Source organism: Pseudoalteromonas sp. BMB, assembly GCF_001709235.1.
Taxonomy (GTDB): Bacteria; Pseudomonadota; Gammaproteobacteria; order Enterobacterales; family Alteromonadaceae; genus Pseudoalteromonas; species Pseudoalteromonas maricaloris.
Genome location: NZ_MBQA01000207.1, coordinates 1 through 57,671, shown reverse-complemented (window position 1 = coordinate 57,671; position 57,671 = coordinate 1). Strand labels below are relative to the sequence as shown.

Below are 57,671 nucleotides of genomic sequence, written 5' to 3'. Positions count from 1 at the left end.
CACTGTCAAGTGAACGCGGTGCAATGATTAACTGATAATCACCAGGGAGTAATTGATTTAGAAATACTTTATTTCGTTTTAAGCTTGAAAACGTCAGTGCACTTGGGCCATGCAAAGAAGCTTGGTATTGAATGTGATGATCGGCATTGAAGTCAAAGTCAGAAAACTGTAGTTCTATGCCCATGTCGTCAAACTTAAAATCAAGTGCTTGCAAAATTGCGTCAGGGGCTAAGTAGGTTTGATCTCTGCTTAAGATATCCATTTGGGTGATCAGTAGTGGGCGGCGCTTAACAGCACTATCTGAAAACTGTTCCGGATCGAAAGTGATAGAACCGTTGACTGTGCCGAACATCAGCTTGCCAGATTCAAGTGCTGCTGCAGCGCCGCCGTTAAACTCAAGCGTCGGCAGGCCTTGATTCGTTCCGAAGGTTTCCAAGACTTTATTTATTGGGTCAAATTTAAACATGCCGCGTTGACTGCTGGCCCAAATCATTCCATCTCTGTCCAACAGGAGGTTGTAGATAGCATTACTCATCAAACCTTGTTCAGTCGTTAGCTTGTATTCTTCGGCGTAAGTATCTTTATTGATCCCGACAAGACCTTCGGTTGAGGTTGCCAACCATAGCGTTCCAGCTCTATCTACTACCCAACTATTAACGGCTGAGACCAAGTGTTTATCCGATTTGTTGTAAATCGTTGTTAGGGTATCTGTTGACTCATTATATTTGACCAAACTGATGTCCGTACTTATCCAATATTCATCATCGGTCGCACCCAAAGGCGGTAGGATCAAAAAGCTTTGTGCCGCTGCCAGCTGTTTTGATAATCCCTCTAATGCGCGTACCGTATTGGTGGCTGCATCATATTCGTAAAATCCATTGCTATTGATAAATGGAAACTTGCTTTCTGAGTACTTAGCGATACCCCAACTATATGGCTCAAGTTTGTCACCACTTTCAAGCGTAATTGGGCTTAGCTGTTTGGTGTCGATGTTAAATAGCGCGGTCTCTTGAGTTGTTTGGATTAGAAAGGTATTTTCGTCGAAATGTGAAGAATTAAAAATAGAGAATACGGCATCTGCTCCGTATAGTGCTTTTGCATCTCTATTTTGCAAATAGCTAGATTTCAATTGACGGGTGCTTAAATCAAACTCGTTAATGCCGTTATCTGTACCAAGGAGCACCGTATTTTTGCTGGTAGGATGAATTGACCAGATATTGTTATTGGCAAATCTGTCTTGAGTACTGATGAATGTGGTAAAACGTAGGGAGCTGGAAGGCCATAAATATGCGCCATCATTATATGTACCCATCCATAGGTTGTTGTTTCTATCTGCGTAAAGCTTAGTGATACTGGGATTAGTGAGGCGATATTGTCCCTCGGTTAAGGATAGGACTTTTGAGCTGGTTTTTTTTCTTCTATCAATAAGAAACAATCCATGCTCCGTAGCAATAAACTCGCCATAGGGAGTGATTTGGTGTCCCCAAATATTTTTCTCAGGAACAAGCTCATAGCTTTTTGAAGCAACCAGTGTTTGGTTACTGACTGGGATGACATATAAACCTTCTACAGTACCAACAAGGAGTCCCAACGATGGGTCGCGTTTGAGTAATTTAACATCATGACTGAGTTCTGATTTTGAATCAGTGTAACTTATTTGCTCTACGTTACCGGTTGCAAGAGAATAAGTGAACAGGCCTTCTGTTGTACCAATAATCACAAAGTTACCGATAATGTTTATGGCGCGAATGTAACTACTTGGTTTGAAGTGAGTGAGTAATTCAGATTTTAACGTATTGCTGTCTAATGTGTAGAGGTCGCTTTCAATGGAAAAGATGATATTTTCTCGATGACCAACAGCTGTGGCGATGGGTTTTGGAACTGCGTTATTGTCTTGGCGTTTACCGTCGTAGATTTGTTGAATTGTGTAGTCATCTACATTTAGTAAAAACGCGCCGCTGGCACCTGTAGAGATCAAAAGCTCATCATTCGATATATTGAATAACCCAACTATTTCTTGTTCATCAAGACCCTTAGAAGCGGCAATATTAATGAGTTGATTGCCGTCATAACGGTTTAACCCTTGCAGAGTACCTATCCAAATGAAGCCATGTTTGTCTTGTGTTATGGCAGTGATTGCAGACTGGCTTAAGCCTTCTTCGACAGAGAAGCGAGAAGTATATTGGCCGAAGTTATGGGCGTGGCTAGGCGCGACTATGCAACACAAAGAAAATAATATAAAAAAACACAATAGCGCTTGTTTCATTAAAAGACCTTTCTCTATCCAATCTCATTTAGTCCTTTAACAACATGTTACCAAATCAAACTAAGCTGATCCGCGCTAATAAAACTGTTAGCGGTGACGCGCAGTCTAGCGGAAATACTAGATTGAAATCAACTTAAACCTTGGTTTTTATGTAATATATTTAACAATTTATACATGTTTAAGGTTTGTCATTTGTAGCAAATAAAACAATCTACTTGGATGCAAGAGCACCCTTACTCTTATGTGTAAAGTAACGCTTATCAAGTTAATTTAAGCGTAGCAGTTTTATTGGATTTTTCTTAATTTTATAGAAATAACCATCGGCCAGAGAAAGGTGTTTTGCTGAGCATGAATCACTAAGTCTTTGCAGCAGCTTACAAAGAAAAATAATTCGCATTTATAGCTAAGGTATGTGTTGATAATTGTTATCGTTTAGATTAAACTTGTTTTCAGTTAATGAGTTTGAGATTGGTTTTCATTTATGTACGTATGCATTTGTCATGGTGTTACAGATAAAAAGATTGCAGAGACGATAGACAATGGTGCTCGTTCGATGCGTGATCTTAGCCAGACATTATCTGTTGGTAAGCAGTGTGGAAAATGCTGTAACTGTGCGAAGAAAATTTTAAATGAAAAGCTGATTGCTATTGTTGGTGTCACTGATCAGGTTGCGTAACGACACATTATCACGCAACCTCAATTAAATACTTATAGTTGAGACTGTAAGTAGTTTTCTATTCCCATCACCTTAATTAGGTGCTGCTGAGTTTCAAGCCAGTCAATTTGCTCTTCTTGCTCGTTTTGAATTTTGTCTAGCGCTTCACGGCTAATGTAATCTTGCTTTTCTTCACACAACTTAATTGCTGCTTGCAGATCAACCAAAGATGCTTGCTCAAATGCCATATTGCAATCAATCATCTCAGCGCTGTTTTCACCAATCTTTAAACGACCTAAATCTTGTAAATTAGGCAGGCCTTCTAAGAACAAAATTCGCTCGATAAGGCGGTCAGCGTTTTTCATTTTTTGGATTGAAACTTTATAATCCGCTTTATCTAACTGGCTAAAACCAAAGTCTTTAAACATACGTGCGTGCAAAAAGTATTGATTGATACCCACCAATTCATTGGCCAATACTTTATTAAGCGCTACGATTACTTCTCTATCACCTTTCATTTGTAGAGTCCTTAATTAAAGCTGAGATTGGATATAATTAGGAGCACCGATAAGATCAATCAGGCGAATTTGCTGCTCTAGCCAGTAAACATGATCTTCTTCTGTATCAAACAACAGCTTTTCAAGCGTTTCTCGAGATTGGTAATCTTGCTCTTCTTCACAGATTTTGATTGCTTCTTTAACGCATTCGACGACTTCAAGCTCTAGTTTTAAGTCGTTTTCCATCATAGACTTAACATCTTGGCCGATGAGTAGATCACGACGTTTTGTCATGTTAGGTACCCCTTCCAAGAAAAGAATGCGTTTGATCAACCAATCTGCATGCGTGGTTTCTTCTTCACGTTCATGCTCAAGGCGTTGGTATAGTTTGCTCAAACCCCAATCTTCGTACATACGTGAATGGATGAAATATTGATCGATAGCTGCAAGCTCATTGGCTAATAGCTTATTGAATGCGTCGATGACTTTTTGTTTACCTTGCATGCTGTTACCTCAAACTGTGAATATGCGGCTAGTCTAACGGATTTATGTGATGTGTCAATGAAAAATCTTTATAAAACAGTGTGTTATATATTGATTATAATTCGCATTTAAGTTGATGTTTTGGCCTAACAATGCAAATTATTGTTATTTCATTTTGAGTAGGATCAGTAATGACAGCAAAAAAATAAGACTTAAAGCTTAGCGCTACTATTGACAGAACAAGTGCAGGTGGTAAATTGACATCGATCTTTTGTGTTAAAGAGAAGTGTAGATTTGAATAAGCTAATCCTGATTTTTGTGATGCTTCTACTTGCGGTGCAATCCGTAAGTGTATTTGCGTCTGAATCTAGCTTCCATCAAATCGAAGTGTCTCACCTCCAACATACTCACGACCATGCTGAAGATGTGCAAGCAGACTCCAGCGGACATCATACAAAAGATTGCCACCACTGTGGTCATTGCAGTGGGACGCATTTGAATTTAGTGATTTTAAAATCTTTTATCCCCTTTGAAATGCGACCAAATAGCGAAATTTATCCTCAATCAGATACCAAAGTGCGCGCTTTTGTAGAGCAAGCACATCGTCCACCGATCGCTTAAGTAGCGGTTATCATTGAAGGCGTGACCTCAATTTAACTTCACTAACCCGAGTTTAGGTTGATGAGTAAATTGATAAATCCGACTTAGCGCAAATTCGTGCTTGTGAGTAAACAACTAGGCCTGTTTTCCATGCTTATGTGTCCTGCTTTCAGTGGTACTGCCTACTCCGTTTATACCAATTGTATTAAGTAAATGAGCTACGTTAACACTAATTGGTATTACTCCTTCTTAGCTGATGGCGTTGATTACAGATAAATCACGTCTGCTTGAGAAGCGCATTCTTGTTTACGAATTGGCACTGTAAAAGCAATGCTTGGTGCAATTCGTTAAACAAGCTAACGGTTTTGAACGTCAACTTACGTTCTTGAGTAAAAGAGTATCGAATGACAAACTTTAAAATTTTCTCCATCTATTTCGCGGTGAACGCGCTTTTTAGCTCGCTGGCATATGCCGGCGACGGTCATGAAGAACATGAAGAGGAAGAAAATGCCATCGTACTAACGCAACAGCAGATGCGTTTTGCCGGAATTCAGACCAAGGAAGTCAAGCTGGAAAGCCATGAGCGTTTTTATTTTGCACCTGGGGAAGTAAAAGCCAATGGCTATACCAGCTATTTAGTATCGCCAAGAGCCGATTCAATCGTGTTAAAGCGACACACTACGCTTGGTTCTATGGTTAATGTTAACGACCCACTTATCACCTTATTCTCGGAGGCAATGGCGCAGGCCCAAGCGCAGTATTTGGTCGCTTCAACAGAGTGGGATAGAGTTAAACGCTTAAGTAAAGAAACCATCAGTGAGCGTGAACGCGTTCAAGCAAGTGCCGATTTTAGTTCGGCTTATTCAAAGTTGTTGGCACTTGGAGTAACAGAAAAGGAGATTAGAGAAATAGCCACTAAGCCCGCCAGTGAACTTGGCCAATATACGCTCGTTGCTGAGCGCGAGGGGGTGGTAACTCAAGATGCCTTTACTCAGGGCCAGCATGTTGCTTCTGGCACAACTTTAATGGCAATCACTGATGAAAGCGAGCTATGGGTGGAAGCCCGTTTACAACCGAACTCTCAACTTTCGTTAGCGGTTAACTCTAACGCATTGATTGGCATAGAAGATCAGCAATATGCGGCTCGTGTTATCCAAGAAGCGCATACTATCGACCCCATTACTCGAACCAGACAGATCCGCCTATTGGTTGAAAATAGTGACGACAAGCTACACGCAGGGATGTTTGTAAACGTCAACTTTATCATACCGTCAAAGGAATTAATCATTGCGCTACCTGCAGACGCGTTAAGTCGCGGTCCTGACGGTGATTGGGTGGTGTACATCGAAGAAGCGCCCGGCGAGTTCCATCCTAAAGAAGTGACTTTAGGTGAAGACTTTGGCGCTCAGGTTGAAGTTATCGGTTTGGCTGTGGGTGAGCGCGTGGCCGTAACCGGAGCGTTCTTTATTGCCTCAGAACAAGCCAAATCAGGCTTCGACCCGCATAACCATTAAGGGGAGCCTCATCATGTTTAATCGAATTATCGATTGGTCTGTAAACAATCGGCTTCTAATTATTCTTTTTTTACTCGTTATCACAGCAACTGCTAGCGTGACTATTCCAAAACTCAACTTAGATGCGTTTCCCGATGTAACGAATGTGCAGGTTGCGGTGAATACTGAAGCGCCGGGACTGGCAGCGGAAGAGGTTGAGCAGTTAATCACCTATCCAATTGAGGCTGTAATGTATGCCTTGCCTGATGTGCAGCAAGTGCGTTCAATTTCTAAAACAGGTCTATCTGGCGTTACGGTGGTATTTAAGGAAGGCACCGATATCTATTTTGCCAGACAGTTGGTATTTGAGCGCCTCCAAGCTGCAAAGGAGTTGATCCCAAGCGGTGTGGGTACGCCAGAAATGGGGCCAAATACGTCAGGGCTTGGGCAAGTATTTCAATATATGCTGATGAGCGAGCCGAACTCTGAATATGATGCAATGGCCTTACGTAGTCTCAATGACTGGGTGGTCAAGCTGTTAATTATGCCAATTGACGGAGTGACTGATGTATTGGCCTTTGGCGGCGATGTGCGCCAGTATCAAGTCAATATCGACCCAAATAAGCTATTGGCTTATGCACTCACTCAGCAAGATGTGGTGAGTGCCATCGAGCGTAATAACCAAAATGTCGGCGGTTGGTATCTCGAGCGCGGTCAAGAGCAGTTGGTGATCCGCGGAACAGGCTGGTTTCAAAGTGGGGAGAAGGGGATCGAGGAGATTGCCAACGTGCCCGTCAAAACCATTGATGGCACGGTCGTGACTGTGGCTCAGGTTGCTACGGTATCGATTGGTGGAGAAATCCGCCAAGGCGCGGTGACGATGTCTAGAAAAAGCGGCTCGGGTGAAGTGGAACAGCTCGGTGAAGTCGTAACAGGCATAGTGCTAAAGCGGATGGGAGCAAACACCAAAGCAACCATTGATAGCATTAACAACCGCGTGGAACTTATTAACAAAGCACTACCTGAAGGGGTAAGGTTTGAGCCTTTTTACGATCAGTCTGATTTGATCAGCAAAGCAGTTCAAACCGTCGTTGAAGCCTTGGCACTGGCATTTATTTTTATTGTTGTTGTGCTTGCGCTGTTTTTAATGAATCTGAGAGCAACTTTTCTGGTGCTCATTTCAATTCCTATTTCAATTGCTATTGCACTTGTGGTCATGGCGTGGCTGGGTGTATCTGCCAACTTGATGTCGCTAGGCGGTATCGCTGTAGCGATAGGGATGTTAGTTGACGGCTCAGTCGTGATGGTAGAAAACATCTTTAAACACCTAACAAAGCAAAAGGAAAGTGATGACTTCTCAGTGGGACTTATTGTTGAGCTTGCAGGAAAGGAAGTGGCAAGACCAATCTTTTTTGCTGCCAGTATTATCTTAGTGGTGTTCACTCCGTTATTTAGTTTTGAAGGGGTTGAAGCCAAACTATTTCAACCTATGGCAATCAGTATTATTTTGGCTGTTGTTGCAGCGATATTTGTTGCCCTTATCATTGTCCCAGCACTTGCGACCTACTTATTTAAACACGGTGTTAAAGCGCGAGAGAGCATCATTCTCGTCGCGCTAGAAAAAGGCTACCGCTGGACGTTAAATCGAGTGTTGCATAGGCAAAAGTTGTTGATGATGATGGTTGTTTTACTGATTGCGGCAGCCGGTTTTACGTTCACCAAAATTGGCACCGAGTTTGTCCCAGAGCTTGAAGAAGGCACCATTAACCTTAGGGTAACGCTGGCACCTTCCGCCAGTCTTGAAACCGCGCTTAATGTTGCGCCTGAGCTTGAAAAAATGCTACTTACATTCCCGGAGGTAAACTACGCGCTAAGCAGAATTGGTCGAGCGGAGATAGGTGGCGATCCGGAACCGGTAAATAACATTGAAATCTATATTGGCCTTGCGCCAGTAGCACAGTGGCAAAGCGCAAATAATCGCTACGAATTACAAGCCTTGATGGAACAAAAGCTATCGACTTATCCTGGCTTACTGTTTAATTTTTCACAGCCTATTGCGACGCGTGTCGACGAATTACTCTCAGGTGTTAAAGCGCAGTTGGCGATTAAGTTGTTTGGCCCAGACTTAGCTGTGCTTGCAAAAAAAGGCAAGGAAATTGAGGCTGCCGTGGCGCAAGTTGAAGGAACAGAAGGCGTACAACTTGAGCAAATAGCTGGTGAGTCACAGCTGATCATTACCCCAAAACGTCAAGCGTTATCGCGCTATGGTTTAGCTGTTGGCGACGTTATGGCATTAGTGCAAGATGGCATTGGTGGCAGTAAAGCGGGGCAGGTCATCAACGGTAACGAACGCTATGATATTTATGTCCGCTTGGCACCTCAATACCGTCAAAGCAAACAGACCATTGAAGAAATACGTTTACAATCAAGTTCAGGGGCGTGGATCCGGTTGGCTGATGTTGCGAATGTTGAATATCAATCTGGTCCACCGCAAGTAAGACGAGATGACGTTCAACGTCGAGTGGTGATCCAAGCTAATGTGCAAGGTCGGGATATGGGCAGTGTAGTAAATGATATTCGCGCGGCTATTGATAGTAAAGTTGACTTACCAACAGGTTATGGTGTTGAAATCGGTGGTCAATTTGAAAACCAGCAACGAGCACAAAAGCGCTTAGCAATCGTGGTGCCGCTATCTTTGGCGCTAATAGCACTCTTGCTTTACTTTGCATTTGGTTCAATGGCTCAGGCTGCGCTTATTTTAGTGAATGTGCCGCTTGCGGTCATTGGCGGGGTATTTTCTTTATATATCTCAGGACAATATCTATCGGTCCCTAGCTCGGTTGGGTTTATCACCCTATTCGGTGTCGCGGTACTCAATGGTGTGGTCATGGTTGAGAGCATAAACCAGCGATTAGCTGCGGGAGAATCGCTTCATTCAGGTGTCTTTGAGGGTGCAATTTCAAGGCTTAGACCCGTGCTCATGACTGCGATCACCTCTGCACTGGGACTTATTCCCATGCTGTTATCGACAGGAGTGGGCGCTGAAATTCAAAGGCCGCTTGCCAGTGTAATTGTTGGTGGATTATTAACGTCAACCTTGCTGACTTTGTTTGTATTGCCAGCACTTTATCCACTATTCTCAAAGCAAATTAAAAATTCGTAATGCCCGTTGGGGCCATTGAAAGTGGCCCCTTCTTCGGATCAATAAATAGGATTGAGTATGTCTCACGCACATCATCACCATCATGGAAACAAGCTCGGTTGGGCCGTATTTGTTAATATTCTACTGAGTGTCGCGCAGGTCGTTGGTGGCATTCTTTCTGGCAGTCTCTCTTTGGTTGCTGATGCGCTACATAATTTAAGTGACGCCGGTGCGCTTATTATCGCGTTAGTTGCGCAAAAAGTTGCAAGAAAGCCGGCCTCACTTGAACTCACTTATGGCTATCAACGTGCTGAAATAATTGGGGCGTTAATTAATAGTGCGACACTCATCGTTGTTGGGGTTTATCTGTTATTCGAGGCGATTTCTCGATTTTTAAATCCAGAGCCAATTGATGGCTGGATAGTGGTGTGGCTCGCGGCCTTGGCGTTAGTTATCGATGTTATCACAGCGCTTATTACTTATTCTGCAGGTGCAAAAACCAGCCTAAATATTCGTGCGGCATTTATTCATAATGTTTCTGATGCTGCGGCTTCCGTTGCAGTGATCGTGGCCGGAACATTAATCATCTTATATCAATGGTATGTGGTGGATCTTATCGCCACTGTGTTGATCTCCGCGTACGTGATTTATCATGGCGTAGAACTGAGTAAAAGTAGTATTAGAATTCTCATGCAGGCGACGCCAGATAATATTAATATTCAGGAGGTTAAGGAATACCTTGAGACACAAGAAAATGTTAAAACAGTAAGCCATATCCATGTTTGGCAGCTCAATGAGCATGAATATATTTTAGAGGCGCAAGTTGTCATTACGTCCTTGAGCGACCAAAGCATGCTAGCACGGTTAAAAGAGGGGTTACAGTCGCGGTTTGGATTGTCGCACACCACACTTGAATTAACCGAGGACTCTTTGGTAGCACATAAGTGTGTAGAAATTAAATAAATACAAATGAAAATGGTTTGCATTAATGTTTATGTGATCGTATAGTGCCCCAATAGCTCATACTGGTTTGCTTGCACAAGTAAGCTAGTTCGGTAATAGGGGAGAATATGAAAAATCGCATGGACCTTAGTGCAAATCGCTTAGCCAGCGGAGCTTGCGCGTTATCTTCAGTGCTGTCACCTTGGCAAGCTAAAATACTCTCTGGTAATCAAGCATATCAAGCGCAAATATTTCTGCGTGCTCGTGACGAATATCAAGTTGCATTGACACTCGCAACAGGTATTTTAGATGAATTTTTATTATGCCAAAAAGACAATGTCGTGATGAGTGCCATAGCGCATAGTTTGCCAGCTGTCGTGGTATCCGCGCATAATCTAGCTGACACTTTTATTGCGCTAGAACAGCCAAATAGAGCGTGCCAGCAACTTATCTCAATCCATCTGAAGATACATGCAACTTACCTTGAATATAACAACGAACTTGCGCCTATTGTCTTGCATCATTTGCATAAAACTCGACAAGAGTTGATCCATTTTGCAAAACGCTATCCTCACTTACCTGAGCTTATTCATCAAATTAACGAAGCGATGCTGGTAACGCACCTGCATGCTCGCGTTTTACATTAACATTTGGAGGTCGAATGGCTTATACCTTACCTGAGTTACCGTACGCATATGATGCACTGGAACCACATATCGACGCGAAAACGATGGAGATCCATCATACTTTGCATCATCAGACATATATAAACAAAGCAAACGCCGCTTTAGAGGGGACAGAGTTCGCAGGTAAAGACACCGAAACGTTGCTGAGAAATATTAAAACGTTACCTGAAAACTTACAAAAAGCAGTGCAAGAACATGTCGGCGGGCACAATAACCATAGTTTGTTCTGGCAAATTATGACTCCAAATTATGCGCCTTTATGTGACGGGCCGTTAAAACAAGCGATAGAAAGTGAGCTCAGTGGTTTTGATAGCTTTAAAACTGAATTTACAAACGCTGCTGTCAGTCGATTTGGTAGTGGCTGGGCATGGTTAGTTGTAGATGAAAATGGCAAGTTAGCGGTGACGAGTAGTCTTAACCAAGACAGCCCCTACATGGAGCAGCACACCCCAATATTGGGTTTAGATGTGTGGGAACATGCTTATTACCTCAAATATCAGAATCGTCGACCAGAATACATCGCGGCTTTTTACAACGTCATTAATTGGTCTGAAGTCGAGCGCAGATATAATCAAGCAGTAGGTTAGTACTTTTCTTATTTCCTCAGTTAGTTAAGCCCCTAGTGGGCTTTTTTCATGAATACTCCAAACATGGTTGAGTACCAAAAATGGCTAGTTTGCTATAGTGATAGCTATTAGACTGAGTGAAAACGAAGTACGAGCGAAAGTCATGTATACACCAGAAGTTTGTTCTCAAGCTAGAAATAGTCGCGATGCTAGATTTGATGGGTTGTTTTTTGTTGCGGTCAAGAGCACCGGTATTTATTGTCGGCCAATATGCCCAGCACCTGCAGCAAAAGAAAAGAATGTAGAGTATTTTCAATTTGCCCACAATGCTGCGCAAGCAGGCTTTAGGCCTTGTATTCGCTGCCGTCCCGATAGTGCACCGGGTAGTTATGCATGGCTTGGCACGGAAACAACCGCAGTCAGAGCCAAAAAGTTAATCGACGAGGGAGCCTTAATACGTCATTCGACAGAAGACTTAGCCGATAGGTTAGGCATTTCGGTCCGTTACTTAAATAAAGTATTTAATCAATATTTTGGTACCAGCCCCAAACAATATGCACTTTATAAGCAATGTGACTTAGCTAAGCAGCTGTTACAGCAAAGTGACCTTCCTGTTACGCAAGTCGCGTTTGCCGCCGGCTTTAACTCATTGCGACGCTTTAATGATGCATTCCAAAAGCTGTATCAGTTATCACCAAGTCAACTCAGACAAGACGCAGGTAGTGGCTCTGCCATTGCGATTTACTTGTCCTATCGACCGCCGTACAACTGGGACAAAATGCAGCAGTTTTTGGCGATGAGAATTGTGCCCGGTATCGAGTGGTTAACAGAAGATAGTTATGGGCGAACCGTGATGATACAAGGTGAAACAGGGCGTTTCACCGCGACTATCGAACCTGAAAAACATCGCTTTAAAGTGGCTATCGCGCTATCCGATTTATCCTTGTTAGTTCCGATGATTGCACAGATCAGGCGGGTGTTAGATTTGGATGCGGATACCTGTTTTATTGAGTCTCACCTTCATGAAGCAGCACCTGATTTGCCGCTACAAGAGGGACTCAGATTACCTGGGATCTGGAGTGAGTTTGAAGCGGGAATGAGAGCTATTTTAGGTCAACAAATCAGTGTTCAAGCGGCGAGAAACTTACTTGCTTTATTGGTTGAAACACTTGGTGAGGTAGCTGAAGATGGCATGCGTTACTTCCCTAAGCCTAAGGCCGTATTTGATAGTGATCTCGCCTTTTTCAAAATGCCTGAGCGGAGAAAAGCGGCTATTAAAGCTTTCGCTGAGCAATATGTTGGTTCGGAACATGTTGAACTTGATGACTGGTTAAATATTAAAGGGATAGGCCCTTGGACTGTCGACTATGCAAAAATGCGCGGATTGAGTCATCCAGACATTTACTTGGGTGGTGATTTAGGGGTCAAAAAGGCAATGGAAAAATCCTTAAAAACAATAGATATCGAAAAGTGTGCTCCTTTTCGTTCTTATTTAACTTTTCAACTATGGCAACAATTATGATTGAAACTACATTAACCTCGCCCACTGGAGAGTGGATAATACAAGCGTCTGCTGATGGTTTACGATATGTCGGTTTTTTTCCAAAAACGCGCTATGAGCAAGGGGAAAATCGGCATACAGAAATGGCAAAAAAACAGTTAACAGAATACTTTGCTGGCAAACGCCAACGCTTTGATGTGGTACTTGATGTGGATGGTACGCACTTTCAAAAGCAAGTCTGGCAGGTGTTGGCACAAGTACCATTTGGTGAAACGCATAGTTATGGTTGGATAGCTGAGCGCTTAGGAAACAAAAATGCTGTCCGTGCTGTTGGCGCTGCTAACGGCAAAAATCCAATTAGTATCATCGTGCCTTGTCATCGCATTATTGGTGCAAATGGCAAACTAACAGGATATGCTGGCGGACTTGAAGCGAAAGAGTGGTTGTTACAACATGAGGGAGTGAGCTTCAAAAAATAGAGTATACTAGTGGTTAATCGTTGTTATTTCGATTGACTATATGTTTGGAGTGAATGTTGAGACTGCTATTTATTGTTTTTTGCGTTTTTACTTCGTGGGCCTGTATGGCAACAGAGGTTCGCTTTTGTTATGAAGATAAACATGCTCCACCCTTTATCCATGGTGCAGGACAAACTGTGCCATCGGCAAATCCAGGCGTCACGATCCAGATAGTACAACAGCTTGACGAGCACGTAAAAGAGGTGAGCTTCACTTATGCTCGAAAGCCATGGAGCCGTTGTTTGCATGAGCTGGAAAATGGTAAAGTTGATGCCGTGGTGGCAAGCCATCGAGCGTCTAGAGAAGGGCTAATGGCATATCCAAAGAACCCCGATGGCACTGTTGCACAGCAATATGCAATTAATCGGATCAGCACTTGTTTACTCAAAAGCAAAACCAATAAAGCAACATTAAATCTGAGCAAAGAAATAGAACTCGCAGTCCCTCGTGGCTATGCTATTCGAGAAAGTATGCCAAAGCATTTTTCCATATTTGAAACCGACTCGTTGGAGCATGCTATTGCCCTGGTTGAAAATGAATTACTTGATGCGACCATAGGTCTTTGCCAAATCGGTAATATGCCAATCACATTATCACCCCCCTTTAACCACTTAGAAGCGGTTTTTCCACCGTTAGAAACGTCGTTTGGTTTTATGGCATTTTCTGAGCAGTTTTATCAGCAGCACCCTGAGTTAAGCTGGAAAGTGTGGCGTGCAAGTCAGCTTATTAACCTCGACACCTTATATAGTGAGTATTTACGTTCACAAACCACCCAAATGGATAAGCAATAGATCTTTTAATCGTTAGTCAGTAAACTAGCGCGAATTTTTATTTCGAAATATCTATTATGGCTCAGCTTTATTTTTACTATTCGGCAATGAATGCCGGTAAATCTACGACTTTATTGCAGTCGGCATTTAACTACCGAGAGCGAGGCATGCGCCCGTTTATTATCACCGCTGCAATTGATAATCGTGCTGGTGTGGGCAAAGTAGCGTCGCGTATCGGCTTAGAGGCTGAGGCGCAAGTTTTTGAAAGCCAAACAGATGTGAAAGCACTACTGATGTCTGCTCATACCGAGAATAAAATTGACTGTGTATTGGTAGATGAGTGCCAGTTTCTAACAAAAGCTCAAGTCGCAGAGCTGGCGGATATCGTCGATGAACTGCGGATCCCGGTATTATGCTATGGTCTTAGAACGGACTTTCGTGGTGAGCTGTTTGAAGGCTCGCAATATTTGCTGGCATGGGCAGATAAATTGATTGAGCTAAAAACCATCTGTCACTGCGGTCGCAAAGCAAACCGAGTGCTTCGCACCGATGAGCACGGCAAAGCTATTGCGGATGGCGATCAAGTTGTGATTGGTGGTAACGATAGGTATGTTTCTCTTTGTAGAAAACACTATAAGGATGCCCTAAGCGCATAAGTATATTCAAACCTGATGTACTGTGAAGAGTGGCTTCTTTACAGTACAGATCCCGTTCTATAGTCACTCAGTATTTCTTCCTACCATAGTGCTAAATATATACCATTTTCTGGTTCGAATAATTTGGTAAACCTGCGGATTTGTACCATCCTTAAGAAATAGGAGTAAGGGTGTCATTTTAATGAGTCAGCAGCAGCCATTATCTTTCTTAAACGTTTCAGAACCTGATGAACAAAGCCTAGACGAGTGTGCATCTCCTTGGGTCGTGTTGATTGTCGATGATGAACCTGAAGTGCATGATGTGACTAAACTTGTGTTAACGGCTTATCGGTTTGAATTAAAACCGCTTGAGTTACTTCATGCCTATAGCAAAAAAGAAGCGATTGATATTTTAAGCAATCGAGATGATGTTGCATTGATTTTACTCGACGTCATTATGGAAAGTGAAGAAGCGGGCTTAGAATGTGCGCAATACATACGTGAAGAGCTTGGCTATCATAACGTGAGAATAGTACTGCGCACCGGTCAGCCTGGCAGTGTACCTGAACATGAAGTCATGCTGCGTTATGATATCAATGACTATAAAAATAAAACTGACCTCACAAAATCTCGTCTATTCACTATGTTAACCAGCTCGCTGCGCTCTTATCGAGATTTAAATCGACTTGAGTTGTTGACCGATGAACTAACCAAACTTAACGAAGGATTGGAAGAAAAGGTCAAGCAGCGCACCCATGAACTTGAATCGTCAAATGATGCCTTAAGAGAGGCATATAACCGTATTGCTGAGCAGCAGCAAGCGTTGATCCAATCAGAAAAGCTCGCTTCAGTAGGACAGTTTGCTGCGGGTGTAGCCCATGAAATAAATAATCCGCTTGCGTACTTAAAAAGTAACTTAGAGTTTGTACAAAGTTCGTTGGTTAAGTTGTATCGAGCTTGGCAATTTTTGGCAAATAACTCGCAACTCTCGCCTGAGTGTGCAAAATCGCTGAGTGAATTGGAAAAAGAGTATCAACTAAACTGGGCTTTGAGTGAAAGTGATGATGTGATGGCTGAAATGCACTCGGGACTCGACAGAATTCAACTGATTGTTAAAGAACTGAGTGTGTTTTTTGAGAGTAATCAAACTCAGTTTCAGCAAGTAGAATTCTATTCTCAAATTATGGATTCTGTGATGATTAATTTGGAGTTGGATGGTACAAACTTGAGCTTGATTGAATTTGAAAAAGGAGAGCGGTTTGAGTTGCACTGTGCCCCAGCACTCCTAGAACACAGTATTTACTGCCTCATAAAGAACGCTTTAGAAAGTACGGGTAGAATGCGAAAGGCCATTAAAATCAACACGAAAGTTGAGGATCAAACACTCTCTATCGATATCTTCGATTGTGGTGAGGGGATTGCGGATAAGCTGGTACATCGAGTATTTGATCCGTTTTATACCACTAAAGCTTCAGAAAAGCATGTGGGACTTGGGTTAACTATCGCATCTAATATCATCAAATCTCACGGTGGTGAACTGATCATAAAATCTACTATCGGTAAAGGCACCAGAGCGACTATAAATTTGCCACTAATTTGATTCAACTCTGGTTAATGCACTCTCCAATTATTAAATCTGAACTTAAAGAAATCAGTTAGTTCGCTATCTATCCAATCCTCAAGTTATCTCTTCAGTCGATATATTAAGATGCAGAAATGTGGCGACTGACACCTATAGCGCTATAACTTTAGGTGAAGAAGTGTCCGCTGCGGACACTTTTTCCGTCCGCGGACATATTTTATCCACTTCTAAAATAAAATAAATCAATAAAATCAACGCTTTAAATTTTGGCACAAAGTTCGCCTCTTTTGCTGCATACAAACTAATAAAGAAGATACGTTATGTGGTTAAGTACTGCTTTTTTAATTTCACCCTTGATGATGTTGGCTGTAGCAACGGTTGTGGCGGTATTTGACTCGTTAATTCGAGGAGAATCATTATGATTAAAGACACAAGCGGACAAGACGAAGTGCTCCAAACTGGTAAATCTAAAAAGAAGCTCGGTCTTGTAATAGCGGGTGTTGTCATTATTGCAGCGCTTAGTGCACAAGTCGTGTTTGGTGGGCCAAATGCTAGTAGCTCCGTGGCCAAAGATAGAGTGCAAATTGCAGCCGTGACTTTCGGCGAGTTTACCCGCGATATTGCCGCCACAGGTTTTGTCGTTGCTGCAAATGCACCACAAATTTACAGTCCGGAGCAGGGTTATGTCTCTTTACAGGTTAAAGCGGGTGATAGCGTGACTCAAGGTGAAGTGCTAGCCACAGTCAAAAGTCCAACTTTAACCAACCGGCTCCAACAAGAAGAAGCGGAGCTGCAAAGACTGAGTGGTGAGCTTGAAGGGAAAAAGTTAGATGTTAGACGTCAAAACTTGGCGTTAAATCGCTCCTTAGATCTTGCTCGTGTCGAACTATTAGCGGCAGATAGAGAGGACCGACGAGCTCAGTTATCTATCCAAAAAAACCTCATCAGCCAAATTGATTTAGAAGAAGCGCAAGACGACCTCGCGCGGGCAAAATTAAACTTCAATCATGCAGAGCAAGAAGTTGCGCTAGGCAAAGATACCTTGGCCTTTGAACTTAAATCTGTTGAGAATCAGCTTGAGCGGCAACGTTTAATTGTTGAAGAATTAAAACGTCAAGTTGCAAGTTTAGATGTGATTGCGCCGGTTTCAGGCATAGTCGGTAATTTATTAGTTGATCAAAATGCGCTTGTTAATGCCAATCAGGGGTTGATGAAACTCGTTGACTTAAGTGCTTATGAAGCCGAGCTGCAGGTTCCTGAAAGTTATGCGGCAGAGCTTGGGCTCGGGATGGCTGTCGAGCTTAGGATTGGCAACCAAAATATTTCTGGCGTGTTATCTGCGATTTCTCCAGAAGTAAATAACCGTGAAGTCACCACTCGAGTACGCTTTTCGGACGAAAACATTGATGGCATTAGACAAAATCAACGTTTGTCTGCTCGGATTTTACTAGAGCACAAAGAAAACACCTTAATGGTCAAACGTGGCGCTTTTATGAGTGAAGGTGGACACATTGCTTACAAACTAAGTGGTGATATCGCTGAGCGAATTGAGATCACTACCGGTACCTCAAGCATCAGTGAAGTTGAAGTGCTAAATGGCTTAAAGCAAGGCGATCAAATCATCATCAGTAGTTACGACGCATTCGAACGTGCGCCCAGCATCTTATTAAGATAAGAAGGAAAATAATAATGTTAGTTATGAATAATATCGGCAAAGTATACCAAACTGATATGGTGCAAACACACGCACTCAGAGATTTTAACCTGCAAGTAAATGAAGGAGAGTTTATCGCGGTAACAGGTCCTTCAGGCTCAGGTAAAACGACCTTCTTAAATATTGCTGGGATGCTAGAAGGGTACTCTAGTGGTCAATATATGCTAGATGGAATTGATGTTGGCAAGCTCAACGACAACCAAAGAGCTGATCTGCGAAACCAAAAAATCGGTTTTATTTTTCAAGGCTTTAACCTTATCCCAGATTTAAACTTGTACGAAAATGTTGAAGTGCCATTACGCTATCGTGGTGTCAAGGCGGCTGAGCGCAAGCGCAGAATTGAAAACTGCCTCGAGCAAGTTGGCCTTGCTGGCCGCGCAAAACACTTGCCACAACAGTTGTCCGGCGGACAGCAGCAGCGTGTGGCTATCGCAAGAGCGCTTGCTGGTGAGCCACGCTTTTTACTAGCCGATGAACCAACGGGGAATTTAGATAGTTTAATGGCGCGTCAGGTGATGGAATTACTAGAACAAATTAACCGTGACGGTGCAACGATAGTAATGGTTACCCACGACCCGGAGCTTGCAAGGCGTACACCAAGAAACATCCAGATTGTAGATGGACAGGTTGCGGATTTTACTTTGTATCAAGGTAAAGGTGCGGCTTCACAAGCGTTGAAATCTCAGGTGGGAGCGTAAGTTATGTTTGCCCATTACCTTGATTTAGCCTGGCGTAGCCTAAAAGCCACGCCGCTTGCGACTAGCCTAATGGCGCTGGCTATTGCCATTGGCATTGGCGTCACTATGGTGAGTTTGTCTGTGTATCACATGATGTCCGCCGATCCAATTCCAAGCAAAAGTAGCAAACTCTATGCTGTACAGCTACAAGTGATGGATGAGGGACAAACCTATCATTCAGCTGATGATATTCCCTTTCAGCTGACATTTTTAGATGCGAAAAATCTGTATCAAACGCTAAACATCGACAAAAAAGTCGCGATGTTTAAATCTGGTTTTGCAGTTCATGTAAACAATCCTGAAGTGAGCCCCATGTTGCAAACGACACGGCTAATAACCCGAGAGTTTTTCGCCATGTTTGAGTTGAGTTTTTTGTATGGTGGAGTGTGGAGTCAAAGCCAAGCAGACAATGCTGCACCAGTGACTGTTATTGACGAAACTATCGCACAAAAGTTATTTGGCCGCAGTGATGTGGTGGGAGAAAGTATTTATTTAGCGCAGCGAAGATATCAAGTAGTAGGGGTAACTAAGGAGTGGCAGCCAAACGTTAAAATGTATGACTTAAACAATGGCGCGTTTGCTGATGCCGAACGTATCTTCATTCCCTTCAGTCATGCGGCAGCTTATGAGATTGATACTTGGGGAAATACAAATGGTTGGAAGAGGGAAGAGATTAACAACTTCACGGACAAAATGAATTCAGAAATGCTTTGGACTCAGTTTTGGGTTGAATTAGAGAATGATAAAGAACAACAAGCGTTAGCAACACAACTAGATAATTACATCCAAACCCAACAAGATTTGGGAAGATTTAACCGTAAAACACGAGAATTTTCACTTCGAAATGTCACTGAATGGCTTGAGTACAATAATGTGGTTAGTGAAGATAACAAAGTCATGATTGGTTTAAGTTTTATGTTCCTTGCTGTTTGCTTAGCCAATATTCTTGGATTGTTACTTGCGAAATTTCTTAAACGTGCCCCTGATGTTGGCGTAAGAAGAGCGCTTGGTGCAAGTAAAACGCAAGTGTTTTACCAACACTTAGTTGAAGTGGCGTTGCTTGGTTTTATGGGGGGAGTGATAGGGATAGCTTTTGCTCAGCTTGGCTTATGGGGGATCCGCAGAACTAGCCATGTCTACGAAAGTCTTGCAACGATGGATGTCTCTATGCTGTTAGCAGCGCCGAGCATCGCTATTGTGACTTGTATTCTTGCAGGGCTTTACCCAGCTTGGATAGTGTGTAAAACATCACCTGCTACTTATCTAAAAGTGCAATAAGGAGAGTCCCATGTTGGAATTAAAACCCATTATCAATGCGTTATTGCGCTCTAAAGTTGGTGCTCTACTTGCTATCCTGCAACTTGCCTTGACGTTGGCAATTGTCAGCAATTCGCTGTCCATTATTAGTGAACGCGTCAGCTATCTCAATAAGCCAACTGGCTACCCTGAAGAGTCGATAATCACCTTCAGTGTCATGTCGTTTGACGACAAGATAGATGCAAACCAGCAGCTTATCGTTGATGAGAGAATACTAAAAAGTATCCCTGGAGTTATAGAAGCCGTGGGAGTGAGCTCGGTTCCGCTTTCAGGAGGAGGCAGCAATTCGGGATTCAGCTTAACCCCAGAAGACGATGGTAAACATACAAACTCGGGGCATTTATACGCCAATGAACAAGTGATCCGTACCTTGGGTGTAAAATTGATAGAAGGCCGTGATTTCACATCTGGAGATGTCTTGATCTCAAGTGAATACGCTAAGCAACCAGATGTTGTTATTGCCAGTAAGGCTTTTACGGACGAGATATTTGGTGAGGGTAAAGGATTGGGCGAAACGATTTATTATGGTGGTGGCCCGTTAAAAGTCGTGGGGATTGTTGAGCGTATGACTAATGCTTGGCCGCGTTTTAGAAATGCTGAACGCTTAATTATTTTTCCTATGGTGAATGCGAATGGATTTCAAGATTTCTTAGTTCGCACCGATCCGAGTTTGCGTGGCGAAGTAATGAAAAAAATAGAGTCGGCGCTGCTTCAAGAAAATCCTAGTCGTGTGATCACAGGCATTAAAGGGCTTGATGAGGTGAAAGGAAAGTACAATTCTAAAGACTTATTGATGCTAAGAATGTTGCTAGTGCTCATCACCGCATTAGTCGTCGTGACGGCGCTGGGAATATTTGGTCTTACTCAGTTTAATATCAGCAAACGTACTAAACAGATAGGTACTCGCAGAGCTTTGGGGGCGCGCAAGTCTGCAATTGTTCGTTACTTTGTGGTAGAAAACCTCATTGTTTGTGCAATTGGCTTAGTACTTGGCACTGTGGCTACGATTTTCCTAGGACAAAAGCTAATGTCTTTGTATTCAGTGCCGCCGCTAGAAGTAAGTTATATTTTGATAACGGCGCTTGGGCTTATCGTGCTTTGTATCGCGTCAGTAATTTTTCCTGCTAAGAAGGCGGCGAACATTTCACCGAGTATCGCGACAAGAAGTGTATAACCCTTATGCTAATCAGGTTGTGTGAGTAGCCTGATTAGCATTACTCTAACTTGCCTTGTATTAGTTGTGCTAGTATAGGTAAGTGGCAACATGTAATAACAAGAATAAAATCATATGGATAAAATCTTAATTGTGGATGATAACCCCGCAGTACTTGATGCACTGTCATTGTTACTAGAGCTGCATGATTATCAAGTGGTTACCGCGTGCTCACCGTTAGAAGCAATTAAAGTGGTGTCGTTTCAGCAAATTGCACTAGTTATCCAAGATATGAACTTTAGTGCAGACACCACCTCCGGAGAGGAGGGGGCTGCGCTTTTTCACCAATTGAAAGCACTAAATGCAAAACTCCCTATTATCCTATTAACGGCTTGGACTGAGCTCACCACGGCGGTTGAACTGGTAAAAGCCGGAGCGGCAGACTATCTAGCTAAGCCGTGGGACGATCAAAAGTTACTCACCACGATTGCAAACCTCGTTGCGCTTGGTGAGGCACATAAGCAAGTTGCAAACTTTGAACGGGCTGAACAAGAACGCCAACAGTTTAATCAAGGTGCGGATTTATGCGGGTTTGTGTATAAATCGGTGGCCATGCAGCGAGTCATAGATATGGCGCTGCAAGTCGCCAAATCTGATGTATCAGTGTTAATAACCGGTCCAAATGGTAGCGGTAAAGAAAAAATCGCGGAGATCATTCAAGCGAACTCACCACTAAAAAATCAACCGTTTGTCAAAGTGAATGCAGGCGCGCTCCCAAGTGACTTAATCGAAGCTGAGTTATTTGGTGCTGAGAGCGGTGCTTATACCGGTGCGAATAAGCAGCGTATTGGTCGCTTTGAAGCTGCTGATAAAGGCACGTTATTTTTGGATGAGATTGGTAATTTACCTCTTCCAGGGCAAACAAAATTGCTACGTGTTTTGCAAAGTGGCGAGTTTGAGAGGCTAGGTTCAGTCGAGACAAAAAAAGTATCGGTCCGTGTCATCTCAGCAACAAACGCGGATCTGCTGGCGGATATTCGAGGGGGGAAATTCCGTGAGGATCTATATTATCGCTTAAATGTCATCGAGCTAAACTTACCCGCGTTGTCACAGCGAGTAGATGATATTTTACCTTTGGTCGCGCATTTTTTACCTGCAAGAGGGCTTGCTTCGGATGCCCAGCAAGCATTATGTGAACACCCTTGGCCTGGTAACGTACGGGAGCTTGAAAATGCCTGTAAACGGGCGGCAGTATTGAATCCAGATGGCGAGCTCAGTGCGAAGGATTTTGGGCTTGATGTGCAGGCATATACAGCACAAGTTAGCGTATCACATACCATACGAGAACCCAGTAAAGAAGAATTGGAGCAGGCGCTCAAGACTCATCTTGGCGTGATTGCGAAAGTAGCACGACATTTCAACATGAGTAGACAAGCCCTTTATCGTCGCTTGCAAAAGTTTGGCATTGAATATTAAGGACAATAATGACGACCTCGCAGCAACACGCATTAATCATTGCCATCAGTATTATTATTGGCCTTGTTCCTTTATGGTTCTTACTCGATGACCACAGTGGTTTCATTGTAATAGTAGTGGGATCCGTCAGTGTTGCACTACTGTTGTATAAACTATTAATGCGTGAAAACAAAGCGGGGTGGGAGGCGCTAGAAGTCGGCTTGATGAATTTTAAGGATGGCGAATTTTCTACGTCCATTACCTATAACGCTAACAATGAACTCGGTAGACTGTGTCAGTTATTCAATGAAACAGCAAAGCAGTTGAGAGATGAAAAACAATGGATTTATCAGCGTGAGCTGATGCTTGATAAAGTGCTAGAGTCGTCACCTCAGGTACTCGTCCTCGTCGACTCACAAGATGTGGTGGTATTTGCCAACAATAGTGCAAAAACGTTTTTTATCTGTGAGCATCGCCTTGAAGGTGAGCGTTTTAGTAGGTTGTTATCCGGAGTTCCCGATGAACTTCATCAAGCTGCAAATAACCAACTTGATGGCTTGTTCTCAATACAAAACAGCAGTGGTGAGTCGCAAATGTGGCATCTCGCCAACGGTGAGTTATTACTCAACAACCACTTTCACAAATTATATATTTTTAAGCAATTCACTCGAGAGTTGAGCCGCCAAGAAGTGCAAGTTTGGAAGAAAGTGATCCGCATCATTAGCCATGAGTTAAACAACTCATTAGGGCCTATTTCATCTATGCTGCACAGCGGACAGATCTTGGCTGAACGCGTGGATGAACCTAGGTTAAGTCGAGTCTTTGCGACGATAGAAGAGCGCATTGTGCACCTTAGCGAGTTTGTTCAGGGCTATGGTAAGTTCGCCAAACTTCCTCTGCCAAACATTGGAACTGTGGATTTGCAGGTTTTGTGTGAGCGGCTGCAAAGCCATTGGTCATTCCAATATCAGCTTAATCAAACGCAATTACAGGCGGACACGACACAGTTAGAACAGTTACTTATTAATTTGATAAAGAATGCGACTGAGTCTGGCTCTGAGATAGAGGAAATCTGTGTTCAATCTGAGCAGCGCAGCGACGAAGCTTATATTTGGGTGCTCGATAGAGGCGAAGGCATGAGTGACACCGTGATGGCGAATGCCTTAATTCCATTTTACTCTACCAAAGCGTCAGGAACAGGGCTTGGTTTAGCGCTGTGCAGAGAAATTGTGGAAGCACACAACGGTAAGATCAGCCTCTATAATCGCGAAGGTAAAGGTTTGTGCGTCGAAATTCGGTTACCGAACAAATTATCCTGAGTTTACTCAGGATAATAAACTTAAGACTGAGCTCATCAATTATTTTGGTGGATCAATCGAATGATTAATGCTGGCGTTAACCCTAAACCACCCTGCAATTGAATAGCGCTTTTCGTTGGCAACCAGTACTTCATGAGGAAATTCATCACTTAAAAAGGTAACTAGCGTGCCATAACTTGGCAGCACCGTTGTGAGTATCTCGTCGTGATTATCGGGATTGTAAACAACTAGTTCGCCGCCATTGTCTGACGCCCAAGACTGATTTAAGTACAATACCGTGGTCAGAATTCGGTTGGTCTTTCCCTTAAAGGCGTCCATATGCTTTTTGTAAAACGCCCCTGGAGGATAAATGGCAAAGTGGCTTTCATAACTAAAGAGTCCCATAAACAGCCGTCTGTTTAAATAGGCCTTTAGCTCGCCCATGTAGTTGAGCCAAACAGATTCCAACTCATTGCTGGTGTCTAACCAATGAATCTTATCTCTGCGAATTTTCTTATTTTGCTCGTGAGAGGCTAAACGACCAATTCCAGCTTGCTTAAAGTCGTCATTGCTGAGCTCTGCTATTCTCAATTCTAACTTGGATAAAATGTCGGGACTGACGAAATTTGGCAAAATACTAATGCCTGTGGTTTGTAAGTCCTGAGCTAATTTCTCGAACGGAAATTCTAAGTCTAAATCTAACAATAGCGGCGCCTCTGAAAAAGGTCTTTTTACCGCTTTGTTTGGTACCGATCCAGCGAGTTAATTTCACCTTGTCGATAAGCGAATTTTGTTAATGATGTTTTCACTGGCGGCTTCGATTAAATCAAGCACATGTTCAAAGCCACGTTCACCACCATAATAAGGATCAGGCACTTCATGCTCAGTCATGTCACCAAACGCTAAAAACAGCTGAACTTTATGCGCTAAGTCGTTAGGACAAATGGAGAGTAGATCGCGGTAATTAGCATTGTCTGCACACAAAACTAAGTCGTAATCTTCAAAATCGCTGGGTTTTACTTGCTGCGCAGATATGCCTGAAAAGTCATACCCTCTTGCGCTGCCTGCCGCGACACTTCGTGGATCTGGAGGGTTACCTTGATGATAGCCAATGGTGCCAGCGGAATCGATATGGATTGTTAACTCTGTTGCTGCGAGTTTATGCTTTAATACCGCCTCCATAGTTGGAGAGCGGCAGATATTACCCATGCAGACTACTAAGATACTAGAAATTGCGCTCATATTGTTGTCCTTCAAGTACGCTTTTATACCAATAGTATTCATTCTCCAAGTCTACCGACTTTTTAATTCAGAGCAAAATATAAGGCGCCGGCTAATACTAACAGTATTAGGGCGCCAAATTTAACTCGTTAGTTTGGAAGGTTTTCGTGAGGACCAAATACCTCATAGAATATTTGCTCGGCTTGTACACCGATATTCAGCAGTTGGGTTTTGATAAAGCGCATAAAGGCAACCGGGCCGCATAAGTAGAACTCTCCGTCTGTGAGCGGCAAAGCATTTTTGATTGCGTTGATATCCATCAGTCCAGAATGCGTACCCTCGGCTTCTGACTCCAACCAAGTAACCACATTAAAATCTTGGATATTGCTACCAAGCTCATTGATTTCTTTGTTGAAACCTAAGTCACTGTGAGTTTTATTCGCGTGTAAAAAATGCGCTTCGACTTCAGGTGAATGTTGGCTATGAACACCAAGCATGCAAAGCATAGGGGTTATTCCAACCCCTGCGCTAATGTATACCTTTGGACTGGCTGTGTGTTGTCTGACAAAGCCTCCAGCTGGTGGAGTGAGCTTGAGGGTGTCGCCCTCCTTAAGTGTATGAAGATATTGCGATACTGCACCGTCGTGTTTAGTAGAGATCCTAAGGTACGAACCATTGGGGGCAACAGACAAAGAGTATTGGCGGATCTGCTGAAACCCTGCCACTTCTTTTGGTACAAAGACAGAAACAAATTGTCCAGCTTGGTAATGAGGTAGGGCTTTACCGTCGACAGGCTTGAGATAAAAGCTTTTAATATTTTCAGTATTGCTTATCACCTTTTCAATTGTAAATTCACGAGTTCCTTGCCACCCACCTTGCTGCTCAAGCGCGGTTTGATACAGGCCATGCTCTGCGGTGATAAATAAATCGGCTAAAAACTGGTAGGCACTAAGCCAAGCTTGCTCTATTTCGTCTGTGAATTGCTCGCTGAACTCGGCTTTGAGTGTTGCAATCAAATGCTGGCCAACAATAGCGTATTGCTCCGGTAAAATCCCAAGGCTAACGTGCTTATGGTTGATACGTAAAATGGCGTCACTGAGTACCTCTGGTTGATCAATGTAATTGGCATAGGCCGCTAATGCTGAAAATAGTGCCAATGGCTGTTTTCCCGAAGCCTGATGGGATTGGTTGAATACCCCTTTTAACTCTGGGTGTTGATTGAACATCCGATGATAAAACTTGGCGGTGATCTCGGGACCGACCTGAGTCAATAGCGGTGCACTTTGTTTTACCAACTCAATCGTATTGTGTGTAAGCATTAATATCTCCAGTTTGAGAGTAGAGTTAACCTATTCGCCCATCGACGCGCTTTTTTATCAGCATGGGCGCGAAGGTAATGGAAAAAAGCATAAAACCAAAAACCCAAGCCACGGCACTTAACAGCCATGCATTGTGCGGGTTTATAAAATGAATAAGGAAGGCGCGGATAAGACCTGATATCGCGATACAGATAAATGCCAGTGTAGTTGTCGTGCCTACCTGTAATAGCCGGCCAGTGTGGCCCAAGGTAACGCGAGTCATCATGGCTAAAATCATTAATCCCATGCCATTAATTGCCACTAAGTGAAGGTGGCTACGTAAATACTCAGGTGCAAAGGTATTGTTGTATGCGCTAATTATTAAACCCGTTGCGATTGCACAATATGACAGGTACAGTGACCAAAGCAGCGGTACGCTAAATAATTTACCGTTAAACCAATAAATTGCTCTTATCGAGTGCAGTAGCCCAAGGAGCAGTAGTGCAGCACTTAAATAGTGAGTATTGGGTATTGTAAACTGCAGGATATAGGTGAAAACGCAGATGATGGCGAAGTAAAAGATCGCTCTGTCTAACCTTGGAGTATGTGGTTTTTGTGCTTGCTGCAATCCTCGGGCAATAAAAAACGGAATAACGCGGCCACCCACCACACCAATCAACAGCATGTAAGCAATAAGTGTTGCTTGGCTTGCAGCGCTTAGTAATGAGAAGTGCTGGTTGTGAAGTAAAATTAAAAATACGATGTTGCAGCCACACAACATGCTTACAGCAAAAATAAAAACACGATTGTTTTTGGATTTTGCATCAACAATTACGCTCGTTAAGTTGAATAGTATAATGAGCCAAAAACTTAGTTGTAGTAGCAAGGTGATGATGATTGATGGAGTTGCCACAAAAAAGCTCAGCCTAGCGGCACACCAAATAATACAGAGTGACAGCAGTGCGCCACCATGTAATGTCTGTCTTTGCGTCCAATTTTTTGCTGCGGTTAGCAAAAATCCGGCGACGACAGCACCGCCAAAGCCAAACAGCATCTCGTGGGCGTGCCAATAGGTCGCTGGGTAGCCATTACGCCAAACAACATTGCCATTGAGCAATAAAGCCCATACAGAAATGCTCACGACAGCGAATAACCCCGCGAGTAAAAATAGCGCTCTAAAGCCGAGCATCAACACGGGCCAAGTAGATGGTAAATACCAACACACTGCTTTTGGACTGGGCTCTTCTAGTTGGATTAAGCTCATTTATTTAACCTCCAAACCTAGGTGGTATAGACAAACAAGGCGGATGACGTAGGCGAGCTTAATCAAGGCGGCCAATACGATAGTACTAATATGTGCTGCAATTTGTGAGAAGAGGCTGAAGCTTTCAACGCTAAAAAAACTCACTTGCAGTGACAGCATAAACGCTGCGAGAGAAGTGAAAATGGCGATGTTGCTATATCTTAAAAGTTGGTATGCACGGCTCATCGTTAACTCTGCGAATGTTGATATATAGACTGCACGTTGCAGGTGTCACGCCAACTTTAAAATACTATATAAATCATTGTATTAGTATTCTATTATTGATATTTGAGTCAAATTGACATATCTTAATTAGTGTTTATTTGAATAAGTTGAGTCTTTTTGACATGAATTCGTTAGCGCTCTCCAAATTGCTTGAGCTTAGTATGTCGTTATCACGACTTTCGTTGGCGCAAGAGGGCCGCGAGGTTAAGCAATACGCTAAGTCCTTGCTTTCAGCATTGAGTCAATCTGTTACCGCTGATGCCATCGCCATTCTTTATGGCGATCAGCATGCATTAACTATCCTAGCTTGCAATGGGTTGAGTGCGGACGCTGTTGGGCGGCAATTTTTGCTTACAGAGCAACCTAGATTGATGTCCATTTTCGAGTCTGACGAACTAGTTAGTTTTCCTGCCAATAGCGACTTACCCGACCCTTACGATGGTCTGTTGCTCGCCGAAGAAAGTCGCTTACCAGTGCATGCCTGTATGGGATTTAAGGTCGCGCTGCAAAGTAGCACCTTATTGATGACGTTCGATTGTCTTAAACCTGATAGCTTTGAGCACTTGTCTGAGGTTTATATGAAAACCCTACAAGCAATTGTCTCAAGTAGTGCATTACGTATGTTTGAAGCTGAGTGCCTCTATGAGCAAGCACGTGCATCTACCCTTACTCAATCCCAAAAGTCCGTTAAAAAGCAAATCTTGGTAGGAGAGAGTGCGGTGATGCACTCGCTTAAATCAGAAATTGAACTGGTTGCTGGTTCTGAATTTAATGTGCTTATTCAAGGTGATACAGGAACGGGTAAAGAGTTAGTAGCAAAACACGTACACTTTAACTCCCAACGAAATGACAAACCGTTCGTACAAATTAACTGTGCGGCACTTCCTGACTCGATAGCAGAAAGCGAACTCTTTGGTCACAAAAAAGGCGCGTTTACCGGGGCCGATAAAGACCGATTAGGCAAATTTGCAGCCGCGGACGGCGGCACGCTGTTTTTGGATGAAGTTGGCGAACTGAGTCTGACTTTACAGAGCAAACTATTACGTGTGCTGCAAAGCGGTGAGGTGCAAGCGGTAGGTGCTGACCACATTCATATTGTCGATGTTAGAGTGGTTGCTGCGACTAATCGTGATTTAAAAGAAGAGGTGAGGCGCGGAAAATTTAGGGCTGATCTTTATCATCGCTTGAGTGTGTATCCTTTATTTGTTCCTCCACTGATCGAAAGGCTAGATGACATCCCGCTGCTGGTTGGGTTCTTTTTAGAGCAGCTAAGAGGCACGCTCAACGCAAAACAAGTGGTGATGGATAGGCAAGCACTCAGCCTATTAATGCATTACGACTGGCCGGGCAATGTCAGAGAGCTTGAACATTGTGTCAGTCGTGCAGCGTTAAAAGCTAAGCATCAACAGTGGCAGGCTAATATCATTGAGATCCATGACATAGATATCGCGCCAAAACACAATCAACAAATTCAGCAGGCTGAGTGCCTTACCACGCAAGAGAAAACACCTCCTGTCGCCATGAAATTCGCCGTCGAGCTACTACAAAAAGACATGATCGTTAACGCGATGGAACGTCATGGGTTAAATTGGTCGGCAGCTGCGAGAGAGCTGGAAATGGATAGAGCAAATTTAGTTCGACTGGCAAAGCGTTTAGGGTTGGATGTTAAAAAGCAGATGAGTTAAGCAGCCGGAGCTGCTTTTATAAATCTCAATAACTTAGCAAGTTTCTCATTTTGAGTTCTGATTAAATACAAGCCGTTCAAGAAATGAAACTCTAAATGTAATGAAAATTGTTATTAATACTCTTATAAGTTGTTTATTTTAAAAGGGTATATTAAGAAAACTGTTATTTTTATTTAATCTTGCGAAGAATAAATATTGAACTAGGGTTATAGGGCGTCACTCGACATTATTAGGGGGCCCTATGCAGGGTAATAAGCAAGTCATAACAGCGTTAAATCAAGTGCTTACGCTAGAGTTAACATCGATAAACCAGTTTTTTCTACACGCAAGAATGTACAAAAATTGGGGGCTTGAAGAGCTAAACGAGAAAGCATATAAAAAATCTATCAAGGACATGAAGCAAGCTGATGACCTTATCGAGCGCATATTATTCCTTGAAGGGTTACCAAACCTCCAGCATTTAGAAAAGTTACGAATAGGTGAGCATACCGAAGAGATGATGGCGTGCGACTTAGCGTTTCAACTCGATCAGCTTCCGACATTGCGTGATGCAATTGCGCTGTGTGAACACGAACAGGATTATGTTAGTCGAGAGCTACTAGAAGACATTCTTGAATATGAAGAGGGCTATGTGGATTGGCTCGAAACGCAGCACTTCTTAATCAAAAATACCGGCATTGAAAACTATCTGCAGTCGCAGATTGAGGGGTAAGTTATGCAAGGCAATTCTACCGTTATCGACTTACTCAACAAACAACTTACGCTTGAGCTTTCTTCTATGGATCAATATTTGGCTCATGCCAAAATGTATGAAGATTGGGGACTGGAGAAGCTACACCATAAGTTATCTCACGAATATGAAGAAGAGCTTGATCACGCTAAGCGGATCACGGAGCGCATTTTGTTTTTGGAAGGCACGCCAGATACCGCTTCTCGTGCGCCGATCCACGTCGGTACTGACGTGAAAGAAATGCTAGAAAATGATTTGGCTGCGGAAATACTGGTAAAAGATCACTTGAAAAAGGTGATAGCAGTGTGTGAGCAAGCGCAAGATTATGTTACCCGTGAAATGCTCGAAACCCTGTTAGATGACACCGAAATGGATCACATTTATTGGCTTGAACAACATATCAATTTAATCAAACTAATTGGTTTACCAAACTACATTCAGAGCCAACTTGCTAATAGCCCTGAATGATCCCAACCACCGCGCCTACCTTTGGGTGCGGTTTCTTTGTGCGCCATGCATTGTCTTGGTGATTTATAACGAGCAAGGTATTCGCTATAAAATTAAGCAATCACAATGATTTGAACTAAAGTTTAGTTATGTGTTGAGTGATTAGTAATACGATGAAAATATTATTACTGTTTTTCTGCTTCCTGAGCTCAGTTTGTCTCGCAGCAAACTCCAAGCAAGTGTTTCGTATTTATCATGACGCTGACTATTCTAATTTAAATGAGTCAGCTGAAGCGATAAAAATGGGATTTTTAACCGCATTAGATGAAGTAGATAATCAAATCCAAGGTTATAAGATTGAATTGGTGGCCAAAGACCATCGTGGTAATAGTAATCGTAGCTTGCTTCACTTTAAGCAATTTTTAAAAGATCCGAATGCCTTACTCGTGCTTGGTGGTGTTCATTCTCCCCCCTATATCAAATTTCGTCAGTTTATCAACGAGAATAAAGCGCTACTATTGGTTCCTTGGGCCGCTGGTGGACCAATTACAAGATACCCGAGTAAGGATAATTGGATTTTTAGGCTTTCTGTGGATGACACCAAAGCGGGTAAAGTACTCATCAATTATGCAAAGCAACAAGGTTGTGTTGCACCTCATTTACTCCTTGAGGATACCGCATGGGGGCGATCCAATTACGACACACTGTTAGAAGAATATAAAAAATCCAAGCCTAACAACGCACTGCCCGTATCTTGGTTTAACTGGGCAACTAAGAAAAATGAGGCGCGGATCATTATCCATAATATTATTGAAAGTGAGCCACAATGTATCATTTTCGTTGGCAATGCGATTGAGGGCGCTGAGTTTGTAAAAGCCATGGCAAGTATTGACGAGGCGCAGCGTCTGCCCATTGTTAGTCATTGGGGGGTAACTGCGGGTAACTTTTTTGAGATTATTGGGGATAAGTTATCAGCAGACGTTTCATTGGCGGTCCTACAAAGCTGTTTTTCTTTTGAGAATAAGCCATTAAGTGCGTTTTCGGCACGAGTATTTAATCGTGCAAAACAGCTTTTCCCAACCCAGTTTGCCAGGCATGGATTGGTTCAAGCAGCTCCCGGGTTTATCCATGGCTATGATATTGCCAAGCTTCTTATCGCGGCAGCGGAGCAGATAAAACTGACAGATTCAGTCGCGACCAACAGAGCCGTGTTAAAAAGCGCATTTGAGGATTTGCAATCGCCGGTCAACGGTCTAGTAAAGACGTATCAACGGCCTTTTAGTGTCTGGAGTGAAAAAAACGATTCAGCCCATGAAGCGCTAACCGTGCAAGACTTGTGTATGGGACAGTACCAGTCTAATGGCAGTATTAAACTAGTTTATAGTTACCCGGGGTCGCATTGAAAACTAAATTCACCTTAACGAGTAATCGCGCTTTTTACACCTTTTTAGGGCTAACGGCTATCGTTTCACTTCTGCTCAGTGCACTTTTTGTTGGGCTGAGATCAAATGTCATAGTCGAAGATTTAGTAAGAGAAACGAATGAAACCCAAGCTCAACTCGCAGTTAACAACTTAACTCAGTATCTTGAAAGTCGTAAGCAGATCCTCTCTGATCTTTCTCTACATCCTATTATCGTAAATGGTGTGATGGGCACGGGGCTCTCCGCGGCTAAGTTACGAGACTTTATGCGTAGTTTTCAAATTATAGGTAGAGAAGAAAAGTTAATGGTGATCAATGTATTGGGCGATGTGGTTTACGCAAACTTTGATTCTCATGAAGTGTTAGGCCAAAAACCAAAGTGGCTCGATAAAGTGATCAATGCAGAGCTGAGCAGTGCGATAGATCTCACTCAGATTGGCAACTTGCACTATTTCACAATAGCAGTACCGATTTACTATAACGGCTTTGCTGAGGGAGCACTTATTGGCGAGTTTTCTACGAGTTTAGAGAGTCTGCTGAGCTCCTCATCATCCACATCTTTTCACAGCATTGGTTTAAAAGGCTGGTGGATTAACTTTTCTAACACCCAAAAAGTTGAAACTTACTTTAGTGTAAGCAGTCTCGATGTTGGCTCCACCGATTTAGTATTGGACTATCGTGTAGAGAAAAGTCAGGTCACTGACGAAGTGAAAATATTTGTGTGGGATCTTATTGGTGCTATTGCTTTTGGGCTATTCCTATCATTTGGCTTGCTCTATTTGTTTGGTAAGCAACTTTTGTTAAACCCGTTCAAAAAGCTAGAAGAATCAAGGACAACACTCAAACGCAGTGAAGAGCGATTTAAACTTGCAATATTTGGTAGCGATGATGGTCTTTGGGATTGGGATCTTGAGCGGAATGCGGTGTTTTATTCAGACAGATTCAAATCTTTACTAGGCTTTTCGCAAGAGACACAAGCCTTATTCTCTGCACATATTTCTAGTTTATTTGACCGAGTCCACCCAGAAGATCTCCCCAATTTAGAAAACTCAATTAAGTTTCATATGACAGAAGAAGAGCCTTTTGGTGTCGAGTGCCGAATAAAAACGAGGCAAAACAGCTATCGCTATTTTTGGCTAAAAGGTGCTGCGGCACTTAAAGATGGACAAGCGAAGCGGATTGTTGGTTCACTGTCGGATATTACCGATCAAAAGCTTCACCAAGACGCGCTGAAAAAGGCCAAGGAACAAAATGATTTACTCGCTCAAGCAATAGAGTGCGCAAATGTCGGCATAACGATTGTTGACGCGACTAAGCCTGAATTACCAATCGTATTCGCGAATAAAACATTTCAACAAATCACCGAATACGGTGATGAAGTACTGGGTAAAAACTGTCGCTTTTTGCAAGGTGAAAATACCCAACAGCAAGCGTTAGTTGAAATCAGGGAAGCAATAATAGCTCACGAATTCGTCAAAGTTGAATTGATCAATTACACCAAATCTGGAAAGGCATTTTGGAATAGTTTGCAGATCTCTCCGGTGTTCAACGAACAAAATCAATTAACGGCATTCGTTGGTATCCAACAGGATATTACCGCTGCTGTTGAGGCGAAAAAGGAACTAGAACAAGCGAAGCAAGCGGCGGAGCAGGGCGCGCAAGCTAAAAGCGAGTTTTTAGCGTCAATGAGTCATGAGATCCGCACACCAATGAATGGTGTGATAGGCATGTTAAGTCTGCTAGAAGATGAGCACCTAACACAAGCTCAATTACATAAAGTGAGTCTTGCAATGGGCAGTGCCAAGTCATTATTAAATCTCATCAACGATATTTTAGATTTTTCTAAAATTGAAGCGGGTAAGCTTGAGCTTGAGTCACTAGATTTCGATATTAGGGCATTGCTTGGCGAACTGATTGAATCCGTTGCGTTGCAAGCACAGAAAAAGGGACTTGAACTTATTCTAGATGTTACCCAACTTGAAAAGCCATTGGTGCAGGGGGATCCGAGCCGGATTCGACAAATCATCACCAACCTAATTAGTAACGCAATCAAGTTTACCGAGCAAGGCGAGATCATCATCCGGGCTTGGTTCAGTGAGGTAGACAATAAACTGAGATTTCATTGCTCAGTTGAAGATACCGGCATAGGGATACCAGAAGACAAAGCGGATAGACTTTTTGCTAAATTCTCTCAAGTTGATGCCTCTACTACTAGAAAGTATGGGGGAACCGGGTTGGGGCTGGCTATTGTCAGGCAACTCTGTGAATTAATGGATGGTGATATCACCGTGAGCAGTCGGTTTGGGCATGGTAGTCAATTTGAATTTTTCGTGACTTTGATCCATGGTGACAATACTCAATTCGAAGCTGCAAAAGTTGATTTGCAAGGGATCAAAATACTCCTAGTTGACGATAATCTCTCCGCCTTGACGAGTTTGGAATCTCAATTGAGGCATTGGGGGGCGGATGTGTATAAAGCCAGCTCTGGAATACAAGCACTATCTCTGTGTGAAGCTGAATACCAACGTGATAAAAATGTGTTTGATATCGCCTTATTGGATATGACGCTTAGAGGCATGTCGGGTGAGCAGCTCGGTGCTGCACTAAAAAATGATAAGCGATTCAAAGCAATAAAGCTTATCATGATGACGCAAATGGGTACCAAGGGGGATGGCCAGTTTTACGCGGAGCGTGGCTATTCAGGCTATTTTCCAAAGCCCGTGACAACCAAAGACCTTTTTGATGCGTTAACCATTTTAGCTGAAGATGGCAAGGCGTTGGCGAATGCGAAACCACTGGTTACGAGTCACTATCTGAAACTGGTAAGAAAGGCGAACGAAACCGAATTTACGTGGCCAAAACCTTGTCGTATTCTACTGGTTGAGGATAACAAGGTGAACCAAGTTGTCGCATTAAGTATGCTCAAAAAATTGGGGATAACCCATATTGAAGTTGCCGAAAACGGACTGCTTGCTATTGAGCTGCTCAAGTCACATCAAGATGAATGTCAATTTGAGCTAATTTTAATGGATTGTCAGATGCCAGAAATGGATGGCTATCGGACTACCGAGTTAATCCGAGAGGGAGCCGCAGGTGAGAGTTATCAAGGAGTAAAAATACTAGCCATGACAGCCAATGCAATGTCCGGTGATAGGGAAAAGTGTCTAAATGCAGGCATGAATGACTATCTCACAAAACCCATTTCGGAAGAGCCACTGAGCGAGAAACTACAATATTGGCTATACAAAAGCGAATACGCTTCCTCAGACGATACAGAAGAAACGACTTAAGGGGGTAACTGAAGCAAATTGGCAATATTTCCTATCTATGATAATCTTTACTGTATATAAAAACAGTTGTCTAGATTTGTGTTGAGAAAAGAATTACCCGCCAAATATTACTTAAGCCACTTTAGTGAGCTTAGCGATTATTTACTTAAAGTATGTCAACCGCTATTAAGTAGTGCTCAGCGTGAGCTGCTGGCTGAGCTACACCGCTTGCCTGAAGATGAATTGTGTTTGTTAGTGCGGTTTATTTCCCGCAAAACACCTTTTCTGGATATCAATTCACTGCGCTACGAAGAGATCAATAATATTTGTGAAGTCGCGTTTTCATTAGAAGCAAAGGGACTACTTCGTCAGGTACAACAAGACGACTTTCAAGCACTATTACATTGCTTAACTAAACCATGTTTAATTGAACTTGCCGAGCGAGAGAACTTAACTACACTGCCAAGTAAATCGGCAAAAAAATCGCTCTGGGTAGCGCATATCAATCAATCTGTCTGCGTTGAACATCTAAATGCACAAGAATACCTATCTCAGTATCTCACGCTCTCATTTCAAGCCGATATCGACTACTTTCTATTTTTGTACTTTGGTAAGGTTGGCTTTAGCTTAGCGCAATTTTCGATGCGAGATCTTGGTGTAATGAATACCAGGAGTGCTGATTCCGCTTACCATGCACATTTTGAACAAAAAGAGGAAGCCGTGAGCGCGTTTTATTATGCAAATGCACTCAGTGAGCTCAAAAACGCCCCTGAAGAAGAATTAGTCAAGCGTGCTAGACAGGCCGCAGCGCAACAATTGCCTGAGGTCGATGGGCAATATGCAGCGACAGCACATGCAAAGTACCTGTTAATGCTTGCCAGAAAGTTAGGTCCTGAATTTTCCCATTTTAAAACCTTATTGTGTATGAGTGAGCACCCCCAAGCGTGTGAGATGTTGATACGACATAATTATAAACAAGGTGAAGTTGAGCAGGTTCGTGAGCAACTAGAGCACATATTACAGGGGGAAAGTGATGAAACATTGATGATCTTCGCGGAAGACTTTTATCAGCGTAAATTTAACCAAAAACGCACTTCTGTACTTACGGATATGCTAAGAAAAAGTCAACCTGCAATCCAAATTGATGAGGCTTTTAAGGGACAAACAGAGGCTGGTGTCATTGCTTATTATAAACGTCATGGTATTGAGGCCTATCATGTTGAGAATGAAATTTGGCTGACCTTATTTGGATTGACCTTTTGGCAAGAACTGTTTTATCACCCAAAAAGTATCGTAGCGAATGGGTTTTCTAGGACTCCACTGGCATTAAAAGAAAATCGCTTTTACAGCGAATTTGAGGAAGAGATTGAATGTCGCTTAGCGAGTTTTACAGATACTTCTGCTTGGATGAACTGGCTTCTACGCCAGATGAGCGAACATTACGGAGAACCCAATCGGTTGTTTAATTGGCATGATAAGATGCTCGACTCAATAAAAATATTATTGTCTTACTTGTCAATTGAGGATGTCAAATCTGTTTTAAGGCTAATGTGTCGTGATTTTCATCTGATGAAATCTGGTTTTCCCGACCTGATGATAGTCGACGAAAAAGCGGGCTTAAGGTTTGAAGAAATCAAGGCACCTGGAGATAGTCTTAGCCGAAGTCAGCTAGTTAACATTTCTAAACTCTTGCAATGCAATATTCCCACGCGACTGCAAACCGTTGAATGGCATATTTGCAAAGAGCAACCTTATGTCGTTGTTGATATTGAAACCACCGGTGGCAATAAAGAGTTTGATCGCATTACCGAGGTAGCCATGGTAAAAGTCGTTAACGGCGAGGTTGTTGCTAAATGGCAATCACTTGTTAATCCGATGCGTCGTATCCCACAAAAAATCACTGAACTGACAGGGATCACTCAAGCAATGGTAAGTGATGCTCCGAGTTTTTTTGAAATTTTGGAGCAAGTTGAGCTGTTTAGCCAAGGTGCTATTTTTGTCGCGCACAATGTGAACTTTGATTATGGCTTTATTCGGCAGGAATTTGCTCGAGTCGGCCGAGAGTTTACTCGTGCGAAGTTATGTACTGTGCAGTTAGGCCGAAAGTTCGTGCCGGGCCTGCGCTCTTATGCGCTCGGAGCGTTTTGCCAGGCGATGAATGTATCTTTGATTAATCATCACCGAGCGATGGATGATGCTTATGCTACCGCTGAAATTTTCATTCAAATCAATGCAATAAGACAGGAAAAGTAGCATGTCAGCGGTTCGTTTAATGCATCAGCAGATGGGCCTGTTTTGGGGAGCAGGCGTGTGGTTAGGGGCGCTTTGCGTATCTAAGCTACCTTGGCAAGCGGTTATTTCTGCAGTGGTGTTGTTGGTTATCAATGTATTTATATTTGCACTTTTTTGGTGGGATAAGCGTGCTTCAACGCTTGCTCAATCACGCATTCCTGAGCGTAATTTACTACTGTGTGGGTTACTTGGGCTCAATATTATCACACCAGTGGCAATGTATATGCTCAGGCATAAAACCATCAAACCTAGCTTTAATTTTAAGCTATTGATGGTGCTCATAATGCAGACTATTGTATTCGGTATGCTGTTTATTTGGTTATTTAACCTGAGGTTTGGATAAGGAATGTTCCAACTCATTGTTGCTAAAGTACAACTTAGTTTTTTCCTTGTCTAGCCAGCAAGTTTTAGGGAAAACAAGGCGAATTTACGCACCAATCCGCAGCTCAGGTTATTTATATAGGCCCTAATACGCTAATAGAATTTTTTATTGATAAATTTTCTTTGTTGACTAATTATCAGTAGGATAATTGGTATCAATGAGAGAACAATAATGAACAAACTAGAGACGTTATTAAGTCAGTATGCCATGTATCATCGCAGCAAAAGAAACATTCTGACTCACTTTTTTGGGATCCCGTTAATTGTGATTGCTGTTGTGGGTATGACTTTTATTCCGCTATTCAGTGTATCAGGAGTGACCATCACCCTTGCTGCGCTGATAGGGGTAGTTTTATGTGGCTATTACCTGATGTTATCCCCCATTTTTGGGCTCATGATGAGCGCCATCATACTGGCTTTTTATTTCCTTGTTCAAACGTTGAATCCGCTCATCGTTAATGCAGGAATAATGACCGTATTGTTTTGGGCTGGTGTTTTCTTTGTAGGTTGGGTGTTACAGTTTATAGGGCATTATTTTGAGGGAAAAAAGCCTGCGTTTGTCGATGATTTGATTGGTTTAGCAATTGGACCACTGTTTGTACTTGTGGAGCTTTTATTCGTATTGGGGCTATGTAAAGATCTCGAAAACAAAATAGTGAATAATGCTGGAGAGTATAAAGCGTAGGTAAATAGCTGGGCCGAAATGCTATTTCTGCCCAGCTAACAATATCGCTTAAGTTGTCATGCGAGTTTCTAATTTAGAGCCTTTTATTATCGTGATATCTTGGCAATTCAATCTTACTCGACCACAGCGAGTTTCTAATAAAAAGGTTGCTTCTGGGTAATCTTCGCCACCGGAATCGACAAATTGCTTGCGTGCGCGGTGAACCATAATGTTCATGTGGTTTGTTTGTACGCCGAGTGCTTTTGCTAAGTCATCGCGGTAAACCCAACCTTGAACATCCGATTCAAGGCCAGCATCTTTATCTTGGATCCGAGTTCTGGCAAGCAGCAACAGTAAGTAGTGATGACTTCTGACGCCTAAATCTAGGTGTTTATCATCAACACTTAGTGTTAGTTGAGTATCTTCCTCGTCTTGACTTACATTGAACTCTAGTGCCATTGGCTTGGCAGCTTTTTGGCATTCAAGGTGTTTAGTTACCGCGATTGTCGTGGCAGAAAAAAACATCCATTGGTCGTTCATCAGCGATACAATACTGCCATCTATTAAGGCTTGTCGATCTGAGGTATTGAGATCTTCTAAAAACCAATAGTTGAGCAATTTATCATAGTAAATGATGTGTTTAGGGTCATCTTCACTAGGAAGGAGAAGTTGATTCGTTACTTCTACTACTTTTTGGTTGTTTGACTGAGAAACTAAATATTGACACTCGGTTTGCAAGTTCGCCGCTACAAACGAGTTTTGACCTGGTGCTGCAAAATCAATCTTATCATTTTCGAATAGCTGATACGGCAGGTTCTTGTCGAGCTTTTTATCGTTTATCCAGATGCCGTTTGTACTCACATCTCTAATAAACCATTTGTTTTCATTGAGTTCGATAATGGCGTGATGTCGCGACACTCCCGGCTTGTCTATCAAGGTATCTACACTATATTTATAGCGGCCTACCGTATGATAGCTTTTAAGATAGACTCGTTCGAGTTTCTGTTCGTCGATTAAATAAGCCATAGTTAGTTCCGTATAACTTTGATGAAAATTACATGCTTATACAAAATAGATATCACAATTCAGCAAGGCGTAAATTTCATCTATATCAATGTATAAGTGCCGTGAAGCATACAATTTTATTTCCTTCTACTCAATGATAAAGACCCACGAGGTGGGTCTCGTTGAGGGAAGAATTCACCAGTACTTACGTACCAGCTTGGTCTAATTTGGAATTACAGTTTTTCTAGTTTGACGCGGAATTCCAATGCCTAAACCAATTGTTTGATATTAGGGTGATAAATCCTAGCAAACATCTTCAGTCTAATTCGTTTACTTAAATTTAGCTATTACACGGCATTACACTGAGATTACAGGAGTTTTAGACTTCATTGACTTGAATATATGCACTGTATAAACCATATTTTAATTAGAGAGGTGTGAGATTCGCTCTCATGTGCTCGAGCTTTCGTGATCTCTCTTACTTTTCCAGTTACCTAAAATAATTTTTTACTGCCTTTACACTGGTTGTTCTTTTTATTTTTAGTTGTGGATTGTTCACAGCAACATAAAAACCAGACTTTCGAAGGGCTTTTTAAATCAGGAGTATAAAATGGGCCAATACAAAGCGTTAAAAACCGTTAAGTTGGAAGGGGTATTTCAGCTTTGTGATCACTTCGATTCAGAACCGTTGAATATGGACAGTAGTGCGGTTAAGGTGGTGACCGACTTTACTCGCAGGCAGCCTCAGGTGATAGCAAAAGACGTCGATATTGATCATGCTTTATACATGATGAAAAATGGCCATGTGCGCTCAAAACTCGTTGTTGACGAAGATGATAATTTCTTGGGAGTGGTAAACTGTCGAGACCTTACCGGCAGAAAGGTCTTAAGTGTTGCACAAAGAAAACAGGTGTCGAGAGAAGATGTGTGCGTTGAAGATGTGATGGTGACAAAAGAAGAGCTTTATGCTGTTCCCTATGAAATGGTTGCTAAAAGTACGATAGGAGATGTGCTTGAAACATTACAGAGTTTAGGATTGCAGCACGTTTTATTGGTTGGTCCGGAAGGACTAAGAGGTATGATCTCAGCTAGCGATATCGCAAGAGCATTGCATATTCCAGTGAGTATTTTGCAAAAACCAACTTCATTTAAAGAAATCTTTGGGGTGGTTAGCGGTAAGGAAGACTTAGCGAATTAGGTTTTATTATAACAGGTCGTGTTGTTTTCATCGAAAAGTTTAACGCTGCACAATATGACAAGTTCTGTCCATTCTCCTTGGTGTGGTTTAACAAACCACACCTTCTTAAATCTTATAGGTTCTCGCTTTGTAAGTACTTAATGGCCCCTCTAATTGCTGCCACTTGACCCGCGATACAGTTTTCTGGTGTTGCGTTTTGACCATCAGGGTAAACTTCAGTTGTTGTTACAAAAGCGGCATCTGTCATACCCATACATAAGCCTAGCGCAGTGCCATCATAATTTATTACACCGTACTGTTCTAAATCAACACCTATTAGCTGCCCATGATCATCGGCATCGGCAATTTGCGTTACCGCAGCCACTTCTTCGATAATGCGTTTTTGAAATTTAGCTTCCGGTTTTTGAGTGTGTCCGACTAAATAGAAACCGTCAGGAATGTTCCAATTGTGATTCTCTTTACCATCTCTTGCTGCCAATGCAGGGCGGAATTCAGAATTATCAGAATCTGTGGTTTCGTGTAAATCAACATGACACAGAATATCTGCTGCTTTCTTATTGACAAAATCCATTGCTGATCGAGATTCAGGTGCTGGACTATCCGCATAAAAAGAGCGATTAGGGTCAACGGCTTCTGGATTCCAGCGGTTTATCGTTTCATAGCCCCAAGGACTTAAGCAAGGCAAAATAATGAAATTATAAGCCTGTTCATACTGTTGTGCTTCTGATTTTGCAAAAGCGAGCGCACCATGTACACCACTTGTTTCATAGCCATGCACGCCACCGGTAACGAGTATGGTCGGTTTGTTTTGCTGCCAGTTTCTTGTTGTTAATGCATATAATGGATAAGTTTGGTTGGGGTAGTCAAGCTGACCATACTCGGTGATGTCAAAAACGTGCTTGAGCGCTTCTATTTGAGTTACGACCTCTTCAAAGTATGAGCGTTTGATCGATTGGCTTTCCAACCACAATGTTTTTTCTTTGGAAGTCCAAGGTACGCCGGGCGTACCTATAGCATATTGTCTTTGCATAATAACCTCGTTATAAGTTTAGGTTATCTTACTCAATGCCTCGTTTTGAAAGCAACTTTATAAGGTCTACTACACACCAATAAACTTGGCATTAAATATATCCCAGTAGTTTAAGGCTTTGTTGTTGCGCAAGGTTGGGCTTGAAAGACCAAATTCTTAGTACACCGCTTGTTAGATAAAGCTTGGTATAACTAAACCAAAGTAATCGTTCCACAGAGATTTTTTCCACTTCTTCTGCTGGAATATAGTGCTTTTGGCCTAACAGGCTGTGATAAACCACGCCTTGATTGCAGATGATTACTCTGCTTTGACCACTGAATATTGCCCATAGCCCTGTAACAATATAAAACATGATTGCAGCAGATAGCGTTAATTGGACAAAAGAAACCATGCTGATTCTTTCTGACACGATTAAGGCATCTAGAACAAGTAAGGTAAACGCTATAATAGAAAGGGAAATGAAAAATGATAAGTTCATTCCTAGTTTTAACTCTTTCATTGTTGTTCCTATTTTTCTTTGATTGATTCTGAGAGTGTGCAAATTATTTCAACAAAATGAATCAATTGTGGAGGTAATGATCTTTTCTTACTAAATCAAACTTTATAATTGATGTTTTCTCTAAAGGCTGCTTCTTTAGTAGTATGTATTAGAGGTGTTGCTTTGCAGGCATGACGCTTTTTAGCGATAGCGGTGATAATGTTGGCAGTGTTTGGGAACTTTTTAATTGTGAAAAATGAAATGTAATAAGTGGAGCCTTCTTATTTTTTCGACTTTTTTACGGCCTACGGAATGTGATGTAATTGAACTTGCACTTTTTTAATATGACAAATGGAAAAAGTTAGCATATGTTTAAATCTTAGCGTTTTTTGTTCCGTCTTGAAATATCTGTGATCTTGTCTTGCAGAAAAGGGTTAAGGAAGAATTATGAAATTTGAACAGCTACTCAATCACTTTGACACAGGTATTTGTGTCGATCAGATGCAAAAAGAAGCCCTAATTGATATCGCATTATTATTTATTGGTGTTGATGGCGTTATCAGTGAAAGTGAAAAACATGTTGTGAGAAAGTGGGCAAAAAGTCTGCAGTGGAACTCTGCAATCGCATTAGACGATTACATCGAAGATAGCCTTTCAAAATCTGTTGTAGCGATAAGAAATAATGACATTGAAGCTTATGTGCAACACCGCATGAATAACATTATCGATGAGCCGATGCGTCAACTTGCGAAAGACTTAGCCGTGCGTGTTATTGAAGCCGATGGCAATGTGAAACAGGCAGAAAAGGACGCACTCGCCATTCTTGAGGCCGAACTATAGTACTGTATTTAGCTGCAAGGTCAGTGGACCCAAGGTATCCAATTAAATACTGAGGTCCACTGATATCTAAGCGTCTATTTGGCTCTGAATTACGCAAATAATAAGTTGTGGTCTATTTGGTTTTCTCATGTTTGAGAAAACTGTTGAATTAGGCGTGTTTGCTGCTCAATTTGACTTAGTAACTCTTGACTTAAAGTAAAAGATTTCTCGCCGTGTTCTGTGCCTCTCTCTGCGAGCGTAGTCACGCTGTCAACGTTTATGCTTATTTGTTTTACCACACAACTTTGTTGTTCAATGGCGGCGGCAACACTGCGATTTAAATCGGCTAAATGCATGACATGGCTTTGAATGGTATCAAGGCTTGAACCGTTATTTTTTGCAAGGTCAACACTTTGATTTGATAGACTATTACTTTTTTGCACTGACTCAACAGCGGAGCTGGAAATATCATTTAGCTCTTTAAGTAATTGCGTTATTTCTTCTGTGGAAGTTTGTGTGCGTTGTGCAAGTGTGCGAACTTCGTCTGCAACAACTGAGAATCCTCGGCCGTGATCGCCCGCTCGGGCAGCCTCAATTGCGGCATTTAGCGCAAGCAAGTTGGTTTGATCGGCAATAGAGTTGATAACACTAAGAATATTTTGAATGCGATCATTCCCCGAGACTAAGCGATTTACGGCATTGTTCACTTCCATTAAATGCTCATCAAGATAGTGAATAGAATCGATAACATCCTTTACTGCGGCTTTACCAAGCCCAGCCTGGTGCTCTGAATTATTGGCTGCATCTGCAGCGTGGTTTACGTTTTCTGAGAGCTCATCAATCGTTTGTGAAAACTCGTCCATGCAAACAACCATTTCTTTTGCCTCACTTGTTTGCTGCTTTAGTAACTCGGCAACAAATTGACCGCTTTGTGTGGTAAGTTTTGCATTATCACTTACTCGAACAGATACATCGTTCACTCTGCCTACTACCGCAGAAATTTTCGCCTTTTGCATTTCTAATGCCAGTGTAATATCGGCAATTCTGTCTCGAGATTGACCGTATATCACAGACATTAAATCATTATCAAAAATCGTTTTGGCTTGTGTGAGCAAAGCTTTATATTTAGAGCGAAAACGTGCGGTTAACGCAATCGTGATGCATAACAGAGCCAATGGTAGCAGGGTAAACCAATGGTTGTTTAATAGTGACGCTATAGGCAAAGTTATCGCGACGAAAAACAATAACATAAATGAGAGGCGAGTGCTGTCATAGCGACTCGTTTTTTGTTGGCTATCAAGAGTGCGATAAGCATTTTCTGCGCGTTTAATTACTTCGGGAGAAAGGCAAGTTCTTACAGATTGGTATTCAACTATGTTGCCTCGCTCGTCTTTAATTGGAGTGACGAATGCGTTTACCCAATAGTAATCCCCATTTTTTGTTAAGTTTTTAACAGGTCCCATCCAAGATTGACCGTTTTGAATGGTAGACCACATATTTCTAAATGCCGCTTTTGGCATATCCTGATTACGAACTAAGTTATGCGGCTGACCAAGCATTTCTTCAATGCTAAAACCCGCGATGTCACAAAATGACTGATTTGCGTATGTAATTCGACTGTCAAGATCCGTTGTTGAAAGCAATACACTGTGTTTGCCTAACTTTATTTCCCTACCCATTATTTTTGACATTTGTTTTTATCTCGGTAGCTAAAGACAAGGCGAAATATAAGTCTAAGACTTTATAGTCAGAAGGTTTTTTTAACCAAACCGTGGTTTAATAAAAGGTTTACTGACTAAGATCAGGTTTATCTATGGCTACCTTAACCGAGATTAATTTGATTGTGATACATCAATAAATTCAACCCGCTTTCATGCTATTGAGTGTAATTAAAGGTGGTATGGAATTCGCCTTAGTTACAATCATTAAGCTGAAATTGCGCTAATGTCGGCAGATTTTTCTTAGCTGATTTACTCGGTCGGTAATTTCTACTTATGTTTGTAATAAAATAGGGGGAGCCACCAGTGAAAAATGCGACACTTTACCGAATGCATACCTCATCGCACATTTGCCCTTTTGGTCTCAGAGCTAAGGATTTGCTTTCACGAGAGGGTTTTTATGTAGACGACAGAATGCTCAAGTCAAGGGAACAGACGGATGAATTTAAAGCCACTCATAACGTTGACACTACACCACAAATATTTATTAACGATCAACATATTGGCGGCTATGAAGCGCTACGCCGATATCTAGGCAAGCCGTCACATAAGGAAAAGAAAAACGTATACTGGCCAGTACTTTCAATATTTTTAGTCGCGCTGCTGGTCACATTCGCGACACAATTTCCTGCCGATAATCTTGTAGAATGGGTAATGTCCTTTATTGGGTTTTCCATGTTGTTACTCGCGGTACAAAAAATACGCGATGTTCATAGCTTTACAAACTCCTTTATCACTTACGACTTGTTAGCGATGCGTCATCTAAAATACGCGTATACTTACCCCTACTTAGAGTTATATGCCGGCGTTTGTATGTTAACAACTTTGCCAGCCATTTATTATGCACCAGTGGCAATATTCATAGGGTTTATAGGCGCAATCTCGGTGTTTAAGGCCGTATACATTGATAAAAGAGCGCTCAAATGTGCATGCGTTGGTGGTGACACTGATGTGCCCTTAGGCTTTATATCATTAACAGAAAATGTGGTTATGTTTAGCGCAGGGGCACTTATGTTGTACAGCTATTTTGATTTATCCTGAGGCTCGGGTAAGATACGAACTGGTTGATTACTTTTAAAACTTCCGTAAATTAGCAGGCAGCATAGTGCTACCTGCCAAACTTTAAGAGAAGAAACCGCTGACTAGTGGCTTATGACTTTCAACCATTTTTTGACCGTTACACCAAACGCTATGTGGCGTTAGCGTGTTTGCGTCGAGCAAAACAAGGTCTGCATCACTACCGACAGAGATCTCACCTTTATTTAATCCTAAAATTCTCGCTGGATTGGACGTAATAGATTGCAGAGCTAAGTCAAGCGGCACATTAAATTGCTGCACCGCTTGCTGGAACGCCCCAAGCAGCGAAGACTCTGAACCCACTTCAAATCCAACTAAATGATTTTGTTCATTATAAATTGGTAAGCTTGCATGTCCGTCGGAGCTCATGGTCAGTTGCTGTGAGTTCACGCCTTTGTCTAGGCAATATGCCAACGCCTCGGCTGCTGCTAGCTCACCATTGGCTAAGTCGTACTCGGTGGTGCTAGCGGTAAAGTCGATGGTTCCGCCAGCTTTGCAAAATGCAATCCCCGCAGTTAGCAATTCGGCATTTCGATTCATATGAGTTGGGTAAAACTGACTGAGCGGTATTTCACTAGACAGTGCTACTTCATGGAGAAGCTGTAAGTGTTCAACACCTGTTCCAACGTGAATGGAAACGGTACCACGTTTGCCACTCAATAGACCTGCAGTTCTCGCTTCTGCTGCAATGGTTGTAAGCTCTTTTACCGAAGGCTGCGTACCTCGATGATCGGCGATTGCAACTTCCCCAACACCGATGATTTCGTCGATATACATAATGTCGTGACGGATACTGTGACCAAGCGTTTTTATTGGCAAGTGGTAAGAGCCTGTATGGCAAAAGGCGTTCAACCCCTCTTGTTTTAACCCTTTCGCTTTAGCAACTAGATCGGTATGTGTTCGGCTGACATCATCGGTGCCAAGTGCGCCAATGACAGTCGTGATCCCATATAGCGTTGCATCAGTGAGGTTCATTTGCGGGGTACGGCTCGCAAAACCCGCTTCGCCACCTCCGCCACTAAAATGCACTAAAGAGTCGACAAATCCGGGGGCTAATATAAATCCCTGTCCGTCAACGATAGCGAACTCCAAGTTGCTGTTTATTTCGATATCCTCCTCGATTGCGAGGATAGTTTTCCCAGCAAAAAGGACATCACGCTTTCCGAGCTTTTTAGGCGTAAAAAGCTCAACATTTTTAATAAGTGTTAGCATAAATTTATTGGTAATTTGTTAAGTGAGCAAATATGGTGACCACACTTGCTAATGTGAAAAGAAGTAACATAAAGCGCCAAATAAACTGCACCCAATCGTTCCAAGAAAGTTTAACAACCCCTAAGCAGCCAATTAAGCTTGCTGAGGTTGGGATAATGATGTTGCTCAGTCCATCTCCTAGTTGAAAAGCCAGTACAGAAGTTTGCCGAGAAACACCAATTAAGTCTGAAAGAGGTGCCATAATGGGCATAGTAATAGCTGCTTGTCCGGAGCCCGAAGAAACAAAGAAGTTGAATAAAGATTGGAATACATACATAAACCAAGCTGCCAACGCATCAGGGACTTGGGTTATTAAGGTAGCCGCATAATAAAGCACAGTATTTAAGATTGAAGGTGTTTGGAGATTGCTCCCGCCTAGTAATAGTACAAGCCCCTTGGCGAGACCAACTAGCAAAGCTGCTGGCAGCAGATCTGCGCTTCCTGTTTTAAATGCTGCCACTGATTGGCTAATAGACTGGCGTCCTCCCAATTTAGCTATTAGGGCGATGACCAGCCCCAGCACAAAAAACTGAGTGGCAAGTTCAGGGATGTAGTACCCTTTTGCAGTCACACCGTAAATGACCCAAATAATTACCATGAAAAACGCAAGCAATAACGCCTTATCAACAAGTTGTAGCTCCGTGGGCGAAGTACTTGCAATGATATCCTCATGATTTTTTCGTACTTTCGCAGCGTAGCGCATCGTAAAAACCAGTCCGACGAATGTGAATAGGGTGGTGAGAGCAACCCTAAACTCTGCGCCTGAGAATACCGGTAACTGAGCGATACTTTGTGCAATGGCAATGCTAAAAGGGTTCATGGGGGAAGTAGCAAACCCGATTTGTGTTGCAACATAAGTCACAAGCACGGTAACTTGGGCGTTATAGCCAAGCCTCATCATGATAGGGTAAAGCACAATACAAAATGCGATAGCCTCTTCACCCATGCCGAATATGGCACCACCCAAAGCAAAGGTGATGAACAGACTAGGGATAAATAGCCAATCAATCCTTTGTGTAGAATTGATCAGCGCCATAATGCCATTGTCTATTGCTTTGGTCTGCATTAACACGCCAAATGCACCACCTGTTATTAGGATAAAAGCAATAACCCCAATAGCGGCTCCATTTCTGTCGCCACTCACGAGCCCCTCAAATAGCACGTTGAACAATCCTGCTTCACCTTGAGTCGCAAACAAAGGTAAAGGTGCAGGTGTTTGTGCTTGTGAAAACTGTGAAAGTGCAACGGTATCATTAGTTCCTGCTAGCTCGAACGAGCCGGGCAAAATAAAGTGTGACACCGCATAGCACAGCCCTGCAATCACCAGCAAAATAACGAATGCGTCAGGCATTTTTATAGTTTTTCGCATATAAAGAACGAAAATGGGGTTACCCCCATTTCTCCATTAGAACTGGTAAGTTAATCCGAGAGTATAGTTGGTGCCTAACGCATTGTGATTGATTGAGTCGAAGCCTCGCGATGAACCATAAACCACAGGAGGCTTTTTATCGAACAGATTATCAATACTGAGCCTCACCTTTAGGTGCTCTGAGAACTCATAACCCGCACTAACATCAACCACTGTCCAGCTATCAACATCTCGTTTCCCTTCGCTATCGAGTTGCCCAAGTTCAGCTAACTCGTCGATTTCTCGACCACGTAGCCCTTCGATGTCGTCCTCATAACTGTCAGTATAGTTTGCGCCCAGCGAGACATAAAAATTATCAGCGTTATAAGTCACTGAAATTCTGCCTATATTTTCAGGGTATCTAAAGGTACCAACAAGTTCTTCACTCAGATCAGAACCCGGTTTATTGCGTTCGTATTCGAGGTAATGAGTTGCATCCAGTTTCACGGTTAAGTCAGCGTTATCAAATCTAAATCTATGATTAAATTTAATGTCCAACCCAGCAATATCTTGGCTACCTGTGTTCTCTAATTGAATAACATGATCGCGATATAGTTGTAGGCTTTGAGTACGAGGGTCAAATTCATTAATATAAGCCGCCAAAATTTCGCTTAGATCAGCGCCGCTTTGATCTATGCTTAAACCTTGTGTATCGGTTACGCTACACACATCTTCATCATACGAAATACCCATCTGACCATCAGGCACAAGGCCACAATGACGCAACGACGGATCTGTAATCGCACGACTGAGTACAGCGGTCATATTTGTATCAATAACGTCGGTATATTCAAATTGCCAGTAATCAATCGCGATAGTGGTATCTCGAGTTGGGCTCCAGGCTAAACCTAGAGAAATAGATTCAGACTCTTCGGCATTAAGTTGGCTGTTACCAAGCTCTAAGGAGTTAACCGTAACTTGCGTGCCATCACCCTCACAATACAGATCGGCGACAGCTTGATTCGCGCCGCAATCGAAAGTTGAAGTCGTTGTTCTCAGCTTAACCCCCGCCTGCGTTAAAGAGGGTGCTCTAAAAGAAGTAGACCAACCGGCTCGTAACAGTAGGGCATCAGTAGGGCGATAGCTTATGCCGATTTTTGGATTAAAAGTTGAACCAAAGTCGTCAAAGTGGTCATTTCGTCCAGCCACCTGCATTTCTACTGTTTCTGTTACTGGAATGTATAGCTCTACAAATGCACCTAGCTGCGTTCTTTTTGCGTCCGCGATGCTAGAGCCATAACCAAATACATCAACTAAGTAATCGTTGGCAGCGTCTGCAACCGCATCATTTGAAGGGGTGTCCGACAGCTCTTCTTTTCGTGCTTCGACACCAAACGAGGACTGTACCGCGATATCTTGCCAAGAAAAGAGCTCACCCGATACAGTAAAATCCCAGCTGTAAATACGGCTTGTACCTTCTCGGGTCGGGCGTGCTTTGGTAAGTGCAAGTGTTGCATCGTTAGGGGCATTGCCTACTAAGAATGGGTTATAAAAGTCGAGCAGGTTACTATTAGCACAGCTTAACTGGCCGTCGTTAATGCTGGCAATGTTCCCATCACCACATAGCTCCCCGGCCAAAGCGGCATGAAACTTATAACGATTGTATACCCCATCGGTGGCCACCTGATCTGATTTAGATTCAGAGAACATAATCCCAGATACCCAATCCCATTCGCCTAGCTGTCCTTCTAGGCTCGAAACCAATCGCATATTTTGGCTTTCGACTTTAATGGTGCGGGGTGAGGTAAAGCGAGCATCAAACTGAAACCCCCATTGCTCCTGTCCAAGTTGTGTGTCGAATGGGTCGATGTAAAGTGAATCAAGTAGCGAGTTGTTACCGCTTGCGTCGCTATAAATGAAGAGGGCATCCTCTCTCACCCATGGACCTTCACTGTCATCAATCTGATTGATTGCGGCTGGGGTTGAATAAGCGGTTGATTTTGTTTTACTGATAAAAAATTCAGTTTTCCAAGTTAACTCGCCAACCTGCTGATTGAACATCGCACCACCAGACACACTCTCAAATGGAGTGCTTAGGACATCATCTTGATTACCATAGTAAGCACAGATCTGCTCCCCATACTCAGTGGTAACCAGCTGGCTCATACAGCCAGGTGCTGGAAGCTCATTACCGTCGCGACTGCTGTAATAATAAATATTAGGCGTATTGTTGAGTTTAGGAAGATAAGAATATCCGTTAACTAAGTTGGGTGTTGCTAAGAAGTCTCTATCTGTTGCGTTAAATTGGTTTCGGTCGTAAAAATCTGCAAACAACATAAGGCTGCCATTACCAACTTCAGTTCCCCAAATTAGATTGACTTGTGTTTTGCCCTCATCAGAGCTTTCAAGACTGTTACCATAGCTAACCTCAAGTTCTGCACCATCGTAATTGTCTTTAAGAATATAGTTAATCACACCCGCAACGGCATCGGCTCCATAGATTGCGGATGCCCCAGTCGCTAGGATCTCAACTCGTTCGATTGCTGCTAAGGGGATGGCGTTTACATCAACAAAGTTTTGTGTGCCCGCCGCAAAAGAGCTTGGCGCGACACGACGACCATTGATCAAGGTTAACGTCGCTGAAGGACCCATGCCTCGTAAACTGGCTGCTGCTTGCCCCGCGGGTGTTGAGGTTGATGTACTGCCACTCTCGCTTGTGGAGAACGTGCCAGAGCCACCTTTTAATTGAGGAAGATCTTGAAGTAACTCGAAAATTGAGGAAGCACCTGAGCGGTCTATGTCTTCTGAGCTCAAGATAGTAATAGGCTGTGTGCCTTCTAAATCAACGCCTTTTATGCGAGAGCCCGTGACCTCAATTCTTTCAACGGCTTTTACGTTTTGCTCTGTTTGTTCTTCTGCATGAGTATTAAAACTTGAAGCAGCCAAGGCTGCTGAAATTGCTACGAATAGTTTGTTGTACATTACTTCACCTACTTTCTGTTGATGAGCGGCTTGGTAAAGGCGAATGGCGTTGCTGTAGAATTTATTTGTTGTGTTTATTGCTCTACCGCATTGAAACTTCGCAATCGTCTGTGCTTAAAAAGCGTTAAAAACAATAGGTCAGTTTCAATTGGACAGATAAAAACCACGCCACTACGAAAAATAATCGCGATAGTACGCCTTAAGCCAGCCGTTTAATTTTTATAGAAATCAAGAGGTGGGGTTGCAATTAATAGACAACGCCACGGCTTTACACCGTGTGTCTACTCGTCGAACCACTCAGAAAGGTAGTGAGGTGAGTAGAAGTAGCAAACAAATTTGAACGCATTCTTCAACATATTTTCATCTCGTGTTTTTTGACAATGCAAACCAGCGTGTGCTAGCTTGCGCTTCGCAATGTTCATTAAAATTTATAGCACAAGCGTTTTTGTGCTGACAAGTCGTTTTTAACAAATTTGTTTGGAATTTATCATGAATGTTGTGTTTTTTATAACCACAGTGTTAACTGTGGGTACGCTTTTCTTCAGCTTAACCTCTTCTGCACAAACACTTTATTTGATTGGCGGGGCACTCAAAACTTGCTCTAGTATGGCTACAAAAAACTGTGCAGAAAATGTCGAATTTTCAGCGGCTGTGAAAACGCATTTGCTGTTTTCTGTTGATGAAAGTGCAATAAATAAATTCACTAAAGGTTGGCCAACTAACAATCGCGCGCACCTAAGGCGCACCCTTAAATTGCTTAAGAAATTACCATCGAACAAAGTCTTATCTAAACTACAGCTTGCGCAGCATGCGAAACAATTTGATGAAGGCTTATATCGCAGTTGGAGTGATAAAGAATATAATTTCTTCTTTGATATGCTTGAACTGCCCTTGTTGTATCAGCATAAACGCCTACCTGAAATAGTTAATACTAACGGAAATAATAAGCCTGCGAGCACTGAAATCTTAGAAGATATTGCTAAGCGCATTGGCAAGACAAAAACCAAAAGATTGCTGCTTGTCACTGCATCTTCTCGTGATCCTTATGAGTCTGCTGATTTCTATGAAGGACTATTTCAAAGCTACGATGTTAATGCTCAATGGTTCCCCCTTACTCCAGCATTAGCCGCAGCACTTAGTCGCGATGACTGTGAAAACCTAGATAGCTATCGTAACCAGCTCAATGGGGTTTATAATCGTGAAGTCATTTATCCGGATAGAACATTAACCGAATATAATCTTTGCCAGCAAGGGATTGAGAAGGTGAAACAGCAGTTGATCAATGCGGATGCGATCATGTTTAACGGCGGTGATCAATCACTCACTAAGCTAGTAATGTATGCTACCGATAAGCAAACGCCTTATCCTTGGACTGAAGTTCTAAAGGAGATACCAATAATTATCGGTACGAGTGCCGGAACAGCGGTGCTGGCTGGCGGAAAAAATGCCTTCGGTAATGTTCCAATGATCACCAATGGTAGCAGCATCGAAGCTATATTAAATGGTGCGATAAATGCCTCTGCTCCAGTACAACACTGCGAAAAGCATGGTGGGTGTGGCAAGCTAAATGCCGATGCATTAACTTATGATGCTACAGGTGGCTTAGGAGTCTTTTCCTTTGGCGTTTTAGATACGCATTTTAGTGAAAGAGGCAGAAGTTTTAGGCTTGCGGTGTTAGCACTTAAAAGTGGCCAAAAATTTGGTTTTGGTGTGGATGAAACCACAGCACTAAAATTTGAAAGTACTGAAGAGGAGTTCTCGGTACTTGGTAAGCAGGGCGTAGTTGTGATTGAAACCCATAAGCCACAGCATTTCTACTATTCGTTTTATCCTGCAGGCAGTACGTTTTCAATGCCCAAGTTACATTCAAAGAATAAAAGCGACAGTAATGTGGTGAACAAGGCAAAAGGCAAACGTCTAGTTGAAAATCTAGTCGAAGATAATGCGCTCCGTGAAGTGACACAACTTATGTGTTTAGAGCAACTTAGTGAAGTGGAAGCCTCGCAGGTAGACCTGCCAAACATTCATATTGAACGAACCAACCAGAGCCGCTGTGACAGGTTGGCCAATGGGAAATTCCGAGTCAAAAACATAACCGTAAAATGGCATGAAAAGTAATGTAACTAGCCCTTAAATGAGGCGGGTATTCATCGAGCAAATGTCTTGAAGCAAATTACAAAGTGAATTAAAGGGCTACCAACTGGTAGCCGTCATAATTAGCAACCTAGTTGTGAGCTAAGAGCGCCGACTCGACCCTCAATGTCGGTGGCTTTATAGCTTGGTAGGCTAGGTAGGATATTCAGGCCTGCTCTTTGTTCTACTTCGTCAATGGTTACTTCTGTTTTGCAGTAATCAAGATATCTACCAGAAGTTTGCTCCATGATAAAAGCAGAAGCCTTCACATTTGAGCCTGCTATTGTGACAACGACCTTAAAATAGCCTGACGGAATAGTGTGAGATTCATCAGCACCAGGCAAGGTAGCAAAGTAATATTCATACAAGGGACCCGTGAACACATAGGCATTTTCGCCCGTGCGCACTAAACTTCTCACTGCATTTTCTAATTTAACCCATGGACCTTGATTAAGGTTTGATGATTGCGGGGTAATGTTCGAGAGATAATTAGTATCGCTCCAATTGGATGTGTTGGAAAACGACGCCAAAGGCACTTGATGACCTCTATCTGTATGAATAGTTGCCCATGCATCGCTGTAGTCACTTGGCTCTAGCGTGTATCTACTTGCAATTTTAGGGTCAGATTTCCAAGTCCTTGAACGGCTTGGGCCATCAATTGTGCTTGGTGTGACTTTGTATGCTACCCAGTCCGCAAACTTTGTTGTGCGATTATTGCTAAGCACATATATAGGTCGCTCAACGATATCATTACTTGATGGTGTGCCAGTTGGGCAACCGTAGTTGCTACATATGTTGGTGTTTGCATTTGCATTTGCAGTTGCAGTCGCACTGACTGCAAGTATGAGTATTGCGAATTTCATTTTAATCTCCGTGCTTAATTGAAAGTCTCGCAATACTAGGTTGGTTATTTGTCAGCATTATTACTTTAATGTAAATATATTGTGTTTTTTGATTGCTGCTGTTAGTTGAGAACTACAGTGAAAGAGCCGATTTATAAGGCGTTATAGCTATAAAGTATGTTAAGAACCCCTCATTTTAATTTTACTAATTAACTGGAAAATAGAGGCTAGGAGCAAAGTTATAATTTCAATTGTTGTCCACTATTAGCAATCTCACCTTGAACCCTTGTCGGCAAATTACTCAGCTTATATTCGGGCACTCTGTATGGTTTTACAGTTCTTGCTTGATCAGGAATTTTTCACCCAGGCTAGATAAGGTAGTAACGCTTTTGTCGATACAGAAATCGGTTGAGTTGGAAGAAGCGTTCAGGTTTTGGGCCTTAAAATAGTTACATGCTGACTTCCGCATGATTAAACTTTTGATTTCAAAGTACCCAAATCCATAAAGCTTTATTACTGCTTTGGAGAAAGTTGTGTAGTGGTCAATGCTTTTTGGCCACCACATTATAAATTCTCAGTATTGCAGTTCTGCATAATAGTGTAGTGGTCAACTAATTCCGGACAGTGAACTAAGTTTTTCTTCTGCTACTGCTGGAGCTTGCATATCGTTATGACTATGTGGCCTTCTCCAGTTGTAATAGTTCATAAAGTAAAAGCTAACGTATTGTTCAGCTTCTTTAAATATAGTGGAGTTTAGTTTCGGGGCGCTTCTCACAAAAAGATTCCTTCTAGTCGTTCAAGCTGCAATTTCATCTAATTAAGATCTAAGAGCAATATACTCATTAGAGGTGCTATTAGGAGTCGTCCTATAAATCCTCCCCTAAAAGGCGCTGAAAGGGCAAAATAATTTTATTGAAATATGGGCAGCAAGTGTGTGATGAAACTAATGTGCGATAAGAATGATAGTAGATAGAGTTAACTTATTGAACAGGGCAAGGAAAAGCTGGTCGGCATAGCAGGATTTGAACCTGCGACCCCTGACACCCCATGACAGTGCGCTACCAAGCTGCGCTATATGCCGACTTGTGCTTTACTATACGGATTTTTTTTTGAAAGGCAATAAGTGGTTGGTTTGTTTGGACATTAAATGAACTCAAGGGCGTATTTTTGTGTTCTTCTTCATTAAAATTGGGTTTTATATGAAGAAGGCGCACTAAATATAAGCATTAGTGCGCTGTATTGGTCTATTTAGTCCAAATGCCTTTTGGTAGTGTTTTTTCTACTTCAGGGTTGGTACTAGGATCAAACTCTGGGGTTACGCCTGCTTTAAGCTGCTTTTTATAATCGTTGGCAAGCCATAGCACGACTTTGCGAAGCATAAAGAGTGCAACCACGTTAACTACAGCCATTAAGCCCATTGAAATATCAGCGAGTGTCCAAACCAGCCCAAGTTCGCTTACCGCACCAAACATTACCATACCTAATACACAAGCTCTAAATACCATCATGCCTTTCTTTGAATGGTGATCTAAGAATAGTAGGTTGGTTTCTGCATAACTGTAGTTGGCAACAATGGAAGTAAAAGCAAAAAATAGAATAGCTACCGCAACGAAAATTGCGCCCCATTCCCCTACATGATGAACCAATGCAGATTGCGTTAATTCAATGCCAGTTAAACCTGAGTTTGGCTCGAGCTGACCAGATAAAAGAATAAGCGAAGCGGTCGCGGTACAGATCACTATGGTATCTACAAATACACCTAGCATTTGTACATAACCCTGTGATGCTGGGTGGTTTGGATTTGGTGTTGCACTAGCAGCAGCGTTTGCAGCGCTACCCATACCGGCTTCATTTGAGAATAAGCCGCGCTTGATCCCTTGAAGCATTGCTTGCATTACCGCGTAGCCAATAGCACCAGCACCCGCTTGCTCGATACCCATTGCACTTTTTACTATTAACATGAATATGTCTGGTAGCTGCGCAAAGTTCACAGCACAGACGTAAAGTGCAAGTATAAGATAAGCAACGGCCATAAAAGGTACGACAAGTTCTGCAAAGCGTGCAATAGTTTTTAAACCACCGAAGATGATAATCCCAGAAGCTGCTACTAACGCAATACCCATCACGTATTTAGGCACATCAAAGGCAACGTTAAATGCTGCAGCAATGGAGTTGGCTTGTACTGCATTAAAGACGAAACCAAATGCAAGGATAAGGCAAAGTGAGAACAACACCCCCATCCACTTACGTTTTAAACCTAGCTCCATATAATAAGCAGGGCCACCACGGAAGTTTCCGTCATCATCTTTCGTCTTATATAGCTGCGCTAAGCAACTTTCAGCAAAACTAGTCGCCATACCAATCAAGGCAATGAGCCACATCCATAATATAGCACCAGGACCGCCTAAATAGAGCGCAACGCCAACACCTGCCATATTACCGGTACCAACCCGTGCGGCGAGTGAAGTACAGAATGCTTGAAAAGAGGAGATACCATCTTCAGCACCTTCGCGGCTTTGCATCATTACCTTCACCATATATGGGAATTGAGTGAATTGAATAAAGCCAAGCCTAATTGTGAAGAATACACCTGCAGCTATTAAGAGATAGATAAGTAGATGGCCCCATAAAAGACCACTTATCGAGTTTAAGATATCAGCCATGTATTTAGCCTTTTTCTAAGAACGAGTAAATAATGGGGCGGTAATCTACCACAAAGAAAAGCAAAAGCCGAAATTCCTGTGGGTTATCCACAGAAAATGTGGATAAGTTGTTAGGATTCGGTGGGCTAAAAAGCATTTGAAAAATAAATAGAAAAAACCGAAAAAAAGGGTTGCACTAAAA

General features: G+C 42.4%; 46 protein-coding genes and 1 tRNA gene (1 of these 47 running past the window's edge). 30 read left to right on the top strand and 17 right to left on the bottom strand.

Features of this window, described 5'->3' with window-relative positions:
* A protein-coding gene (locus BB427_RS21510; RefSeq protein WP_069023170.1) for an EAL domain-containing protein crosses the window boundary here: on the bottom strand, nt 1-2,266 show its 5' portion. 2,222 nt of this gene lie to the left of the window's left edge; the window shows 2,266 of its 4,488 coding nt (coding positions 1-2,266); its start codon is at nt 2,264-2,266; its stop codon lies beyond the left edge, outside the window.
* Between the two features lie 481 nt (nt 2,267-2,747).
* On the opposite strand from BB427_RS21510, the gene BB427_RS21505 reads away from it, so the two are divergent.
* Nucleotides 2,748-2,942 carry a (2Fe-2S)-binding protein gene (locus BB427_RS21505; protein ID WP_069023169.1) on the top strand — a complete coding sequence of 65 codons (195 nt, stop codon included), beginning with the start codon at nt 2,748-2,750 and terminating at the stop codon, nt 2,940-2,942.
* Between the two features lie 32 nt (nt 2,943-2,974).
* On the opposite strand, the gene bfr (BB427_RS21500) is transcribed toward BB427_RS21505, so the two are convergent.
* Together bfr (BB427_RS21500) and bfr (BB427_RS21495) are read right to left on the bottom strand one after the other, a co-directional pair.
* Nucleotides 2,975-3,439, bottom strand: a complete 465-nt coding sequence (gene bfr / locus BB427_RS21500; protein WP_010375235.1) for a bacterioferritin — start codon at nt 3,437-3,439, stop codon at nt 2,975-2,977.
* 15 nt (nt 3,440-3,454) lie between these two features.
* A complete protein-coding gene (gene bfr / locus BB427_RS21495) occupies nt 3,455-3,922 on the bottom strand; it encodes a bacterioferritin (protein WP_010607507.1) in 468 nt (155 codons plus the stop codon).
* A 273-nt stretch (nt 3,923-4,195) separates the two neighbouring features.
* Between bfr (BB427_RS21495) and BB427_RS21490 the strand changes: the two genes are divergently transcribed.
* The 17 genes from BB427_RS21490 to BB427_RS21410 all read left to right on the top strand — a co-directional run bounded on the left by BB427_RS21490 (nt 4,196) and on the right by BB427_RS21410 (nt 24,031).
* Nucleotides 4,196-4,522 carry a DUF2946 family protein gene (locus BB427_RS21490; RefSeq protein ID WP_045987649.1) on the top strand — a complete coding sequence of 109 codons (327 nt, stop codon included), beginning with the start codon at nt 4,196-4,198 and terminating at the stop codon, nt 4,520-4,522.
* Between the two features lie 383 nt (nt 4,523-4,905).
* The gene (locus BB427_RS21485) at nt 4,906-6,015 is read left to right on the top strand and encodes an efflux RND transporter periplasmic adaptor subunit (RefSeq protein ID WP_069023167.1); all 1,110 of its coding nucleotides are present in this window, start codon (nt 4,906-4,908) and stop codon (nt 6,013-6,015) included.
* A gap of 13 nt (nt 6,016-6,028) precedes the next feature.
* Complete coding sequence (locus BB427_RS21480) at nt 6,029-9,157, top strand: efflux RND transporter permease subunit (RefSeq protein ID WP_069023165.1); 3,129 nt, start codon at nt 6,029-6,031, stop codon at nt 9,155-9,157.
* A gap of 57 nt (nt 9,158-9,214) precedes the next feature.
* The gene (locus BB427_RS21475; protein WP_069023163.1) at nt 9,215-10,099 is read left to right on the top strand and encodes a cation diffusion facilitator family transporter; all 885 of its coding nucleotides are present in this window, start codon (nt 9,215-9,217) and stop codon (nt 10,097-10,099) included.
* Between the two features lie 107 nt (nt 10,100-10,206).
* Nucleotides 10,207-10,725, top strand: coding sequence for a hypothetical protein (locus tag BB427_RS21470; protein ID WP_069023162.1), 519 nt, complete (start codon nt 10,207-10,209; stop codon nt 10,723-10,725).
* 14 nt (nt 10,726-10,739) lie between these two features.
* Entirely contained in the window at nt 10,740-11,351 is a 612-nt protein-coding gene (locus tag BB427_RS21465; RefSeq protein WP_069023160.1) for a superoxide dismutase, read from the top strand.
* Nucleotides 11,352-11,493: 142 nt separating this feature from the next.
* On the top strand, nt 11,494-12,852 hold the full coding sequence (locus BB427_RS21460) for an AlkA N-terminal domain-containing protein (RefSeq protein ID WP_069023158.1): 1,359 nt from the start codon (nt 11,494-11,496) through the stop codon (nt 12,850-12,852).
* Nucleotides 12,849-13,310 (top strand): methylated-DNA--[protein]-cysteine S-methyltransferase, encoded by a 462-nt coding sequence (locus BB427_RS21455; protein ID WP_045987656.1) that lies wholly within the window; start codon nt 12,849-12,851, stop codon nt 13,308-13,310. The genes BB427_RS21460 and BB427_RS21455 overlap by 4 nt, the downstream gene beginning before the upstream one ends.
* 104 nt (nt 13,311-13,414) lie before the next feature.
* Nucleotides 13,415-14,140: an amino acid ABC transporter substrate-binding protein gene (locus BB427_RS21450; RefSeq protein WP_254663682.1), complete on the top strand. Its 726-nt coding sequence runs from the start codon at nt 13,415-13,417 to the stop codon at nt 14,138-14,140.
* 56 nt (nt 14,141-14,196) lie between these two features.
* Complete coding sequence (locus BB427_RS21445; RefSeq protein ID WP_069023154.1) at nt 14,197-14,775, top strand: thymidine kinase; 579 nt, start codon at nt 14,197-14,199, stop codon at nt 14,773-14,775.
* Between the two features lie 181 nt (nt 14,776-14,956).
* Nucleotides 14,957-16,354 (top strand): ATP-binding protein, encoded by a 1,398-nt coding sequence (locus BB427_RS21440; protein WP_069023152.1) that lies wholly within the window; start codon nt 14,957-14,959, stop codon nt 16,352-16,354.
* Nucleotides 16,355-16,754: 400 nt separating this feature from the next.
* Nucleotides 16,755-18,011 (top strand): efflux RND transporter periplasmic adaptor subunit, encoded by a 1,257-nt coding sequence (locus BB427_RS21435; RefSeq protein ID WP_069023151.1) that lies wholly within the window; start codon nt 16,755-16,757, stop codon nt 18,009-18,011.
* Between the two features lie 14 nt (nt 18,012-18,025).
* Nucleotides 18,026-18,748 carry an ABC transporter ATP-binding protein gene (locus tag BB427_RS21430; RefSeq protein WP_039491636.1) on the top strand — a complete coding sequence of 241 codons (723 nt, stop codon included), beginning with the start codon at nt 18,026-18,028 and terminating at the stop codon, nt 18,746-18,748.
* A gap of 3 nt (nt 18,749-18,751) precedes the next feature.
* Nucleotides 18,752-20,065 (top strand): ABC transporter permease, encoded by a 1,314-nt coding sequence (locus BB427_RS21425; RefSeq protein ID WP_069023149.1) that lies wholly within the window; start codon nt 18,752-18,754, stop codon nt 20,063-20,065.
* Nucleotides 20,066-20,075: 10 nt separating this feature from the next.
* On the top strand, nt 20,076-21,278 hold the full coding sequence (locus BB427_RS21420; protein ID WP_069023147.1) for an ABC transporter permease: 1,203 nt from the start codon (nt 20,076-20,078) through the stop codon (nt 21,276-21,278).
* Between the two features lie 114 nt (nt 21,279-21,392).
* On the top strand, nt 21,393-22,733 hold the full coding sequence (locus BB427_RS21415) for a sigma-54-dependent transcriptional regulator (protein ID WP_069023145.1): 1,341 nt from the start codon (nt 21,393-21,395) through the stop codon (nt 22,731-22,733).
* Nucleotides 22,734-22,741: 8 nt separating this feature from the next.
* Nucleotides 22,742-24,031, top strand: coding sequence for a sensor histidine kinase (locus BB427_RS21410; RefSeq protein WP_069023143.1), 1,290 nt, complete (start codon nt 22,742-22,744; stop codon nt 24,029-24,031).
* A gap of 39 nt (nt 24,032-24,070) precedes the next feature.
* On the opposite strand, the gene BB427_RS21405 is transcribed toward BB427_RS21410, so the two are convergent.
* The 4 genes from BB427_RS21405 to BB427_RS21390 form a co-directional block, all read right to left on the bottom strand.
* Nucleotides 24,071-24,715, bottom strand: a complete 645-nt coding sequence (locus tag BB427_RS21405) for a 2OG-Fe(II) oxygenase (RefSeq protein WP_069023141.1) — start codon at nt 24,713-24,715, stop codon at nt 24,071-24,073.
* A 63-nt stretch (nt 24,716-24,778) separates the two neighbouring features.
* Nucleotides 24,779-25,252: a low molecular weight protein-tyrosine-phosphatase gene (locus BB427_RS21400; protein ID WP_069023139.1), complete on the bottom strand. Its 474-nt coding sequence runs from the start codon at nt 25,250-25,252 to the stop codon at nt 24,779-24,781.
* 128 nt (nt 25,253-25,380) lie between these two features.
* Nucleotides 25,381-26,550, bottom strand: a complete 1,170-nt coding sequence (gene hmpA / locus BB427_RS21395) for an NO-inducible flavohemoprotein (RefSeq protein ID WP_069023137.1) — start codon at nt 26,548-26,550, stop codon at nt 25,381-25,383.
* 25 nt (nt 26,551-26,575) lie between these two features.
* Entirely contained in the window at nt 26,576-27,793 is a 1,218-nt protein-coding gene (locus BB427_RS21390; protein ID WP_069023135.1) for an NnrS family protein, read from the bottom strand.
* 386 nt (nt 27,794-28,179) lie between these two features.
* Between BB427_RS21390 and norR the strand changes: the two genes are divergently transcribed.
* The 8 genes from norR to BB427_RS21345 all read left to right on the top strand — a co-directional run bounded on the left by norR (nt 28,180) and on the right by BB427_RS21345 (nt 38,967).
* Nucleotides 28,180-29,742 (top strand): nitric oxide reductase transcriptional regulator NorR, encoded by a 1,563-nt coding sequence (gene norR / locus BB427_RS21380; protein ID WP_069023133.1) that lies wholly within the window; start codon nt 28,180-28,182, stop codon nt 29,740-29,742.
* 241 nt (nt 29,743-29,983) lie between these two features.
* Nucleotides 29,984-30,454 carry a bacterioferritin gene (gene bfr / locus BB427_RS21375; RefSeq protein WP_010374801.1) on the top strand — a complete coding sequence of 157 codons (471 nt, stop codon included), beginning with the start codon at nt 29,984-29,986 and terminating at the stop codon, nt 30,452-30,454.
* Nucleotides 30,455-30,457: 3 nt separating this feature from the next.
* Nucleotides 30,458-30,940 carry a bacterioferritin gene (gene bfr / locus BB427_RS21370; RefSeq protein ID WP_039491612.1) on the top strand — a complete coding sequence of 161 codons (483 nt, stop codon included), beginning with the start codon at nt 30,458-30,460 and terminating at the stop codon, nt 30,938-30,940.
* A 152-nt stretch (nt 30,941-31,092) separates the two neighbouring features.
* Complete coding sequence (locus BB427_RS21365) at nt 31,093-32,322, top strand: ABC transporter substrate-binding protein (protein ID WP_069023131.1); 1,230 nt, start codon at nt 31,093-31,095, stop codon at nt 32,320-32,322.
* Nucleotides 32,319-35,630 (top strand): response regulator, encoded by a 3,312-nt coding sequence (locus tag BB427_RS21360; RefSeq protein ID WP_069023130.1) that lies wholly within the window; start codon nt 32,319-32,321, stop codon nt 35,628-35,630. The genes BB427_RS21365 and BB427_RS21360 overlap by 4 nt, the downstream gene beginning before the upstream one ends.
* Before the next feature lie 78 nt (nt 35,631-35,708).
* A complete protein-coding gene (locus tag BB427_RS21355) occupies nt 35,709-37,862 on the top strand; it encodes an exonuclease domain-containing protein (protein ID WP_069023128.1) in 2,154 nt (717 codons plus the stop codon).
* A 1-nt stretch (nt 37,863) separates the two neighbouring features.
* Entirely contained in the window at nt 37,864-38,244 is a 381-nt protein-coding gene (locus BB427_RS21350) for a DUF1294 domain-containing protein (protein WP_045987672.1), read from the top strand.
* A gap of 210 nt (nt 38,245-38,454) precedes the next feature.
* Entirely contained in the window at nt 38,455-38,967 is a 513-nt protein-coding gene (locus tag BB427_RS21345; RefSeq protein ID WP_069023126.1) for an Mpo1 family 2-hydroxy fatty acid dioxygenase, read from the top strand.
* Nucleotides 38,968-39,015: 48 nt separating this feature from the next.
* On the opposite strand, the gene BB427_RS21340 is transcribed toward BB427_RS21345, so the two are convergent.
* Nucleotides 39,016-39,972: an FHA domain-containing protein gene (locus tag BB427_RS21340; RefSeq protein WP_010374789.1), complete on the bottom strand. Its 957-nt coding sequence runs from the start codon at nt 39,970-39,972 to the stop codon at nt 39,016-39,018.
* A 589-nt stretch (nt 39,973-40,561) separates the two neighbouring features.
* Here BB427_RS21340 and BB427_RS21335 point away from each other — a divergent pair.
* A complete protein-coding gene (locus BB427_RS21335; RefSeq protein ID WP_039491599.1) occupies nt 40,562-41,149 on the top strand; it encodes a CBS domain-containing protein in 588 nt (195 codons plus the stop codon).
* A 112-nt stretch (nt 41,150-41,261) separates the two neighbouring features.
* Here BB427_RS21335 and BB427_RS21330 read toward each other — a convergent pair whose 3' ends face one another.
* Together BB427_RS21330 and BB427_RS21325 are read right to left on the bottom strand one after the other, a co-directional pair.
* On the bottom strand, nt 41,262-42,179 hold the full coding sequence (locus BB427_RS21330) for a M14 family metallopeptidase (RefSeq protein ID WP_069023124.1): 918 nt from the start codon (nt 42,177-42,179) through the stop codon (nt 41,262-41,264).
* 91 nt (nt 42,180-42,270) lie between these two features.
* On the bottom strand, nt 42,271-42,678 hold the full coding sequence (locus BB427_RS21325; protein ID WP_010374784.1) for a hypothetical protein: 408 nt from the start codon (nt 42,676-42,678) through the stop codon (nt 42,271-42,273).
* 426 nt (nt 42,679-43,104) lie between these two features.
* Between BB427_RS21325 and BB427_RS21320 the strand changes: the two genes are divergently transcribed.
* Complete coding sequence (locus BB427_RS21320; protein WP_069023123.1) at nt 43,105-43,497, top strand: hypothetical protein; 393 nt, start codon at nt 43,105-43,107, stop codon at nt 43,495-43,497.
* A 125-nt stretch (nt 43,498-43,622) separates the two neighbouring features.
* On the opposite strand, the gene BB427_RS21315 is transcribed toward BB427_RS21320, so the two are convergent.
* A complete protein-coding gene (locus tag BB427_RS21315; RefSeq protein ID WP_254663680.1) occupies nt 43,623-45,167 on the bottom strand; it encodes a methyl-accepting chemotaxis protein in 1,545 nt (514 codons plus the stop codon).
* Nucleotides 45,168-45,524: 357 nt separating this feature from the next.
* Between BB427_RS21315 and BB427_RS21310 the strand changes: the two genes are divergently transcribed.
* Entirely contained in the window at nt 45,525-46,235 is a 711-nt protein-coding gene (locus BB427_RS21310) for a MauE/DoxX family redox-associated membrane protein (protein ID WP_045988887.1), read from the top strand.
* Between the two features lie 81 nt (nt 46,236-46,316).
* Here the strand turns inward: BB427_RS21310 and iadA are convergent, their stop codons facing one another.
* The 3 genes from iadA to BB427_RS21295 are packed head-to-tail and all read right to left on the bottom strand — an operon-like array spanning nt 46,317 to nt 51,852.
* Nucleotides 46,317-47,483, bottom strand: coding sequence for a beta-aspartyl-peptidase (gene iadA, locus BB427_RS21305; protein ID WP_045988819.1), 1,167 nt, complete (start codon nt 47,481-47,483; stop codon nt 46,317-46,319).
* 4 nt (nt 47,484-47,487) lie between these two features.
* Complete coding sequence (yfcC, locus tag BB427_RS21300) at nt 47,488-48,891, bottom strand: putative basic amino acid antiporter YfcC (protein WP_069023119.1); 1,404 nt, start codon at nt 48,889-48,891, stop codon at nt 47,488-47,490.
* Nucleotides 48,892-48,927: 36 nt separating this feature from the next.
* A complete protein-coding gene (locus BB427_RS21295) occupies nt 48,928-51,852 on the bottom strand; it encodes a TonB-dependent receptor domain-containing protein (protein ID WP_069023117.1) in 2,925 nt (974 codons plus the stop codon).
* 489 nt (nt 51,853-52,341) lie between these two features.
* Between BB427_RS21295 and BB427_RS21290 the strand changes: the two genes are divergently transcribed.
* Nucleotides 52,342-53,970, top strand: a complete 1,629-nt coding sequence (locus BB427_RS21290; RefSeq protein ID WP_069023115.1) for a cyanophycinase — start codon at nt 52,342-52,344, stop codon at nt 53,968-53,970.
* 98 nt (nt 53,971-54,068) lie between these two features.
* Here BB427_RS21290 and BB427_RS21285 read toward each other — a convergent pair whose 3' ends face one another.
* From BB427_RS21285 to BB427_RS21275, 3 genes are all read right to left on the bottom strand, one after another.
* On the bottom strand, nt 54,069-54,848 hold the full coding sequence (locus BB427_RS21285) for a DNA/RNA non-specific endonuclease (protein WP_069023113.1): 780 nt from the start codon (nt 54,846-54,848) through the stop codon (nt 54,069-54,071).
* Nucleotides 54,849-55,831: 983 nt separating this feature from the next.
* Nucleotides 55,832-55,908, bottom strand: a tRNA-Pro gene (locus BB427_RS21280).
* A 163-nt stretch (nt 55,909-56,071) separates the two neighbouring features.
* Complete coding sequence (locus BB427_RS21275; RefSeq protein WP_010607547.1) at nt 56,072-57,490, bottom strand: alanine/glycine:cation symporter family protein; 1,419 nt, start codon at nt 57,488-57,490, stop codon at nt 56,072-56,074.
* Nucleotides 57,491-57,671 lie beyond the last annotated feature (181 nt).

Bases quoted from the DNA above. Each gene is read 5' to 3' on its own strand.
- BB427_RS21465 (WP_069023160.1), top strand. From the start codon at position 10,740: ATGGCTTATACCTTACCTGAGTTACCGTACGCATATGATGCACTGGAA.
- BB427_RS21455 (WP_045987656.1), top strand. From the start codon at position 12,849: ATGATTGAAACTACATTAACCTCGCCCACTGGAGAGTGGATAATACAA.
- BB427_RS21290 (WP_069023115.1), top strand. From the start codon at position 52,342: ATGAATGTTGTGTTTTTTATAACCACAGTGTTAACTGTGGGTACGCTT.
- BB427_RS21275 (WP_010607547.1), bottom strand. From the start codon at position 57,490: ATGGCTGATATCTTAAACTCGATAAGTGGTCTTTTATGGGGCCATCTA.
- yfcC (WP_069023119.1), bottom strand. From the start codon at position 48,891: ATGCGAAAAACTATAAAAATGCCTGACGCATTCGTTATTTTGCTGGTG.
- BB427_RS21415 (WP_069023145.1), top strand. From the start codon at position 21,393: ATGGATAAAATCTTAATTGTGGATGATAACCCCGCAGTACTTGATGCA.
- BB427_RS21485 (WP_069023167.1), top strand. From the start codon at position 4,906: ATGACAAACTTTAAAATTTTCTCCATCTATTTCGCGGTGAACGCGCTT.
- BB427_RS21315 (WP_254663680.1), bottom strand. From the start codon at position 45,167: ATGTCAAAAATAATGGGTAGGGAAATAAAGTTAGGCAAACACAGTGTA.
- BB427_RS21460 (WP_069023158.1), top strand. From the start codon at position 11,494: ATGTATACACCAGAAGTTTGTTCTCAAGCTAGAAATAGTCGCGATGCT.
- BB427_RS21345 (WP_069023126.1), top strand. From the start codon at position 38,455: ATGAACAAACTAGAGACGTTATTAAGTCAGTATGCCATGTATCATCGC.
- BB427_RS21310 (WP_045988887.1), top strand. From the start codon at position 45,525: ATGCATACCTCATCGCACATTTGCCCTTTTGGTCTCAGAGCTAAGGAT.
- BB427_RS21335 (WP_039491599.1), top strand. From the start codon at position 40,562: ATGGGCCAATACAAAGCGTTAAAAACCGTTAAGTTGGAAGGGGTATTT.
- BB427_RS21320 (WP_069023123.1), top strand. From the start codon at position 43,105: ATGAAATTTGAACAGCTACTCAATCACTTTGACACAGGTATTTGTGTC.
- bfr (WP_010607507.1), bottom strand. From the start codon at position 3,922: ATGCAAGGTAAACAAAAAGTCATCGACGCATTCAATAAGCTATTAGCC.
- BB427_RS21285 (WP_069023113.1), bottom strand. From the start codon at position 54,848: ATGAAATTCGCAATACTCATACTTGCAGTCAGTGCGACTGCAACTGCA.
- BB427_RS21445 (WP_069023154.1), top strand. From the start codon at position 14,197: ATGGCTCAGCTTTATTTTTACTATTCGGCAATGAATGCCGGTAAATCT.
- bfr (WP_039491612.1), top strand. From the start codon at position 30,458: ATGCAAGGCAATTCTACCGTTATCGACTTACTCAACAAACAACTTACG.
- BB427_RS21340 (WP_010374789.1), bottom strand. From the start codon at position 39,972: ATGGCTTATTTAATCGACGAACAGAAACTCGAACGAGTCTATCTTAAA.
- bfr (WP_010375235.1), bottom strand. From the start codon at position 3,439: ATGAAAGGTGATAGAGAAGTAATCGTAGCGCTTAATAAAGTATTGGCC.
- BB427_RS21420 (WP_069023147.1), top strand. From the start codon at position 20,076: ATGTTGGAATTAAAACCCATTATCAATGCGTTATTGCGCTCTAAAGTT.
- BB427_RS21505 (WP_069023169.1), top strand. From the start codon at position 2,748: ATGTACGTATGCATTTGTCATGGTGTTACAGATAAAAAGATTGCAGAG.
- BB427_RS21475 (WP_069023163.1), top strand. From the start codon at position 9,215: ATGTCTCACGCACATCATCACCATCATGGAAACAAGCTCGGTTGGGCC.
- BB427_RS21440 (WP_069023152.1), top strand. From the start codon at position 14,957: ATGAGTCAGCAGCAGCCATTATCTTTCTTAAACGTTTCAGAACCTGAT.
- BB427_RS21450 (WP_254663682.1), top strand. From the start codon at position 13,415: ATGGCAACAGAGGTTCGCTTTTGTTATGAAGATAAACATGCTCCACCC.
- hmpA (WP_069023137.1), bottom strand. From the start codon at position 26,550: ATGCTTACACACAATACGATTGAGTTGGTAAAACAAAGTGCACCGCTA.
- bfr (WP_010374801.1), top strand. From the start codon at position 29,984: ATGCAGGGTAATAAGCAAGTCATAACAGCGTTAAATCAAGTGCTTACG.
- BB427_RS21435 (WP_069023151.1), top strand. From the start codon at position 16,755: ATGATTAAAGACACAAGCGGACAAGACGAAGTGCTCCAAACTGGTAAA.
- BB427_RS21425 (WP_069023149.1), top strand. From the start codon at position 18,752: ATGTTTGCCCATTACCTTGATTTAGCCTGGCGTAGCCTAAAAGCCACG.
- BB427_RS21400 (WP_069023139.1), bottom strand. From the start codon at position 25,252: ATGAGCGCAATTTCTAGTATCTTAGTAGTCTGCATGGGTAATATCTGC.
- norR (WP_069023133.1), top strand. From the start codon at position 28,180: ATGAATTCGTTAGCGCTCTCCAAATTGCTTGAGCTTAGTATGTCGTTA.
- BB427_RS21430 (WP_039491636.1), top strand. From the start codon at position 18,026: ATGTTAGTTATGAATAATATCGGCAAAGTATACCAAACTGATATGGTG.
- BB427_RS21365 (WP_069023131.1), top strand. From the start codon at position 31,093: ATGAAAATATTATTACTGTTTTTCTGCTTCCTGAGCTCAGTTTGTCTC.
- BB427_RS21480 (WP_069023165.1), top strand. From the start codon at position 6,029: ATGTTTAATCGAATTATCGATTGGTCTGTAAACAATCGGCTTCTAATT.
- BB427_RS21325 (WP_010374784.1), bottom strand. From the start codon at position 42,678: ATGAAAGAGTTAAAACTAGGAATGAACTTATCATTTTTCATTTCCCTT.
- BB427_RS21470 (WP_069023162.1), top strand. From the start codon at position 10,207: ATGAAAAATCGCATGGACCTTAGTGCAAATCGCTTAGCCAGCGGAGCT.
- BB427_RS21410 (WP_069023143.1), top strand. From the start codon at position 22,742: ATGACGACCTCGCAGCAACACGCATTAATCATTGCCATCAGTATTATT.
- iadA (WP_045988819.1), bottom strand. From the start codon at position 47,483: ATGCTAACACTTATTAAAAATGTTGAGCTTTTTACGCCTAAAAAGCTC.
- BB427_RS21295 (WP_069023117.1), bottom strand. From the start codon at position 51,852: ATGTACAACAAACTATTCGTAGCAATTTCAGCAGCCTTGGCTGCTTCA.
- BB427_RS21390 (WP_069023135.1), bottom strand. From the start codon at position 27,793: ATGAGCTTAATCCAACTAGAAGAGCCCAGTCCAAAAGCAGTGTGTTGG.
- BB427_RS21330 (WP_069023124.1), bottom strand. From the start codon at position 42,179: ATGCAAAGACAATATGCTATAGGTACGCCCGGCGTACCTTGGACTTCC.
- BB427_RS21350 (WP_045987672.1), top strand. From the start codon at position 37,864: ATGTCAGCGGTTCGTTTAATGCATCAGCAGATGGGCCTGTTTTGGGGA.